The sequence below is a fragment of the Rhizobium sp. CNPSo 3670 genome, assembly GCF_057784555.1.
In genome coordinates, this window is sequence record NZ_JBXSOL010000019.1 from 57,138 (window position 1) to 114,261 (window position 57,124).

The 57,124-nt window shown below is 61.6% G+C and carries 52 protein-coding genes (1 of these 52 running past the window's edge); 20 read left to right on the forward strand and 32 right to left on the reverse strand.

Annotation, left to right across the window (positions count from 1 at the left end):
• Both AC13QO_RS20005 and AC13QO_RS20010 read left to right on the forward strand, forming a co-directional pair.
• Positions 1–89: the 3' end of an endonuclease/exonuclease/phosphatase family protein gene (locus AC13QO_RS20005; RefSeq protein WP_085781663.1), read on the forward strand. The gene continues 640 nt to the left of window position 1, outside the view; the window shows 89 of its 729 coding nt (coding positions 641–729); its start codon lies off the left edge, out of view; its stop codon occupies positions 87–89.
• A gap of 174 nt (positions 90–263) precedes the next feature.
• Positions 264–404 (forward strand): hypothetical protein, encoded by a 141-nt coding sequence (locus AC13QO_RS20010; RefSeq protein ID WP_245362257.1) that lies wholly within the window; start codon positions 264–266, stop codon positions 402–404.
• A gap of 43 nt (positions 405–447) precedes the next feature.
• Here AC13QO_RS20010 and AC13QO_RS20015 read toward each other — a convergent pair whose 3' ends face one another.
• The 5 genes from AC13QO_RS20015 to AC13QO_RS20035 all read right to left on the reverse strand — a co-directional run bounded on the left by AC13QO_RS20015 (position 448) and on the right by AC13QO_RS20035 (position 5,068).
• Positions 448–699 carry a hypothetical protein gene (locus AC13QO_RS20015; RefSeq protein ID WP_085781664.1) on the reverse strand — a complete coding sequence of 84 codons (252 nt, stop codon included), beginning with the start codon at positions 697–699 and terminating at the stop codon, positions 448–450.
• 116 nt (positions 700–815) lie between these two features.
• Positions 816–1,328: a hypothetical protein gene (locus AC13QO_RS20020; RefSeq protein WP_085781665.1), complete on the reverse strand. Its 513-nt coding sequence runs from the start codon at positions 1,326–1,328 to the stop codon at positions 816–818.
• A gap of 93 nt (positions 1,329–1,421) precedes the next feature.
• Positions 1,422–2,558, reverse strand: a complete 1,137-nt coding sequence (locus tag AC13QO_RS20025; RefSeq protein WP_085781666.1) for an NAD(P)/FAD-dependent oxidoreductase — start codon at positions 2,556–2,558, stop codon at positions 1,422–1,424.
• 65 nt (positions 2,559–2,623) lie between these two features.
• Positions 2,624–4,162 (reverse strand): amino acid ABC transporter permease/ATP-binding protein, encoded by a 1,539-nt coding sequence (locus tag AC13QO_RS20030; protein WP_085782057.1) that lies wholly within the window; start codon positions 4,160–4,162, stop codon positions 2,624–2,626.
• A gap of 78 nt (positions 4,163–4,240) precedes the next feature.
• Complete coding sequence (locus AC13QO_RS20035; RefSeq protein ID WP_085781667.1) at positions 4,241–5,068, reverse strand: ABC transporter substrate-binding protein; 828 nt, start codon at positions 5,066–5,068, stop codon at positions 4,241–4,243.
• A 180-nt stretch (positions 5,069–5,248) separates the two neighbouring features.
• Between AC13QO_RS20035 and AC13QO_RS20040 the strand changes: the two genes are divergently transcribed.
• The gene (locus tag AC13QO_RS20040; RefSeq protein ID WP_085781668.1) at positions 5,249–6,319 is read left to right on the forward strand and encodes a LacI family DNA-binding transcriptional regulator; all 1,071 of its coding nucleotides are present in this window, start codon (positions 5,249–5,251) and stop codon (positions 6,317–6,319) included.
• Between the two features lie 30 nt (positions 6,320–6,349).
• On the opposite strand, the gene AC13QO_RS20045 is transcribed toward AC13QO_RS20040, so the two are convergent.
• The 5 genes from AC13QO_RS20045 to AC13QO_RS20065 all read right to left on the reverse strand — a co-directional run bounded on the left by AC13QO_RS20045 (position 6,350) and on the right by AC13QO_RS20065 (position 8,175).
• Entirely contained in the window at positions 6,350–6,613 is a 264-nt protein-coding gene (locus AC13QO_RS20045) for a hypothetical protein (protein ID WP_085782058.1), read from the reverse strand.
• 100 nt (positions 6,614–6,713) lie between these two features.
• Positions 6,714–6,944 (reverse strand): hypothetical protein, encoded by a 231-nt coding sequence (locus tag AC13QO_RS20050; RefSeq protein ID WP_085782059.1) that lies wholly within the window; start codon positions 6,942–6,944, stop codon positions 6,714–6,716.
• Positions 6,945–7,147: 203 nt separating this feature from the next.
• Positions 7,148–7,396: a hypothetical protein gene (locus AC13QO_RS20055; protein ID WP_085781669.1), complete on the reverse strand. Its 249-nt coding sequence runs from the start codon at positions 7,394–7,396 to the stop codon at positions 7,148–7,150.
• 65 nt (positions 7,397–7,461) lie between these two features.
• Positions 7,462–7,869: a hypothetical protein gene (locus AC13QO_RS20060; RefSeq protein WP_085781670.1), complete on the reverse strand. Its 408-nt coding sequence runs from the start codon at positions 7,867–7,869 to the stop codon at positions 7,462–7,464.
• 15 nt (positions 7,870–7,884) lie between these two features.
• Positions 7,885–8,175: a hypothetical protein gene (locus AC13QO_RS20065; protein WP_085781671.1), complete on the reverse strand. Its 291-nt coding sequence runs from the start codon at positions 8,173–8,175 to the stop codon at positions 7,885–7,887.
• 443 nt (positions 8,176–8,618) lie between these two features.
• On the opposite strand from AC13QO_RS20065, the gene AC13QO_RS20070 reads away from it, so the two are divergent.
• The 3 genes from AC13QO_RS20070 to AC13QO_RS20080 all read left to right on the forward strand — a co-directional run bounded on the left by AC13QO_RS20070 (position 8,619) and on the right by AC13QO_RS20080 (position 9,575).
• Entirely contained in the window at positions 8,619–8,807 is a 189-nt protein-coding gene (locus AC13QO_RS20070) for a hypothetical protein (protein WP_198175597.1), read from the forward strand.
• Between the two features lie 133 nt (positions 8,808–8,940).
• Positions 8,941–9,303, forward strand: coding sequence for a hypothetical protein (locus AC13QO_RS20075; RefSeq protein ID WP_085781672.1), 363 nt, complete (start codon positions 8,941–8,943; stop codon positions 9,301–9,303).
• Between the two features lie 47 nt (positions 9,304–9,350).
• Positions 9,351–9,575 carry a hypothetical protein gene (locus tag AC13QO_RS20080; protein WP_085781673.1) on the forward strand — a complete coding sequence of 75 codons (225 nt, stop codon included), beginning with the start codon at positions 9,351–9,353 and terminating at the stop codon, positions 9,573–9,575.
• A gap of 299 nt (positions 9,576–9,874) precedes the next feature.
• Here the strand turns inward: AC13QO_RS20080 and AC13QO_RS20085 are convergent, their stop codons facing one another.
• From AC13QO_RS20085 to AC13QO_RS20125, 9 genes are all read right to left on the reverse strand, one after another.
• Positions 9,875–10,036: a hypothetical protein gene (locus tag AC13QO_RS20085; protein WP_164517833.1), complete on the reverse strand. Its 162-nt coding sequence runs from the start codon at positions 10,034–10,036 to the stop codon at positions 9,875–9,877.
• An 83-nt stretch (positions 10,037–10,119) separates the two neighbouring features.
• Positions 10,120–10,308 (reverse strand): hypothetical protein, encoded by a 189-nt coding sequence (locus tag AC13QO_RS20090; RefSeq protein ID WP_085781675.1) that lies wholly within the window; start codon positions 10,306–10,308, stop codon positions 10,120–10,122.
• Between the two features lie 9 nt (positions 10,309–10,317).
• Positions 10,318–10,500: a hypothetical protein gene (locus tag AC13QO_RS20095; protein WP_085781676.1), complete on the reverse strand. Its 183-nt coding sequence runs from the start codon at positions 10,498–10,500 to the stop codon at positions 10,318–10,320.
• Positions 10,501–10,510: 10 nt separating this feature from the next.
• The gene (locus AC13QO_RS20100; protein WP_488541609.1) at positions 10,511–10,726 is read right to left on the reverse strand and encodes a hypothetical protein; all 216 of its coding nucleotides are present in this window, start codon (positions 10,724–10,726) and stop codon (positions 10,511–10,513) included.
• A gap of 103 nt (positions 10,727–10,829) precedes the next feature.
• Complete coding sequence (locus tag AC13QO_RS20105) at positions 10,830–11,030, reverse strand: hypothetical protein (RefSeq protein ID WP_085781678.1); 201 nt, start codon at positions 11,028–11,030, stop codon at positions 10,830–10,832.
• A gap of 11 nt (positions 11,031–11,041) precedes the next feature.
• Positions 11,042–12,961 carry a 4-alpha-glucanotransferase gene (gene malQ, locus AC13QO_RS20110; RefSeq protein ID WP_085781679.1) on the reverse strand — a complete coding sequence of 640 codons (1,920 nt, stop codon included), beginning with the start codon at positions 12,959–12,961 and terminating at the stop codon, positions 11,042–11,044.
• A gap of 13 nt (positions 12,962–12,974) precedes the next feature.
• Positions 12,975–14,753 carry a malto-oligosyltrehalose trehalohydrolase gene (gene treZ / locus AC13QO_RS20115; RefSeq protein ID WP_085781680.1) on the reverse strand — a complete coding sequence of 593 codons (1,779 nt, stop codon included), beginning with the start codon at positions 14,751–14,753 and terminating at the stop codon, positions 12,975–12,977.
• A gap of 295 nt (positions 14,754–15,048) precedes the next feature.
• Positions 15,049–16,722: a response regulator gene (locus AC13QO_RS20120; protein WP_085781681.1), complete on the reverse strand. Its 1,674-nt coding sequence runs from the start codon at positions 16,720–16,722 to the stop codon at positions 15,049–15,051.
• 10 nt (positions 16,723–16,732) lie between these two features.
• Entirely contained in the window at positions 16,733–23,032 is a 6,300-nt protein-coding gene (locus AC13QO_RS20125; RefSeq protein WP_085781682.1) for a HAMP domain-containing protein, read from the reverse strand.
• 168 nt (positions 23,033–23,200) lie between these two features.
• Between AC13QO_RS20125 and AC13QO_RS20130 the strand changes: the two genes are divergently transcribed.
• The 6 genes from AC13QO_RS20130 to AC13QO_RS20155 all read left to right on the forward strand — a co-directional run bounded on the left by AC13QO_RS20130 (position 23,201) and on the right by AC13QO_RS20155 (position 27,809).
• A complete protein-coding gene (locus tag AC13QO_RS20130; protein ID WP_085781683.1) occupies positions 23,201–23,653 on the forward strand; it encodes a hypothetical protein in 453 nt (150 codons plus the stop codon).
• Between the two features lie 27 nt (positions 23,654–23,680).
• On the forward strand, positions 23,681–23,962 hold the full coding sequence (locus tag AC13QO_RS20135) for a hypothetical protein (protein ID WP_085781684.1): 282 nt from the start codon (positions 23,681–23,683) through the stop codon (positions 23,960–23,962).
• A 2-nt stretch (positions 23,963–23,964) separates the two neighbouring features.
• Positions 23,965–24,846 (forward strand): alpha/beta fold hydrolase, encoded by an 882-nt coding sequence (locus tag AC13QO_RS20140; protein WP_085781685.1) that lies wholly within the window; start codon positions 23,965–23,967, stop codon positions 24,844–24,846.
• Between the two features lie 142 nt (positions 24,847–24,988).
• Entirely contained in the window at positions 24,989–26,014 is a 1,026-nt protein-coding gene (locus tag AC13QO_RS20145; RefSeq protein ID WP_488541610.1) for an ABC transporter substrate-binding protein, read from the forward strand.
• Positions 26,011–27,051 carry a FecCD family ABC transporter permease gene (locus tag AC13QO_RS20150; protein WP_488541611.1) on the forward strand — a complete coding sequence of 347 codons (1,041 nt, stop codon included), beginning with the start codon at positions 26,011–26,013 and terminating at the stop codon, positions 27,049–27,051. Before AC13QO_RS20145 ends, AC13QO_RS20150 begins: the two co-directional genes overlap by 4 nt.
• On the forward strand, positions 27,048–27,809 hold the full coding sequence (locus AC13QO_RS20155; protein WP_085781688.1) for an ABC transporter ATP-binding protein: 762 nt from the start codon (positions 27,048–27,050) through the stop codon (positions 27,807–27,809). Before AC13QO_RS20150 ends, AC13QO_RS20155 begins: the two co-directional genes overlap by 4 nt.
• Before the next feature lie 12 nt (positions 27,810–27,821).
• Here the strand turns inward: AC13QO_RS20155 and AC13QO_RS20160 are convergent, their stop codons facing one another.
• Positions 27,822–28,289, reverse strand: coding sequence for an Lrp/AsnC family transcriptional regulator (locus tag AC13QO_RS20160; protein WP_085782060.1), 468 nt, complete (start codon positions 28,287–28,289; stop codon positions 27,822–27,824).
• A 150-nt stretch (positions 28,290–28,439) separates the two neighbouring features.
• On the opposite strand from AC13QO_RS20160, the gene AC13QO_RS20165 reads away from it, so the two are divergent.
• Together AC13QO_RS20165 and AC13QO_RS20170 are read left to right on the forward strand one after the other, a co-directional pair.
• A complete protein-coding gene (locus AC13QO_RS20165) occupies positions 28,440–29,615 on the forward strand; it encodes an amino acid aminotransferase (protein WP_085781689.1) in 1,176 nt (391 codons plus the stop codon).
• Positions 29,616–29,644: 29 nt separating this feature from the next.
• Positions 29,645–31,270, forward strand: coding sequence for a thiamine pyrophosphate-dependent enzyme (locus AC13QO_RS20170; RefSeq protein ID WP_488541612.1), 1,626 nt, complete (start codon positions 29,645–29,647; stop codon positions 31,268–31,270).
• Positions 31,271–31,291: 21 nt separating this feature from the next.
• Here AC13QO_RS20170 and glgB read toward each other — a convergent pair whose 3' ends face one another.
• The 3 genes from glgB to AC13QO_RS20185 are packed head-to-tail and all read right to left on the reverse strand — an operon-like array spanning position 31,292 to position 39,990.
• Positions 31,292–33,490 carry a 1,4-alpha-glucan branching protein GlgB gene (gene glgB, locus AC13QO_RS20175; protein WP_085781691.1) on the reverse strand — a complete coding sequence of 733 codons (2,199 nt, stop codon included), beginning with the start codon at positions 33,488–33,490 and terminating at the stop codon, positions 31,292–31,294.
• Positions 33,487–36,768 (reverse strand): maltose alpha-D-glucosyltransferase, encoded by a 3,282-nt coding sequence (gene treS, locus AC13QO_RS20180; protein WP_085781692.1) that lies wholly within the window; start codon positions 36,766–36,768, stop codon positions 33,487–33,489. The genes glgB and treS overlap by 4 nt, the downstream gene beginning before the upstream one ends.
• Positions 36,769–39,990, reverse strand: coding sequence for an alpha-1,4-glucan--maltose-1-phosphate maltosyltransferase (locus AC13QO_RS20185; protein WP_488541613.1), 3,222 nt, complete (start codon positions 39,988–39,990; stop codon positions 36,769–36,771).
• A 244-nt stretch (positions 39,991–40,234) separates the two neighbouring features.
• On the opposite strand from AC13QO_RS20185, the gene AC13QO_RS20190 reads away from it, so the two are divergent.
• The 3 genes from AC13QO_RS20190 to AC13QO_RS20200 all read left to right on the forward strand — a co-directional run bounded on the left by AC13QO_RS20190 (position 40,235) and on the right by AC13QO_RS20200 (position 42,327).
• Complete coding sequence (locus tag AC13QO_RS20190) at positions 40,235–40,597, forward strand: hypothetical protein (RefSeq protein ID WP_488541614.1); 363 nt, start codon at positions 40,235–40,237, stop codon at positions 40,595–40,597.
• A gap of 69 nt (positions 40,598–40,666) precedes the next feature.
• Positions 40,667–41,557, forward strand: a complete 891-nt coding sequence (locus tag AC13QO_RS20195; protein WP_085781695.1) for an MBL fold metallo-hydrolase — start codon at positions 40,667–40,669, stop codon at positions 41,555–41,557.
• Positions 41,554–42,327, forward strand: coding sequence for a phosphotransferase (locus AC13QO_RS20200; protein WP_085781696.1), 774 nt, complete (start codon positions 41,554–41,556; stop codon positions 42,325–42,327). Before AC13QO_RS20195 ends, AC13QO_RS20200 begins: the two co-directional genes overlap by 4 nt.
• Here AC13QO_RS20200 and AC13QO_RS20205 read toward each other — a convergent pair whose 3' ends face one another.
• From AC13QO_RS20205 to AC13QO_RS20240, 8 genes are all read right to left on the reverse strand, one after another.
• Positions 42,328–43,371 carry a magnesium and cobalt transport protein CorA gene (locus AC13QO_RS20205; protein WP_085781697.1) on the reverse strand — a complete coding sequence of 348 codons (1,044 nt, stop codon included), beginning with the start codon at positions 43,369–43,371 and terminating at the stop codon, positions 42,328–42,330.
• Positions 43,372–43,547: 176 nt separating this feature from the next.
• The gene (locus AC13QO_RS20210; RefSeq protein ID WP_085781698.1) at positions 43,548–44,057 is read right to left on the reverse strand and encodes a GNAT family N-acetyltransferase; all 510 of its coding nucleotides are present in this window, start codon (positions 44,055–44,057) and stop codon (positions 43,548–43,550) included.
• A 3-nt stretch (positions 44,058–44,060) separates the two neighbouring features.
• Complete coding sequence (locus AC13QO_RS20215; RefSeq protein WP_085781699.1) at positions 44,061–44,345, reverse strand: type II toxin-antitoxin system TacA family antitoxin; 285 nt, start codon at positions 44,343–44,345, stop codon at positions 44,061–44,063.
• A 226-nt stretch (positions 44,346–44,571) separates the two neighbouring features.
• On the reverse strand, positions 44,572–46,023 hold the full coding sequence (locus tag AC13QO_RS20220) for an NCS1 family nucleobase:cation symporter-1 (RefSeq protein ID WP_085781700.1): 1,452 nt from the start codon (positions 46,021–46,023) through the stop codon (positions 44,572–44,574).
• A gap of 126 nt (positions 46,024–46,149) precedes the next feature.
• On the reverse strand, positions 46,150–47,301 hold the full coding sequence (locus AC13QO_RS20225) for an alpha/beta hydrolase (RefSeq protein ID WP_488541615.1): 1,152 nt from the start codon (positions 47,299–47,301) through the stop codon (positions 46,150–46,152).
• 185 nt (positions 47,302–47,486) lie between these two features.
• Positions 47,487–50,558, reverse strand: coding sequence for an efflux RND transporter permease subunit (locus tag AC13QO_RS20230; RefSeq protein WP_085781701.1), 3,072 nt, complete (start codon positions 50,556–50,558; stop codon positions 47,487–47,489).
• Positions 50,555–51,640 carry an efflux RND transporter periplasmic adaptor subunit gene (locus tag AC13QO_RS20235; RefSeq protein WP_488541616.1) on the reverse strand — a complete coding sequence of 362 codons (1,086 nt, stop codon included), beginning with the start codon at positions 51,638–51,640 and terminating at the stop codon, positions 50,555–50,557. The genes AC13QO_RS20230 and AC13QO_RS20235 overlap by 4 nt, the downstream gene beginning before the upstream one ends.
• Positions 51,637–52,710, reverse strand: a complete 1,074-nt coding sequence (locus tag AC13QO_RS20240; RefSeq protein ID WP_488541617.1) for an efflux RND transporter periplasmic adaptor subunit — start codon at positions 52,708–52,710, stop codon at positions 51,637–51,639. Before AC13QO_RS20240 ends, AC13QO_RS20235 begins: the two co-directional genes overlap by 4 nt.
• Before the next feature lie 109 nt (positions 52,711–52,819).
• Here AC13QO_RS20240 and AC13QO_RS20245 point away from each other — a divergent pair, with 109 nt between their 5' ends.
• Entirely contained in the window at positions 52,820–53,452 is a 633-nt protein-coding gene (locus AC13QO_RS20245) for a TetR/AcrR family transcriptional regulator (protein WP_085781704.1), read from the forward strand.
• 112 nt (positions 53,453–53,564) lie between these two features.
• Positions 53,565–54,602: a LacI family DNA-binding transcriptional regulator gene (locus tag AC13QO_RS20250; RefSeq protein ID WP_085781705.1), complete on the forward strand. Its 1,038-nt coding sequence runs from the start codon at positions 53,565–53,567 to the stop codon at positions 54,600–54,602.
• Between the two features lie 41 nt (positions 54,603–54,643).
• Here the strand turns inward: AC13QO_RS20250 and AC13QO_RS20255 are convergent, their stop codons facing one another.
• Entirely contained in the window at positions 54,644–55,648 is a 1,005-nt protein-coding gene (locus AC13QO_RS20255) for a helix-turn-helix domain-containing protein (protein ID WP_488541623.1), read from the reverse strand.
• Positions 55,649–55,840: 192 nt separating this feature from the next.
• On the opposite strand from AC13QO_RS20255, the gene AC13QO_RS20260 reads away from it, so the two are divergent.
• The gene (locus tag AC13QO_RS20260) at positions 55,841–56,992 is read left to right on the forward strand and encodes an ROK family transcriptional regulator (protein WP_085781707.1); all 1,152 of its coding nucleotides are present in this window, start codon (positions 55,841–55,843) and stop codon (positions 56,990–56,992) included.
• Positions 56,993–57,124 lie beyond the last annotated feature (132 nt).

Here is a 57,124-nt window from a genome sequence, read left to right on the forward strand (position 1 = left end):
TCGTGAAAAAGGCGGTCGTTCTGGAAAACCGCCTGACGCGGATCGCCTCGGACCATCTTCCACTGCTGGCAGAAATCGGTTTTGCCTGATCGCTCCGCCGCGCCTGAGCGGCATGCCCTGATATGCGGTGGAAAACGACGTTGAACCCTTATCGGGGCTACATGTGAAACGGATATTTCACGCAATGGCGCACGTGTCGTTCGCGAAACGAGCGAAGTGCTCGACAGCATCTCCGCTAAAGTGGTCACCGCATCCGAGCAGAGATGACGCAGCAGAATGCCGCCATGGTCGCAGAAACCGGTGCGGCGCCGAAGGAACTTGCCGATGAGACCAGAACGCTTCTGCGGCTGATCGACCAGTTCCAGCTGGATGAAGCCAGCGCAGGCTGCGTTGCCGCCGCTTAGAGCGATGCTCCGTCTTGTTGCGATGCTCAAACGTGTGCGGGCGTCAGTGGCGGCTGTAGAGCGGCGGCGCCACGTCTTCCTCGGCGAGTTCCGGGTAGAGATGTCTGCGCGTGCGGGCGAGTGCTTCCGCCTCCCGGCGGTTCCGCTCCAGCAACGTGGCAGTAACGTCCTTGTACGGTTCGCCCTCCGATACGGCGACGCGGACAGTTCCGCCCTGCGAGAGGAAGTCGCAGAACGATCGTACCGAGCGAAGACGCGTCGTAATCTCGACATAGCGAGCGTCGTGTCCAGCCATGTTTGCCTCCGTTAAAATGGTAGATGTCACGAACACTTCGGCGAGATGATGGCGTCCCTTCCATGGTGAAGAAACCGACGCGCGATCTCACCCAAACCCATCCGTGCCTGCTGCCATCACCGCCGGGCGAGCTTTCGATTCATCGCAGCGACGGCCAAGGGTAACGCCGTTGTCACCACGCTTCCCCAAGGCAGCCGTCTCAGCCCCCTTGTGATGACGAAGGCACCCGCCATCGCGCCGGCGAGCTTCAGCCACGGTTGATCGCCGAGCTGGGCATGGGCGCTGGAATCAGCCCAACGGACGTTTTCGGTGACAACCGCCGCGGCCTGGCGTCTGATTCCATGAAGGCGAGCGCGAAGGATTTCGAGTTCCCACTTCAATTCCTGCAGTCGGCTTTCCAGGATCTGCTCCCCGGAAGTCGGCACCGATTCTGCCACGTGATTTTCGGGCGGTGCTGACGCATCTCCGCCCAATGTGGCAAAGTAGGCGCGGTATTCGGCCTCGCTCGCGAACCCCTCACGCCGAACGAGATCCGGATTGATGGTTGGTTCTTCTCCATTCGGCATTGAAGCGGCGGCATCGCCGCGATCATTTTCGGCGCCGAAGGCGGCGGCCTCATCCTTGATCATGATGCGTCTCCCATTGGTTCCTTTCGGCAGAACGTTCGATGGTTCAAATTGATCCGTCCGCCGTCAGGCTGGCGGCCATCCGCATCGCGGCTGTCACCGGGACGCCGCGCTGAAGCGCTCAGGGCGGAAGTCGGAAAGCAGCGGATGGCGGCGGCCCATGGCGATCTCGTCCGCCAGCAGTTCGCCGGCGATCAGGCCAAGGGTGGCGCCGCTATGGCTGAAGGCGACGAAATAACCCGGAATCGATGACAGCTCGCCGAAAACCGGCTCGCCATCACCCGGAATCGGTTTCGGACCGACCCCATAATCTTCGATCTCAAGGACCGGATTGCCTTCGAGGACTCTCGACGCCTCTCGCAGCAGTCCCTGCAGCGTCGATTGCCTGACATTGTAGCTGCCGTCGGGGTTGGCGCTCACCTCTTCCTCCGACCAGGCGGAATCGAGTGCGAAGCCGCCATTGGGCATCGGTCGAATGGCGATGCGCGGGGTGTTGAGCACGGCCTTCAGCGGGTGGCTGATCGGCTTTGTCCTGACAAGAAGGGCGATGGGTGTCGAATCCTCGATCTGCTGGCCAGCCTCAGCAACAATTGCGGGAACCTTGCTGCCTGCAGCAAGTAGCACGGCGTCGGCGTCGTAACGCGCGCCGTCCGCCGTGATTACGCCGTGGGCGCGCCCGTTGCTGACATCGACCGCCGCGCGTCCGGCATCCGTGATGATCTCGCCGCCAAGCGCACGGAATTCTTCCGCAAGCCTGCCGATCAGAGATGGAAGATCGACCCACCCCTCCCCCGGGTTGAAGATTGCGCCTTGCGGCGTCACAGCGCTCGGGTCGACGCCGGGCGTCACCGCAGCGATCTTCTCCGGGGTGAGCCATTGAGCGTGATAGCCGAGGTCACGTTCATGGTCGAAGATTTCGGCGATCTCATTGCTGGCGTCGTCCGCATCCCAGGTCAGCCCGCCGTCAAAGCGCAGCCATGAGGCATCGGGGTATCGAGCAGCCAGCGTGCGATAGCGGTCAATGCCTGCCAGACGCAGCCGGTGATAGGCATCGGAGCGTTTTCGCGCCGAGTTCAGCCAAGCGAGAGATCGGCCGGAGGCACCGTTGGCAAGCGCGCCGTCATTGACAAGCAGTGTATCAACCCCGAGTCGAGCCAAATGGAGCGCAGTCGAGACGCCGAAAATCCCGCCGCCGACGACAACGACCTTCGAAGGTTTGGTGTAAGCATTCATGTCGGGTACCCTATTCCTGCTCTTGTTTGATCGAACCGAATTGCGCGCGTTGAAGGCCTGGCGCCTCAGAGAACTTCCGCAAGGAAGCGCTTCAGCCGCTCGCTTTGCGGATTGTCGAAAATCTGCTGCGGCGAGCCGGCTTCGATGATACGGCCCTCGTCCATGAAGACCACTTGGTCGGCCACGCGGCGGGCAAATCCCATCTCATGCGTCACGACGGCCATGGTCATGCCCTGACGGCCGAGCGTCGCCATCAGGTCGAGCACGCCCTTCACCAATTCGGGATCTAGCGCGCTCGTCACCTCGTCGAACAGGATGACCTCCGGATCCATGGCCAGCGCCCGAGCGATCGCGACGCGCTGCTGCTGCCCGCCGGAAAGGCCCGCCGGCCGGTGATCTCCGCGCGCGGCCAGACCGACATCGGCCAGGCGCGCCTCGGCGACGCGTCGCGCCTGCTGCCTCGGCATCTTTTTGATCTTCGTCAGCGCAAGCATGACGTTTTCGAGAGCGGTGTGATCGGGAAACAGGTTGAAGTGCTGGAACACCATGCCGACCCGGCGACGAAGCTTTTCCGGCCTTATTGTCAGGATGCTTTCGCCGTCGAGCCGTATGTCGCCACCCTTCGGCTCGACAAGCCTGTTCATGCAACGCAGCAGCGTTGATTTTCCTGAGCCGGAAGGGCCGATGATGCAAGTGACGGTTCCGGCGGGGATATCGAGATCGACACCCTTGAGTACCTCGAACTCGCCGTAGGACATGCTCAAATCCCGGATTTGCAGGGTACCGCCCCTGAAATGCCGGTGATCGCAGCTCGCGACGTCGACGATGGAGTGGGGACCGGCTGCCGCCGCAAGCTCGCTCACCTCGACCAATCCGCTCGCAGGACTGGGACCGCGCCCCTGCTTACCCAATCGCAGCCTCGCATCGATATAATTGACGAAATGGGTCAGCGGCACGGTGATCACGAGGTAGAAAACGCCTGCCAGCAGCAGCGGCGACAGATTGCCGGTCACCACCGCCTGGTCTTGCCCAACGCGGAATATCTCCCGCTCGGAGGCGAGCAATCCGAGGAAATAAACGAGGCTCGAATCCTTGACGTTGCCGATGAACTGGTTGACCAGCGCCGGCAGTACGCGCCTGATGCCCTGCGGTATGACGATCAGGCGCATGCCTTGCCCGTAGCTCATGCTGAGCGCCCGGCAGGCCTCCATCTGCCCACGCTCGACGCTTTGGATGCCCGAGCGAAAGATTTCGCCGATATAAGCGCCGGCGATCAGGCTGAGCGCAAGAATTCCCAGCGGGAACGGAGAGGGACCGAAGATATCGCGTCCGATCCGGGCAAAGCCCTGGCCGATGATCAGGATCGTGACGATCGCCGGCAGCCCGCGAAAGATATCTGTATAGATGCGCGCCGGGAGCCGCAGCCACCGAGATTGAGAGATACCCATCACGGCAAGAACCATGCCGATGATGACGCCGAGCACGGTCGAAGCCGCGGCCAGGATCAAAGTATTCTTCAGGCCGACATTGATCATGCTCGGCAGCACGTCCGCCATCGCCTCCCAGTCGAGGAAGCTGCGGCGCAGATTCTCAAGCCAATTCATAAAAATCCCCATCGAAGCCCTTGCCGGGCGTGCCGCCATCGAGGTCAGCCGCCCGTTTTTGACGGACGGCTCGCGGCCTCACTTCTTGGGGAGATATTGATCCGGCATCGGCGAGCCCGGGAACCACTTCTCATAGAGGGTCTTCCAGGTGCCGTCCTGCATTGCCTCGTGAAGGGCGCCGTTCAGTGCCGTGCGGAACGTATCGTTGCCCTTCCTGATCACAAAGCCCGCCGGCGCATCGAAGGACGGGATGTTGACGGCGACTTTCAGCGCAGGATAGCGCTCACCATATTGTTTGGCCGCCTCGTAGTCGAGGAAATGCGCATCGATCGTGCCGTTGTTGAGTGCGGCGACGGCGGAATTGTTGTCGGGAAATTTCACGAGATCGGTCTCGCCAAAATTCTTGGCGGCGTAGACTTCCTGCAAGGTTCCCTGCACGACGCCGAGCCGCTTGCCCTTCAGCCCGGCCGCGTCCTTGATGGCGGCGTCCGACGTCAGCACCGAGAGATAACCGGCGAGATAGCCGTCGGAGAAGTCGACGGTCTTCTTGCGGGCTTCGGTGGTTCCGATCGCGGCGACGGCAACGTCGAACCGCTCGTTGGCAACCGATGGCAGCAGGGCGGAAAATTCCTGGCCGGTGAAAGTCACCTTGTCCTTCGCAAAGCCGAGCCGGGACACGACGTTGAGAAACAGTTCGATGTCGAAACCGGTAAACTGGCCATCCGCGGTCGCGAATGTATAGGGCTTGGCATCGCCCATCGTGCCGACGCTAATGACGCCGGGCTCGATCAGATTGTAGGGATTGTCGGCCGCTGCTGCGAAGCCGACTCCCATCGCCAGAAAGCAGGCCGCGAGACCGGCTTGCAGAGGCGCAATGACTGCCGGAAGTGATTCAAAAAACTTCATGTTCGTTCTCCGCTCCGAAGGAATGCTCTTGTCGGCATTAGCTGTTTATCCGCACTTGCCGCCGTTCTGCAGCAAGACTGTCCGCAAAGATACCGGTCTCCAATAAAAAGAGACCGGTCTCACAACAGATTTGATAACTGTCAATTGACCGCCCGTCAACAACTCTTGTAGTGCTGCGGCATGGAAGATTCCGCTGCTCCGAAACGTTCAGTCACGGTCGCCGACGTCGCGAAAGCGGCACGAGTGTCGAAAGCGACGGCCGCCCGCGTGCTCGGCGGCTACGGCGTCGTCAGCGGCAAGATCAAGGATCAGGTCATGGCGGCGGCGACGGCTCTCGAATACCGGCCGAACGAACTTGCGCGCAGCATGAGCACCGGCCGGTCCGGCATCATCGGGATCGTCGTCGGCGATATCGAAAACGCCTTCTTCAGTCTGGCGGTGCGCGGCATCAGCGATGCGGCTCGGCTCGCCGGCTTCGATGTGATCATCTCCAATTCGGGCGAGAAGCTCGAATCGGAGAAATCAGCCGTCGACCTCCTGATCGGCAAGCGTGTCGACGGCCTGATCGTGACGCCCGCCCGCTGTGACAGCTTCGACCATCTCCGACACGTCGGCCGCGCCGGTATGCCGCTGGTCCTCTTCGACCGGAGCATCGCGGAGCTCGATGTCGACGCCGTGACCGGCGATGATCGCGAGGCCGCCATCGCCGCGGCCCGGTTTATGGTCGACGCAGGACATCGACGTCTCGCTTACGTCTCGGCCATGGACGCTGAGGACGGCGGAGTGACCGATATCAGCCGGATATCGAATTCTGCCGTGCGTGAACGCGTGGAAGGCTTCATGAGCGTGCTGACGGAAGCGGGCTTGCCCGACCCCGTTCACTATGTGAGGCTTGGCGCGACCGATCAACCGCAGACGGACGCCGTGATCAAACGCCTGCTGGCGGACCCATTGCCGCCAACCGCGGTCCTCGCATCGGACAGCCTGGTGGGGCTGCGCGTCTTCAAGTCGCTGCAATCACTCGGTCTCTCAATTCCCGGCGATATCTCGATGATTTCCTTCCTGGATGCCGATTGGACTAGCGTGACCGTGCCGCCGATTACCGTCGTCGACCAGCGCGTCTACGAGATGGGCAAACTCGCCGGCGAGCGGCTCGTCTCCCGCATCGAACAGATCCCCCTTGCCGTTGAACGGCTGCGGGTCAGCACGAGCCTCGTCATCCGCAGCTCGGTCGCAAGGATTGGCGGGTGAGCTTGTTCCAAAGCAGGAATGAAGCGGCGTCTAATCGAAAAGCTCGCCGTGGCCGATCTGCTCCCGCTTCCCCGGCACGTCGCTAATCACGGGATCGTCGGCAGGATCTGGATCTTTTTTATTTGCTTCGGTCAAAAATCGCGCCGCCTCGAGGAATGCGACCGAGATTTCCTCGGTTCCCCATCCGGCTTCGTTGGCGGCTGCAATCAGCCTCTCCAAAGCGTCGCGCGCAGCAGCACTTGCTTCTTCGAAGCGCTGAGCGGGAGCCTCGGTTTTCGGCGGTGGAAAGGTCATCGGCGTTCCCTCCATAGTCTGACTATCAGAATGAACGCATCTCTTCCGAAATGGATGCACGACGAAGACGATTTAGCGGCGGGTGCGCCGGCTTTCTCGATCAGATAACACTCCGCAAAAGGAACGGGGAGCGCTCCAGCGGACGCTGAGCGAGGATCCTGAGCATCGCCGGCCCCCGTATGCCGGCAGTGGTGCGCGTGCGGCCGTCATGATAGACGACCGTCATGACCTGGTTGAGAATATCATAGCGTATCTCTGCGATCGTCCGGGTGTGAACCGGAAATACGCATTCGTCGGGCTCAGATGTCTGCCCGGAGGTTTTCAAAGTCATCGCGATGCCCCAACGATAACAGCGCTCTGTCCCTCGCCCCCTGTTCAGTGCATCCGGCCGGAAATCATAAGCGCTAGCGGCCCAATCAAGCATATATTGCGCCCATGGTCGCGTGACATCAGCGTGACATGCAGTTTCGTCTGAGAAAATGCTTAGAAATCAGCAGCTTATGAAAGCGGCAAGTGCCTGTAAAAGTCCCGCAATCAGTGCAATGTCGTCTGTAATGCGTGGACCCGAGCCACCTCAGGCCAGCGTTCGCTCCTGCGCGCGAGCGACCGGACGGCCTCGTCCACCGCAAGAACCGCGTCCCTCAGCCGTTCGATCTCATAATCAAGTTCATATCGCTCGACCTCATCAAGATCATGCCTGTCCAGCAGCCCACTCGCCGCTTCGATCAAACGGTCCGTGCGCCGGACAATATCCAGAGCGCGTCGTATAAGGACGTCAAGCATGCAATTCCCTCCTTGCCCGAAAGAGAGTCAGGCAGAATCGGAATGCTGGCAATCCTCAAATCTTGTCAGATCCGCTCGCGCACCCTGTCGTAGAAATCCTTGAGTTCGCGCAAGGCCGACGGCCCACGATGGCGCGGTGGGGAGAGCTGACGCGAGGCAAGCGCCAACAAACCTCCGACAGCAGCCATGAGGACAAAGGTTGAGAGCGGATAATGTTTCACCAGAGCCCCGGTCTGGCGAACCGCCTTTCCGGCGCCGCCCTTCGCCGAACGCCCCGCACTGATGACCTGCTGCTGAAGCCTATCAACCTGTTTCCGTAGAGCGCTCAGTTCTGTGCGCAAATCGTCCTCGGCTTGGCGGGGGACCCCGACAGAGGCGGTGTTGATATCGACGATCGCTTTCGGAATCGGCTCGCCGATCTTGGCACCTTCGGTGTCGAGCGTCGTCCCCACCGTGTTCTTGCGGCGCGGCATGATCAGTTCTCCTCTCTAGTCGTCATCGAGCGAAAAAACCGGTCGGTAATGGCGCTGGGAAATCACCAAGCTTCGGTCGGGCTGGATAATATAAATCTCCTCGACTTGCCGCCCCCATTGATCCGTGAAGGTGTGCGGAAAGGATGAACCGACCGGGGATTTCGTCAGCTTTGTGCGCGGTTGCCCCTGATAGGTGATGCTGCCCGGAATGGGCTCAAGTCCCGCCGATGGGTAGCTGCCTGCACTGGTCTTGCAACCCGTCAGCGCGATGGCCATAACCAGCCCAAGCCCCATGCTCCGCCTCATCGAATCCTCCGGCTGCTTCGGCATTCGCCTGTCGCACAAATAACAAGGCGCGGCGGACATTGTTCCGGAACCCGGTGGCAGCAGGCAGGAGTTCCTCTTCGAACAGGAACACCGGGGCGGCGGTTATTTCGAAGCGAAGCGCGGCGCTGCGTCGATGCGCTTCGCCGACGCGGAAGCGCCGAACTGGCGCGCCAACGTTTCATCCAGGCCGCCCATTGCGGCCGGTGTCCTGGCGTAAAGGCAAGAGAGGCCCCGAAGCGCTCGAATAGCGGCTCCGTGCGCTAACGCACCAAGGAAACAGGCCGCTTGGTATCAAACGGGGGGGCTACTATCTTGATTAGGTGAAGAGCGATGACGTTAACCGGCAATCGTGGCGGACTTTCATGGCGATTTTCTACCGACCGATACTCCCGCAGGATTTCAGATGCCTGTCGAAGGCTGTCATGAGCTGGTATCGCCATTTCGGCGTCTCGGTAAGCGAACACGACAGCCAGATCCTGTGCAGCGCCGCCATCCAGCTCTTCAATGAAGGCAAGACCGATGTCGACGACCTCGCCGCAGGATTGATCGAGATGTTTCCCGCCCCGGATCTGCTCAAGATCAACGCTCCGACCTCGCAGTCGATCCACTAACATCTGCTAACCTTTGCTTCGGCGAGCCGAAGTTGCCGCAAACAAGAGGCGAAGCTCCTCCTTCGCGCGGTGCCACCCACTCTCGGAACAGGGTGCGCTTTGCCGCGTTCTCACGGTCTGAAGGAGGTGCGTTATGGCCAAGACAAAGATTCCGAAGAAGATTGCAGGTTACAAGGTGCCGAAAGCCATCCGAAAGAATTCGATACTGAAAACCTTACTGGCGAGCCCCAGCGGTCGTGACACGCTGGGAAAGGCGCTGATTGCGGGAGCCGGCGCTGCTGCGGCCGTGCTGGTGGAGGACCGCGATGACATTGCCGGCGCCGCAAAATCGAGTACGCGCAAGAGCGCAAAGACTCTTGGGGTGGTCGGGCAGGCCTTCCATAGTGCGGCCGATGCGGCCATCGATGTTGTGCGTGAGGCCGCCAGTTCGGCGCTTCCGAAGAATATCCGGAAGCAGGCGGAAGAAAACCCTCGGAAGGGCGTCGCCGTGCATTAGATGCGACGCCGCCCCGAAAGCATTCGAAGAGAAAGCTGGAATCTCTCTTGCGCAAACGCGCCGATAAAGGCGTCTTGTCTCAGGCCAAAGCGGCCGCGACGGCCAAGGCGCTCGGAAAGCTTGTGCGCAAGCACCCTCTCATCGCGGCCGAGATTGCCCTGGCGGGAACGGCTAGAGGCATCGCGGTCGCGGCCGAGGAAGTAAAGCATCGCATCCTACCTGATCATGATGTCGAGGAAATCGGAGACAAGGAGTCCGGGGAAATCGACTGAAAGACCAGGATCTGAAGGAGCCTGGCGAGGCCATTCTGAAGGAAACGCGGGCCAATATCACACCGAAGCAGCTGATCAAGGCTGTGATGAAATCGCATCCGCAGGCCACCAAGAAAGAAATCGTTTCGTGCGGCCTTCTACGCTTTTATTGCGCATGCCGGCAACGACCCCGAAATGGCCGGCATCCTTCAGAACTTCGCGATCACCCAGCGCGCCGAGGAAATCGAGTGACACTGCGGCGGCCGAAGATATCGGCATCCCAAGCGTGAATGAATCCTGGCCCGCCGTCAACCGGACAGCTAAAGCTCGTCGCTGCGACGCTTTACCGCGTGTTTTACAGCCAGCAAATGTCGGCGCCGTTCGATCATGTAGTCAGCATAACCGACGCAGATGTAAAGCAATGTCGGACCGGCGTAGATGACGATGAGAGCCAGTGCAACAAGGATGAATGCGGTCGTCATGGTCTGTTTTCCGTCATGTTGATCATGTAAAGCGGTGGACCTCGTGCCTTGGGCTCATCAGGTCCCACCGCCAGGTCTGTCCCTCACTTCTCTCTTGCGTCGTGGGTGTGGTGGCGATCATGCTCGCCGCCGCCGCCGGAAACTTTGCTTCGCGTACGTCTATCCGGCTCGGCTGCCGGTTTCGGTATCTCAAGCGGCGACTTGGCGTTTTCGTGGGATGCGCCTGGGCCGCCCTGGCGGATCGTCGACGGGCTCTTCTTCGAAGTAGACATCGATGCCTCCTACCTGTCCTGCTGGTAACCCTGATGGGTTGTGTTGACTTTGGTGTTTCCTTGTTGACCCTTCTTTTCCGGGTTTTCGCTGCCGCCTGTCATCGCGGAATCCTCTGCCTCGGTCCGCGCCGGCTTGCCGGCTCCCTTGTTGCTGACGTTGTCGGCGGGAATGGGGGGTAATCTGCTGCTCATCACCTTGTCCTCATTTAGGATTCCGAGTGGAGCTGTGATCCGAATATTGCTCGGTCTGAACAGTCTTGCCGTCGAGACCGCGCTCTTTGGAGTGCCGGGTCTTGTCGCGGTTCGAAAGAACCGTGTTTGCGGGAAGCTTTTCCTCGTCGAGATTGGTCATCGCGCCGCTTCCGTCGCCCTTCCCCTTCGCGCCCGCGCCAATGTGCTTCCGGTCGGCATGTGCCATGGTTTTCTCCTTCCATTTATGGACTCAAACACACCAGGCCCATGGAGGTTCCGGGATGCGAAACTCAAATCGCCTGACGCTCGAGCGGACAAGCCGCGACGCCCTAAAGCTTGTCCAGGTGCCGCTGCAGTTCGTCCTTGGGGATGAAATTGTCGGTGCTGCCCGGCTCATGATCGGGATGCGATACCTTCACGTCGAGATCGTCAGGAAGCGACAATGCCTGCTTGGCGTTCATGATGCCCAGCGGCACCCGTCCTTCCTCGGTTTCTACGGCAACTTCGACAAGTGGTCTTCTGGCTTTCATTTCGGCGTTCCTTATCCCTGTCTAGTCGAAATCCGCCTGCTTCCCGATCGTTCCCTTGCCGCGTGAATCCGTGGCCTTTCTTCCCGCACCGCCGCCGTAATGCTATGCAGCAGAGGGTTCGACGCCAGCTCCTCCAACGAGAGCGACAACTTCGGCTTCCAGTTGGGGTAACTGTCGCTCGTGCCAGGGATATTGGTGGGCCTTTTCTCGTCGGTCAGGTCGGCAAGCCGAACCGCGACGAGAAGCGACGGAGTACGGGCGATGAAGCGGTAGGCGCTGACCGTCAATTCCCTCAAAGTCTCCCGGCCGGCCCTCGCACTAAGACCTGCCGGCACGTCGATGCCGGCAGCGAGGAGCGCGGCCTTCAGATTTCGTCGCTCGCGCCGGCGGTGCTGGAGATGTTTTGCCGTGAGATCGGGCGGCACGATGCCGTGGTCGCGGCGATCCTGGATGTCGGCGCTGCGCCACCAGCCGGCAAGCGTCTGGTGGTCGTGCGTCGAAATGCAAGTCAGGCCAAAAACGGGATAGGCATCCGGCGGCTTGAAGCCTTTCTCGTCCTGTTCATAGGAGAGAATGCGATAGGAGAGGATCTGCGCCGCCGCCAGCTCGTCAGGCAAATCCGGCGGGATCATTCCCAGCGCTTCGCCGATGACGAGGCATCGATACTTGTCGGACGTCTCGGCCAGGATCTGCAGAAGCCGATGCTGGGGGTAGCGGACATAGGCGCCGTCTTCCGGCGTGCTGTCGAGTGGCACCAGAAAGAGGCGGCGGAGCGCCGGCGCGTGATCGATACGGATCGCACCAGCATATTGCATCGCGGCGCTCACCATGCGCCGGTAAGGAGAACTGTCTCCTGCAGCGATGGCGGACGGCAGATATCCGGCGAGATGCCAGTCCTGCCCCTCTACCGCGAACGGATCGGGAGGGCTGCCGATGGTCGCTTTCGAGATATAGACATCCGGCTCGCTCCATGTCGCCGATCCGTCGACCGCCTCGCCGACGGCGAGATCGAGATAAAGCCCGATCCGCAGACCAGCTTTTCGCGCCCGGTCCGCTGCCTGCAGCAACTGCCGGTGGGCGAGCCACTGCAGCCACATATGAAAGCGGACCTCGTCCGCATACTCACGTTCGAACTCGGCGACGGCGGCGCTGTCGAAGCGCCGGAAATCTGCCGGCCATCCCTGCCAGCCAGCGCCTGCACCGCGTTCCGCCATGGAAAGCGAAAGACATTCAAAGAGCGCATGGCGCCGCAAGCTGTTGCCGCCTCGGGTGACGAAGGCATCGAAATCAACGGGATTGTAGGCTTCATGGGCGGCACCCGCCTGCAGCCAGGCGCGCCAGAGATCGCGCAGAGCTCCAAGCTTGGCTCTCGCAACTCCGACATAATCGACGAGGCCCCCCCCGCGAAGTCCCTCCAATTGCCGTTCGAGTTCGGCACTACTGACAAAACCTGGCAATCTATCGACCGCGATATAGAGCGGGTTGAGATGCTGACGGCTTGAAGGTTCATAGGGGCTGCAGCGATCGGGATCGGCAAGAAATGGTGCGTGAAGCGGATTGAGACCGATGAAATCAGCGCCAAGCTTCCCCGCCAAGTCGGCCATGTCAGACAGATCCTCGAAATCGCCGATGCCCCAGTTTCGCGCCGAACGCAGTTCGTAAAGCTGCAGGCTGATACCCCAGACCCGCGTCTTGAACAGGAAATCCGGCAGAAATGATTTGGGAATCGCCCTATCCGCCGGCCTCGACTGCTGCTCCAGTCGCGGTGGATAAGTTTGGCGATGGGTGGTTCCCGATAGCTCGACTTCCAGAGCCGAGAGTATCTTGCGTTTGGTGTCGGCGGAAATCGCCACCTCGCGATCGTCGGGACTCGGCCTGGTCGGGCTGATCCCGTATCGCCGGGCGAGCTTTTCGAGTTCGGCGGATTTCATCGTCCGATCGCCTTCATGCCATGCCCTCACCTGAGATGCTCCAGATCACCGTCCAGGGCGCCAATTGTCCTCCATCGCGGCCGCCGAGGCGGAAGATCGTTTCTCCTTCTTCGCGCCGCCGCAGAAGCGGCGCCGCCTCGCCGCCGAGATTGGCATCCAAATGAAGGCGACGGTCGCCGGCTAAAAACCAATCCACCGCGAGCGCTGTCCCCTCGGAGTGGTAGGTGGCTTTTCCGCCGCCGGCGCCTTTCAGCAGGGGAACGATCCGTCGATGTCGGAGGTCGAGAAGCGTCTTGTAGAATTCAAGCATTTCCGATGAGGCGCGTTTTGACCAGTCGAGCTTGGCCGCCGCAAAGGTCGACGGCGCCGTCGGGTCGAGAAGCTCGTCAGCGTCGAAACCCGGCAGGCGCGAAAGCTCCTCGCGCCTGCCCTTCCTGACCTTTTCGTTCAGATCCTCGTCGAAGTCGCAGAAGAACGGAAAAGGTTCTCGCGCACCCCATTCCTCGCCCATGAACAGCATCGGTATCTCAGGTGCCAGCAGGTAGATCGATGTGACGGCCTTGACAGCATTCGTCGGGCTCGAAGCCATGATCCGCTCCCCCAGCGCCCGGTTGCCGATCTGATCATGGTTCTGGATAAAGGAGACGAAGGCGGTGGGCGGCAGATGGCCGCTCGGCTTACCCCGGCTCCCGCCGCGGTAGGGCATATGCTCCCCCTGGAACACGAAACCTTCCGCCAGCGTCCGGCCTAGCTTGCCGGCGTCACCGGTATAATCGGCATAGTAGCCGAAGGTTTCACCCGTGGCGGTAATATGCAGCACATGGTGCATATCGTCGTTCCATTGGGCCGTGAACAGCCTCGCCTCGCCGTCTGCGTCACGTTCCAAAAGGTCGCTGTCGTTCTCCTCGTTTTCCACGATCAGATGAACATGCCGGTCACCGGCCGCAGCCTTGACGCGGCGGGCCAGCGCGTGAAGAAGATGCTCAGAACTGTCGTCCTTGATGGCGTGGACGGCGTCGAAGCGAAAACCGTCGAGCCTGAACTCGGTGATCCAATAGATGGCGTTCTCGATGACGAATTCGCGGATCATCTCAGAGCCGTCCCCGTCATAATTGATGCCGTGGCCCCAGGGGGTCCTGTGATGATCGGTAAAGAGCGGCGCATAAGAGGGGATATAGTTCCCATCGGGTCCGAAGTGGTTGTAGACCGCGTCGAGGAAGACCGAGATGCCGCGCTCATGCGCCGCATCCACCAGCGCCATCAGATCTTCCGGCCGGCCGTAAGTGCTGTCGGGTGCATAGGGAAGCACGCCGTCATAGCCCCAGTTGTAGCGGCCGGGGAAGTCGCTGAGCGGCATGATCTGCAGCGCCGTGACGCCAAGCTCCCGCAGATTGTCGAGACGCTCGATCGCGGCCTTGAAAGTGCCCTGTGGTGTGAAGCAGCCGATATGCAGTTCGTAGATGACCATCTCCTCCCAAGGCCGGCCGGCCCATTCGCGTGTGCTCCAGCGATAGGCGGCAAGGTCGACCACTTCGCTCGGACCATGCACATCCTGCGGCTGGAAGCGCGAAGCAGGATCGGGAATTTGAAGACCGTCCGGCAGGATGAAGCGATACTGCGTACCAGGGCCGGCATCCGCGACCGCGCACTTATGCCAGCCATCTTCAGCCGCTTGCATCGGGCGCGGATCAGAGCCTTCGATTTTCAACGAAACGCTTTCATGCAGTGGAGCCCAAAGGCGAAACAGAACGCCATCTTCGGTGAATGCGGGGCCGAACATCGTTTTGGTCAAGGGGAAGCCTTCGGTGAGTGAGGATGGGTTTGAGTAACTTTTAGCAGAGCGAAAAGTTTCACCGGAGTAGAGTACGCGCGACGAGATCTCATCAGCGGGCGGCGCAAATCCGAATTGGTCGCGGCGTGTTCATGCTGGTTCACGCGGACGAAGAGCAGTTTTCCATGTTAACCGCGCGCCTCATGGGCGGCATCCGCGGGCACGGCAGCCGATTCCTCCGCCACTCAGGCTGGTGACATAGGGGTTGAAGAAACGTCGATTATGCAGCACCCCCCAACGGCTGCCGCTTCGATCATCACGCCGCCGCGACCGTGGCCCTCAGAGCCTCGTCCATGGCCGCCTGGAGTTGCTCCTGCGTGAACGGTTTCGCCATCCTGAGCATCCGGCCGAGCCCCTGATCCTCGGCAAGCTCGACATAGCCGGAAGCGAGGATAACGGGCAGGTTGGGGAAGGCTGAACGAAGATGGCGTGCGAGCTCGGCGCCCGTCATGCCCGGCATGGCATGATCGGTGATGACGAGATCACACTCCTGTCCGCCAGCGAGGAATTCCAAAGCTTGGGTAGCGGAAGCCGCTTCCCGCGGCAGGTGCCCGAGATCCTCCAGCATTGCCACGGTTCCGGTCCTGACAAGCGCATCGTCGTCGACGACGAGGATGGCAAGCGATCGCGAGACTGCTTTCAAGGGTTCGGCGGCCGCAGGCACGTCCGCCGGCTCTGCCTTTGGAATGCTCTGCGCGACGGGCAGCCAGAGGGAGACGGTCGTGCCCTTCCCTCTTGTGCTCGAAATCTGGATGGAACCACCCGACTGCGCTGCCAGGCCGTGCACCATCGACAGGCCGAGACCGGTGCCTTTGCCGATCCCCTTCGTGGTGAAGAAAGGTTCGGCGGCGCGCAGAACCGTTGCCTCGTCCATTCCTTCGCCGTCGTCCGAGACCGATATCTTGATGTAATTGCCGCCTGCAAGGCCGGCCGGCCGGGTCTCCTCCGCCTCCGCGGCGACCGTCACCGCACCACCACTTTCGAGCGCATCCCGTGCATTGACGAAGAGGTTGAGCAGCGCCAGTTCCAGCTGGTTGCTGTCCACCAGCAGCGGCTCCAGATCAACAGGGATGCGCTTTCGGATCTCGACCCGCGGTCCAACCGCTTTGGCGAGCAGATCCTCGACATTTTCGAACAGCCGGAGGAAGTCGACCGCCTGCGGCTTCAGCTCCTGTCGGCGCGCGAAGGCGAGCAGGCGCTGGGTGAGCGCGGTACCGCGTTCGGCCGCCTGGATGGCGTTCGTCACCAGGCGTTCGCTGCGCTCGTCCGCCGGAAGCCGCTTCTTTAGCAGGCTGAGACTGCCGAGCACCGCCATCAGAAGATTGTTGAAGTCGTGCGCCACGCCGCCTGTCAGATGGCCGATCGTATCGAGCTTCTGCGCTTCGAAGAGCTGGGCCAGCGCCTCCTCGCGCTCGCGCGTCCTTTGGTCGATGCGATGCTCGAGCTCCTCGTTCAGCTGACGCAACTGCGCCGCCGAGGCTTCGAGTTCGGCGGTGCGCTGGTGCACCCTGGCCTCCAGCTCGGCGTTCAGACGTTCGAGTTCCCGCGTCTTCCTGTAGAGATCCGCAAAGACCCTGACCTTGGCGCGCAGCACCTCGGGCACGATCGGGACGGAGACGTAATCGACGGCGCCCACCGCATAGCCGCGCAACCGGTCTGGTTCCGCCAGCATCACGGCGGAGACGAATATGATCGGTGTGTTTTGATAGCGCGGATGCTGCCGGATCATGCTGACCAGTTCGAATCCGTCCTGCTCGGGCATGCAGACGTCGACGAGGATCACGGCAATTTCCGTGCGCAGCAGGTGCTCGAAGGCTTCGCGCGCCGATTGCGCCTTGATCAGATTTTCCTCGAGCTCTTCGAGAATGACCTCGTAGCTCAGGAGTTTGGCGGGCTGGTCGTCGACGAGGAGGATGTTGACGGGGTTCATGGCCGGATCCTCAGCGGTGCAGCCACATACGCAGAGCCGACAGGAGCTGCTCGGTGTTGACGGGCTTTGCCAGGTAGTCCGACGCGCCCGCTTCCAGGCATTTCTCCCGGTCACCCTTCATCGCCTTAGCTGTCAGCGCCAGGATCGGCAGCCGTCGGAAGCGGGGCTCCGAGCGGATCACCTGCATCGTCTCGTAACCGTCCATCCCGGGCATCATGATATCCATCAGCACGATCGCCACCGAGGGCTCGGTGTTGATGACCTCGATCGCCTCGCTGCCTGTGGTGGCAGTCAGCACCTTCATGCCCCGGCGCTCCAGCACGCTGCTCAGCGCGAAGATGTTGCGGGCGTCGTCGTCGACGAGCAGCACGGTCTCGCCGACCAGATCCTCGTCCGAGCTGTGCAGCTCCTGCAGCGTCGCCTGTTTTGCGGCCGGCAGGTCGGCGACGACCCGGTGCAGGAAGAGCGCCGTCTCGTCGAGCAGCCGCTCGGGCGACTCCACCCCCTTCACCACGACGCTGCGGGCCATACTGTGCAGTGTGGCGTCTTCCTCGGGCGAAAGCTCCCGCCCTGTGAACACGACGACCGGGACTTCAGCGATCTCGGCGTCGTCGCGGATCTGCTCGAGCACTTCGAAGCCGGACATGTCAGGCAGCGTGAGGTCGAGCACGACGCAGTCGGCCGAGCCCTGCCGGAGAACCGTGAGCGCCTCCGACCCGGAGCCGACGCTTGTTATGTCGATGTCGTCGTGCCCAAGAAGGGCGGTGACGCTCATGCGCTCGGCTTCGTTGTCTTCCACCAGCAGCAGCTGTTTGCGGCGCGGCTCGGCATAAGCCTTCAGCCGCGACAGCGCCTTGCCGAGACCTTCCGGCGTTGTCGGCTTGCTCATGAAGGCGAAGGCGCCGCGAGTCAGCCCGTGCTGGCGGTCCTCGTCGAGGCTGATGATCTGCACCGGAATGTGTCGCGTCTGCGAATTCTGTTTGAGCTGGCTCAGCACCGTCCAGCCGAGCATGTCTGGCAGGAAGATGTCGAGCGAAATCGCCGACGGCCTGTATTCCTGTGCAAGAACAAGCGCATCGCTGCCGCGCATCGCGACCAACACCTTGAAGCCGTTGTCGCGGGCGAGATCGACGAGGACGCGGGCATAATGCGCATCGTCTTCGACGACGAGCAGCACGGAGTCGCCGGGCTCGATCCGGTGGCGGTCGTCCGCGACATGTTCGGCGGGTTTATCAGCCCGGCGGGCAGCCGCCTCGGCGAATTCGACGACATTCGCCGCTGCCGGAGCCGACTTCGGCGCCACCGCGCCGGCGCCGACATAGGTGAGCGGCAGGTAAAGCACGAAGGTGCTGCCGACACCCGGCGTGCTGCGCAGCTGGATCTCGCCGCCGAGCAGGTTTGCCAGTTCGCGGCTGATGGCGAGCCCCAGGCCGGTGCCGCCATATTTGCGGCTGGTCGAGGCGTCCGCCTGCTGGAACGCCTCGAAGATGATGCGCTGCTTCTCAGGCGGAATGCCGATACCGGTATCGATCACTTCAAAGGCGATGACCGATGGCGCATGCCGGAGCGAGGGATGCTCCGGCGACCAGCCGCTCGCCGCCGAGGCGACGCGAAGTGTGATGCCGCCCTGCGCCGTGAATTTGAAGGCGTTCGACAGCAGGTTCTTGAGGATCTGCTGCAGCCGCTTCGAATCCGTAATGATGCTCTTCGTCACATCGGCGCCGACCTCGATAGCGAAGGACAGGTTGCGGTTTTCCGCCTCGTGCCGGAATGGCCGCGCCATCACTTCGAGCAGATTGCTGACAAAGATCTCCTCGGCGTCGACCGAGACCGTACCGGACTCGATCTTCGACAGATCAAGAATATCGCTAATGAGGTTAAGCAGATCGGTGCCGGCGCCGTGGATGGTCTTTGCGAATTCGACCTGCTTTGCCGAGAGGTTGCCGTCGGGGTTTTCGCCAAGCTGCTGGCCGAGGATAAGGATCGAATTCAACGGCGTGCGCAATTCATGCGACATGTTGGCGAGGAATTCGGATTTGTACTTCGAGGTGAGAGCAAGCTCCGTCGCCTTTTCCTCGAGCGCGCGGCGGGCCTGCTCGATTTCCTGGTTCTTCGCCTCGACTTCGACGTTGCGTTCCTCGAGCTGCTGCGCCTTCTGGCCGAGCTGCTCGTTGGTCTGTTGCAACTCGCGCTGCTGCGTCTGCAGTTCGGCCGCGAGCTGCTGCGACTGCTTGAGCAGGCCTTCGGTCTGCATGGTCGCTTCGATCGAGTTGAGAACGATGCCGATCGAGGTCGTCAACTGGTCGAGGAAGGAAAGCTGCAGCTCGGTGAATTCGCCTGCAGAGGCAAGCTCGATCACCGCCTTCACCTGCCCCTCGAAATGCACCGGCAGGACGATCGCGCTTCGCGGCAGCGTCGTGAACACGCCCGAGCTGATCGGCACGACATTGTCGGGAAGGTCGGTGACGAGGATACGGCGGGCGTCGCTGGCGCATTGGCCGACCAGGCCCTGGCCGAAGTCGAGCCGCAGCGGATGCGCCGCTTCGACGCCCTGCGCATAAACGGAGAGCAGCGACAGGAACGGCTGCTCTTCGTCGGCGTCCACCTGGTAGATGACGCCCTGATGCGCGCCGACCAGCGGCGCCAGCTCCGAAAGCAGCATCTTGCCGACCAGCGTCAGGTCGCGCTGGCCCTGCAGCATGTTGGTGAAGCGCGCGAGGTTCGTCTTCAGCCAGTCCTGCTCGGTGTTGCGCTCCGTCGTCAGGCGCAAGTTGTCGATCATCGTGTTGATGTTGTCCTTGAGCTCGGCCACTTCGCCGCGCGCATCGACCTTGATTGATCGCGTCAGGTCACCCTTAGTGACGGCCGTGGCGACTTCGGCAATGGCGCGCACCTGCGTCGTCAGATTGGCGGCAAGCAGGTTGACGTTGCCGGTCAGATCCTTCCACGTTCCCGCGGTACCGGGAACGTTCGCCTGGCCGCCAAGGCGGCCTTCGACGCCGACTTCGCGCGCCACCGTGGTCACCTGATCGGCGAAGGTCGCAAGCGTGTTCGTCATGTTGTTGATGGTTTCGGCAAGGGCTGCCACCTCGCCCTTCGAGGCGACGGTGAGGTTCTGCTTCAGGTCGCCGTTTGCGACCGCCGTCACCACCTTGACGATGCCGCGCACCTGTTCGGTGAGGTTGGCGGCCATGACGTTGACGGTGTCGGTCAGATCTTTCCAGGTACCGGCCACGCCGGGCACCTGCGCCTGGCCGCCGAGCTTGCCTTCGGTGCCGACTTCGCGGGCGACGCGTGTGACTTCGCCGGCGAAGGCGTTCAGCTGGTCCACCATCGTATTGATCGTGTTCTTCAGTTCGAGGATTTCCCCCTTCACGTCGACGGTGATCTTGCGCGAGAGGTCGCCGCGCGCCACGGCGGTCGTCACTTCGGCGATGTTGCGAACCTGCGTCGTCAGATTGGCGGCGAGCAGGTTGACGTTGTCGGTCAGGTCCTTCCAGGTGCCGGCGACGCCGGGAACGACGGCCTGGCCGCCGAGCCTTCCATCGGTGCCGACTTCGCGGGCGACACGCGTCACTTCGCCGGCGAAGGAGCGAAGCTGGTCGACCATAGTATTCAGCGTGTCCTTCAAGAGCAGGATCTCGCCGCGCACATCGACGGTGATCTTGCGCGACAGGTCGCCATTGGCGATCGCAGTCGCCACCTCGGCGATGTTGCGCACCTGCGCCGTCAGGTTGCCCGCCATGGAGTTGACACTGTCGGTCAGATCCTTCCAGGTGCCGGCAACGCCTGGTACCTGCGCCTGGCCGCCGAGTTTGCCTTCGGTGCCGACTTCGCGGGCAACACGCGTGACTTCGCCGGCGAAAGCGTTCAGCTGGTCCACCATGGTGTTGATGGTGTTCTTCAGCTCAAGGATTTCCCCCTTCACGTCGACAGTGATCTTGCGTGAGAGGTCGCCACGCGCCACGGCGGTCGTGACTTCGGCGATGTTGCGCACCTGACCGGTGAGGTTCGAGGCCATGGAGTTGACGTTTTCGGTCAGATCCTTCCAGGTCCCGGCCACACCAGGCACCTGCGCCTGGCCGCCGAGCTTGCCTTCGGTGCCGACCTCTCGGGCCACACGCGTCACCTCGGAGGCGAAGCGGTTCAGCTGATCCACCATGGTGTTCAGCGTTTCCTTGAGCTCGAGGATTTCGCCCGAGACCGACACCGTGATCTTCTTCGACAGGTCGCCATTGGCGATCGCCGTGGAGACTTCGGCGATGTTGCGCACCTGCGCCGTCAGGTTGCCGGCCATGGAATTGACGCTGTCGGTCAGGTCCTTCCAGGTGCCGGCCACGCCGAGCACGTTGGCCTGGCCGCCGAGCCGGCCTTCGGTGCCGACTTCACGTGCGACGCGCGTGACCTCGCCGGCAAAGCCGTTCAACTGGTCGACCATCGTATTGATGGTTTCCTTCAGTTCGAGGATTTCGCCCGACACCGGAACGGTGATCTTCTTCGAAAGGTCGCCCTGGGCGACGGCGGTCGCGACTTCTGCGATATTGCGCACTTGGCCGGTCAGGTTGGAGGCCATGGAATTGACGCTGTCGGTCAGGTCCTTCCAGGTGCCGGCCACGCCGCGCACGTTGGCCTGGCCGCCGAGCCGGCCTTCCGTGCCGACTTCGCGCGCCACGCGCGTCACTTCCGAAGCGAAGGCGTTCAGCTGGTCGACCATCGTGTTGATGGTTTCCTTCAGTTCGAGAATTTCGCCCTTGACGTCGACGGTGATCTTCTTCGACAGGTCGCCATTGGCGATGGCTGTGGAGACTTCCGCGATATTACGCACCTGCGCCGTCAGGTTGCCGCCCATCGAGTTGACGTTTTCGGTCAGGTCCTTCCAGGTGCCGGCGACGCCACGTACGTTCGCCTGACCGCCGAGCCGGCCTTCCGTTCCCACTTCGCGGGCGACACGAGTCACCTCCGAGGCAAAGGCGTTCAGCTGATCGACCATCGTATTAATGGTTTCCTTCAGCTCGAGGATTTCGCCCGAAACCGTCACCGTGATCTTCTTCGACAGGTCGCCATTGGCGATCGCGGTGGAAACTTCGGCGATGTTGCGCACCTGCGCCGTCAGATTCGAGGCCATCGAATTGACGTTGTCGGTCAGGTCCTTCCAGGTGCCGGCCACGCCAGGCACCTGCGCCTGACCGCCGAGGCGGCCTTCGGTGCCGACTTCACGCGCCACGCGCGTGACTTCGCCGGCAAAGCCGTTCAACTGATCCACCATCGTATTGATGGTTTCCTTGAGTTCGAGGATTTCGCCCGAGACGTCGACGGTGATCTTGCGCGAGAGGTCGCCGCGCGCAACCGCCGTCGTCACCTGCGCGATGTTGCGCACCTGGGCTGTGAGGTTGCCGCACATCGCGTTGACCGAGTCGGTCAGGTCCTTCCAAGTGCCGGCGACGCCCGGCACCAGCGCTTGGCCGCCAAGCTTGCCTTCGGTGCCGACCTCACGGGCGACGCGCGTCACTTCGGAAGCGAAGGAGCGCAGCTGATCGACCATGGTGTTGATCGCTTCCTTAAGCTGCAGGATCTCGCCGCGCACGTCGACGGTAATCTTCTTGGAGAGGTCGCCGTTAGCGACCGCGATCGTCACCTCCGCGATGTTGCGCACCTGCGCCGTCAGGTTCGACGCCATCGAGTTGACGCTTTCAGTCAAGTCCTTCCAGACGCCCGTCACCTCGGGCACCTGCGCCTGCCCACCGAGCTTGCCGTCAGTGCCGACTTCGCGGGCAACGCGCGTCACCTCCGAGGTGAAGACGCTGAGCTGCTTGATCATCGTGTTGACGATATCGGCCGAGCGCAGGAATTCGCCCTTCAGCGCCCGCCCGTCGACATCGAGCGGCACGGTCTGCAAGAGATCGCCTTTGGCGACCGCGGTGATCGTGCGGGTGACCGCCGTGGTCGGCCACAGGAGATCGTCGATCAGACCATTGATCGAGCCTTCCATTTCCGACCATGAACCATCCGACAGGCCGAAGCGCACCCTGGTACTTGTCCGCCCGTCGCGGCCGACGACCTGGCCGACATGTTCGAGTTGCCGGGCCATGCGCTGATTGGCGGCGATGATGTCGTTCAGCGCATCGGCGACCTTGCCGGTCACGCCGGTCAGGTCAGAGCGCATCCGCACGGAAAAGTCGCCGCGCCTGACCGCGACCAGCACTTCTAAAAGGGCGCTGGCATCGTCATACGCCATGCTTTTGTGGTCGTGCCCGTTGATGCTCTCAGCCGCAGCGCCGTCGCGCGAAAATTCACCGGTTTGCGTGCTCACGAAATCCCCCCTGTTCGACAGAGGGTAATTAGTGCTCGACTGGAAAAAGGCTATGGGTGTGCCGCAGGGTTGCGGAGGTAGGCCTAACCCAGTGTCGACGGCCAAACTTTGCCGGCGTGGGAACAGTTTCCCGCTGGCCATCGTTTCCGTCCTGACAAGGAGAACGACATGTCGAACGTCTCAAGGACAGGGAAAGACGAGATCAACAATGCGACCAGCCCGACGACCTTCGGCAGGTCGGTCGAGAGCCAAGCGCAGATGCAGGATGCCGCGGCGGAGGCATCGTCCGAAACCGGCGGCGAGGTGCTGAACATCTACCGGCTTGAGCCGATCGCCAAACCCGATGATCCCAGATGGGGCAACGCTCCCAATCACGGCGCCATCGTCGTCGCCGCCCGGACGCCGGGCGATGCCAGAATCGTTGCCGCGGCACGCGAGCTCGATTTCATGGAAGTCGATGCGGCGCCTGCCGAAGATGTCACCACGGCCAATGCCAGCGCCTTTCGTGACGACAAGCTTTACACCGTGATCGAGATCGATCGGGGCAGACGTGATATAAAGCGGGGTATCCTCGACGGCACGGTCTCGGTCGACACAATCCGGCCGGTCGAACAGGACTAGAAATCCTTTCTTCACCCGGGAGTTCTCATGAATACCGCCAATCTGCAGCTCAAGGGCCTGATCATGGCAATGGCCTCGATATGCGACGCGATCGTCGAAAAGGAATTGCTTACGCGCGCGGAAATCGATGCCGCGCTCTCGAAAGCCAAAAAGGCGATCGAGGAGGACGACGACCATGAGCTCTCCGGCGCCAACCTGGCGGCAATCCTATTTCCAATCCGTGTGCTGCAGCTTGCCGGCGAGGCCGGCAGCAAAGGCGAAGGGGCGACATTTTCGGATTATGCCAAGCTCGTGGGCAAGCTCAGCTGACCATGTTCCAAGGCTTTTCTCTCGATTCCGTCGACGTCGGACCAGGTTTGCTTCGCGTCCGACACGGCGGATCAGGACCAGCCGTTCTTCTCCTCCACGGCCATCCCAGGACGCATATGACCTGGGGGAAAGTGGCTGAGCTGCTGGCGCCCGACTACACGGTCGTCTGCCCCGACCTTCCCGGCTTCGGCCGCTCCTACCAGCCGGCCGATGCTCCCGACAACAGCAACTCTTCGAAGCGCGCCAAGGCTGAAGCGCTGGTCGCGCTGATGCGGCGACTGGGGCACGAAAACTTCGCGGTGGTCGGCCACGACCGCGGAAGCCTGACTGCCTTCCGCATGGCGATGGACCATCCCGATCGCGTGCAGAAACTTGTCATCGCAGACGGCATCCCCGTGATCGAGCATCTCGAACGCGCCGACTGGAAATTTGCCCGGGACTGGTACCACTGGTTCTTCTTCGCTCAGCCGGAAAAGCCGGAGCGGGCGATCATGGCCGATCCCTTGGCATGGTACGACAAACTCTCGCCTGAACTGATGGGAAGGCCGGCCTATGACGACCTTATCGACATTATCCACGATCCAGCCGTGATCCACGGGATGATCGAGGATTACCGCGCCGGCCTCAGTATCGACCACCGCCACGACCGCGAGGACCGCGACGCCGGCCGGAAAGTGACCTGCCCCATGCTGTGCCTCTGGTCGTTGCGCGACGATATGGAACAGATCTATGGCGATCCCGTCGCTATCTGGCGAAACTGGGCCGAGGACGTGCGCGGCTTCGGCATCGACAGCGGCCATCACGTGGCCGAGGAGAACCCACAAGCTCTCTCGCAGGCGATCCGGAAGTTTCTCGAAAACAATAGTGATAGTATCTGGACTTAGGACATGGTCTGGTAGGCGAGCTAACCGGGCGCAGTGTCCAGCATCGTCGATTTTTGCGATAAGTTGATCCTTTTGGTATTGTTTTCCTGCGCCTCCTGTGGCTATACCCCCGCCCACAAACTCACGCACCGGGATTTCTACAGTGATCAGCTTTAAATCACTTCTGGCCGCCTGCGGCCTCTCCGCTCTGATCGGCCTTGCCGCGGCTCCGTCATTCGCCGGCTCGACCACCTACCCGCTGACGCTCGAAAACTGCGGCGCTGAGGTGACCTTCAAGAAGGCGCCCGAGCGGGCGATCGGGCTTGGCCAGAACAGCGCGGAAATCCTTCTGTTGCTCGGCCTTCAGGACAAGATGGTCGGCACCGCCTTCTGGCCGAGCAGGGTTCTGCCGCAGCTCGCCGAGGCAAATGCCAAGGTCAAGCTTCTCACCGTCGAAATGCCGACCTTCGAGTCGATGCTCGCGGAAAATCCCGATTTCGTGGCGGTGGCCTTGCCAAGCCTGGTCGGCCCCAACAGCAAGATCGCCAAGCGCGAGGATTTCGACAAGGTCGGCGTCCCAAGCTACCTCTCGCCGAGCACCTGCCTCAGCACCAAGGACGTCAAGGACCAGTACGGCAGCCGCGGCGAGTTGTGGAACATGGATCTTCTCTACAAGGAGATCGACGAACTCTCTCAGATTTTCGATGTCGCCGATCGGGGCCAGGCGCTGATCGCCGATTTCAAGGCGCGTGAAGCCAAGCTTCGCGGGAGCGTTGCCAAGGACGGCCAGAACCTGTCCTACGTCTTCTGGTTTTCCAGCCCCAGCCCGTCGGCCGACGCCTATGTTGGTGGTAAAAACAGCGCCTCCGCCTTCATCGCCGATCTGCTCGGCGGACATAATGCGATCACCGCCGACGCAGAATGGCCGACTGTCGGCTGGGAAGGCATCATCGCCTCCAACCCCGACGTCATCGTCGTCGCCAGCCTCGACCGCAACCGCTGGGAACTCGACAAACCCGAAGCCAAGATCAACTTCCTGAACACAGATCCGGCCGTCAGCCAGATTCCTGCCGTCAAGAATAAGGCGCTCGTCGTGATGGACGGCCAGGCGATGAACCCAACCATCCGCACGATCTACGGGGCCGAACAGGTGGCCGCGCAGCTGAAGGCCCTCGGTCTCCTGAAGTGACCCACGCAGGCCGTCTCTTCCGGCAGCTGGGAGCAGTCATCGCACTGCTCCTGGCTTCCCTTTGCCTCATCGCTGTCGCCATCGGCGTCAGCGTCGGCATCGGCGACCTGCCGATCCCGCTTGCGACCACCTTCTCGGCCGTTACCAACCGGCTCGGCTGGACCGCTGTCGAGCTGAACCGCATCCATGAGACTGTCATCTGGGATTATCGCCTGAGCCGCGCGCTCGTCGCCGCCTTCTGCGGCGCGGGACTGGCGCTGTCTGGCGCCATCATGCAGTCGCTGCTGCGCAATCCGCTCGCCGAACCCTATGTGCTCGGCATTTCGGCCGGCGCCTCCACCGGTGCCGTTGCGATCGTCATTTTAGGCGTCGGCGCGGGCGCCGTATCGCTTTCGGCAGGCGCCTTCGCCGGCGCCTTCGCGGCCTTCTTCTTCGTGGCGCTGCTGTCGAACGGCACGCGCGGCGGCGCGGACCGCACCATCCTTGCCGGTGTCGCCGCCTCGCAGCTCTTCAATGCTTCGACCTCCTATATCGTCACCACGTCGGCCAATGCGCAGCAGGCCCGCGACGTGATGTTCTGGCTGCTCGGCAGCTTCAGCGGCGTGCGCTGGCCGGAATTTGCGCTGGTCTCGATCGTCGTCGGCTTCGGCCTCGCCGCCTGCCTGCTCTACGCCCGCGTGCTCGACGCCTTCGCTTTCGGCGACGAGGCGGCATCCTCGCTCGGCGTCAATGTCAGCCGCGCCAGAATGGCGCTCTTCGCACTGACGGCCATGATGACGGCCACGATCGTCAGCATGGTGGGTTCGATCGGCTTCGTCGGCCTCGTCGTGCCGCATGTCGCCCGTTTCGTCGTCGGGCCGCTTCATATCCGTCTTCTGCCGGCCTGCGCCATATCAGGCGCCATCTTCATGGTGCTCGCCGACATCGCCGCGCGCGCCCTCATTCCCAACCAGATCCTGCCGATCGGCGTCGTGACGGCGCTGGTGGGCGTGCCCTTCTTCTCGATCATCCTCTACCGGTTCCAGCGGGCGTCATGAGCATCAAGGCCGACAACCTTACCTGGAAAATTGGCAGGAAGACCATTCTGGACGGCGTCTCCATGGAGGCGCAGCCCGGCCGGATGCTCGGCTTGCTCGGGCCGAACGGCTCGGGCAAGACCTCGCTGCTGCGGCTTCTCGCCGGCCTGAAGCGGCCGCATTCCGGCCGCGTCACACTCGACCGGAGCGATATCGGCACGATCAGCCGCCGCTCGATCGCCCGGCGTATCGCCTTCGTCGAGCAGCACGCAACGACGAACGCCAATCTCAAGGTCGTCGACGTCGTCAAGCTCGGCCGTTTCCCGCACCGGTCGATGTTCTCCGGCTGGACGAAGGCCGACGAAGAGGCGGTCGAGGCAGCGCTCGCCCGCGCCGGCATGGCCGAAAAGCGCAACGATCGCTGGCAGAGCCTATCGGGCGGCGAAAAGCAGCGCACCCACATCGCCAGGGCGCTTGCCCAGTCGCCGCAGGAACTCATCCTCGACGAACCGACAAACCATCTCGACATCCAGCACCAGATCGGCCTGATGCGGCTCGTTTCCGGCCTGCCGATCACCAGCATCGTCGCCCTGCACGATCTCAACCATGCCGCCATGTTCTGCGACGAGCTTGCTATCATGCAGCAGGGCCGGATCGTCGCGTCAGGCGCGCCAGAGGATGTGCTGAGCGAGGCGCTGCTGCGCGAGGTCTTTTCGGTCGAAGCCCGCATCGAAGCCTCCCCCCATCATTCGCGCCCGCATATCCACTATCTCAGGTGAGAACGGCCGCTCTCACGCCACGATCTGCAGCGGCAAAGCGGTCGTCTTTTTAATCGTCTTGAGGACGATGCTCGATTTGACCGACGCCAGATTGTCGGTGACCCGGATCATTCTTTCGAGAAACTGGCTGAGATGGTCGAGGTCACGCGTCATGACCTTCATCAGAAAGTCGGCGTCGCCCGTCTGCGAGTAACATTCCAGGATCTCCGGCGCAGTCTCGATGAAACGATGGAGCCGCTCGTTTCCGCCTTCCGTATGGGCTCGAAGGCTGACGAGCGTATGTGCGACGACGGTGAAACCCAGTTTCACCGGATTGAGGATAGCGACGACGCTCTGGATATATTGCTCTTTGCGCAGTCTTTCCAAACGGCGCGCGCATTGAGTGGCGGACAGGTTGACCTTCTGGGACAACTCGCCCTGCGTCATCTCGCTGTTTTGCTGGAGGGCGGCGAGCAATTTGATATCAAACGGATCAAGCATGACCATCACTCCAGACGGTGATTTTCTGCACATTATAGGCCGCCTCCGCCGATTGTCTGCACGATCGCGGACTCCAGGGGTGAAAATCGCAGAAATTCGCCGTGACAGTTCAGTTAATCTCCAGCCACAATGCAAAAGCGAGGTGGAACTGTGTTTGACCAACTGAACAGCCGGCCGGCCGATAGCCTGCTCGCCCTCATCAAGGCCTTCCAGGCCGACGATCGTCCCGGAAAGATCGACCTCGGCGTCGGCGTCTATCGCGATGGCATGGGACGCACGCCCGTCATGCGGGCCGTCAAGGCGGCGGAGCAGTTTCTCCTGGAGACCCAGGGCAGCAAGAAATACCTCGGCCCCGAAGGCGATCTGCAATTCGTGCGCCTGCTTGAGCCGATCATCTTCGGCAACGCGCCGAAATTCGCCCAACGGCTCGCCGGTATTCAAACGCCCGGCGGCAGCGGCGCGCTCCGTCTCGGCGCGGAGCTCATTCAAACGGCAAACCCATCAGCAAAGGTTTTTTTGGGAACGCCGAGCTGGCCCAACCATGCACCGATTTTCGCTTCGGCACGCTTGGGCGTGAAGGAATACGCCTTCGTGGACCTGACTTCACAGCAGGTGACATTCGACAGCGTCGTCTCCGCCTTGTCTTCCGCCGGGGAAGGCGACGTCGTGCTGCTTCACGGTTGCTGCCATAACCCAACTGGCATCGATTTCACCATCGAGCAGTGGCGAAAGATTACCGACCTCCTCGTCGCGCACAGGCTGGTGCCCTTCATCGATCTTGCCTATCAGGGGCTCGGCGACGGCCTCGAACAGGATGCCGCCCCGACACGCATGATCCTCGATGCGGTCGACGAGGCGCTGATCGCCTATTCCTGCGACAAGAACTTCGGCCTCTATCGCGAACGCGTCGGCGCACTTTATGTCGTGGCTCGCAATGCCGATGACGTCAGAAAGGCGGAAAGCAACATGGCGGCGCTTGCCCGCGTCAACTGGTCCATGCCGCCGGATCATGGGGCTGCCGTCGTCAGGGCCATTCTCGAAAGCGCAGAAATGACGGCAATGTGGCGCGCCGAACTCGAAGAAATGTGCGAGCGCATCAACGGCAATCGCGCGGCGCTGGCTGCTGCCTCGACCGAACTGGCCTTCATCAGCCGGCAGCGCGGCCTGTTTTCCAATCTCTCCATGCGTAAGGAAACGGCGATCGCGCTCAGGGCAAACCATGGCATCTACATGGCGGATTCCGGCCGCATGAATCTTGCCGGCATGCAGCCCGCCGATGCCGGCGCCATCGTCGCCGCGCTCAGGGCCGAAGGCTGCCTGAAGTAAATAAATCAACACTCCGTTGGAGCCTCCGAATGAGCAGGAAAGAAACGACGGGCCAGGCGATCACCCGATCGCTTGTCGCCCATGGGATCGACACGGTCTTCGGCATCCCCGGCGCCCACATGTATGATTTCAACGATGCGCTCTATGACGCCGGCGACAAGATCCGATTCATCCATACAAGGCACGAACAGGGTGCGGCCTATATGGCCTACGGCTATGCCAAATCCACCGGCCGGATCGGCGCCTATACCGTCGTGCCCGGCCCGGGCGTCCTCAATTCGGGCGCGGCCCTCTGCACCGCTTACGGCGCCAACGCGCCGGTGCTCTGCATCACCGGCAATATCATGTCGCACCTGATTGGCCGAGGCAGAGGACAGTTGCACGAACTGCCGGATCAACTCGCGACAATGCGCGGGATTGCCAAGACGGCGGAACGCATCAATCACCAGTCCGAAGCCGGTGTCATCATGGCGGGGGTTGTCGCCAAGATGCGCTCCGGCCGCCAGGGCCCGGGAGCGGTTGAAGCCCCTTGGGACGTGTTCGGACAATCCGGCCCTGAAGTAGACATTCCCATTGGCGCGAGAGCGCCTCATCCGGCAATCAATCCCGATCAGATCGCCGCCGCGGCGGCGCTGATATCAAGCGCCAGTAATCCGATGATCATGGTTGGCGGTGGCGCGGCGGATGCCGGCGCGGATATCGCCGCGCTTGCGGAACTGCGGCAGGCACCGGTGACATCGCATCGCTCCGGCAAGGGCATCGTCCCCGACGACCATCCGAATTATCTGAATTTCGTCGCCGCCTATGAATATTGGAAGAAGGTCGACGTGCTGATCGGGGTCGGCAGCCGGCTCGAATTGCAGTTCATGCGCTGGAAGTGGCTTCCCAAGGGGCTCAAGATCATCCGCATCGATATCGATCCGACCGAAATGGTCCGCCTCAAGCCGGATGTCGGTATCGTCGCGGACGCCAGGGATGGAACGAAAGCGCTGATCGATGCGCTGGCCGGTTCCGGCCGCGAGGATCGCACACGTGAATTTGCCGAACTCAATGAAGAGGCAAGGTCTCGTTTTTCGGCGGTGCAGCCGCAGCTTGGCTATCTCGAAGCCATTCGCGAGGCCCTGCCGAGAGACGGCTTCTTCGTCGAGGAAGTCAGCCAGATGGGCTTTACCGCCCGCTTTGCCTTCCCGGCCTACGGTCCTCGTCAATATGTGACATGCGGCTATCAGGATAATCTCGGTTTCGGCTTCAACACCGCCTTGGGCGTGAAAGTCGCCCATCCCGACAAGGCCGTGATCTCCGTTTCGGGTGATGGCGGCTTCATGTTCGGCGTTCAGGAGCTTGCCACCGCCGTACAGCACAGGATCGCCGTCGTCGCCATCGTGTTCAACAATTCCGCCTATGGCAATGTGCTGCGCGACCAGAAGCAGACCTATAAGGGCCGCACTCTCGGCTCGCATCTGACCAATCCCGATTTCGTCGCTCTCGGCGAAAGCTTCGGCATCCGATCCTTCAAGGCGACGAGCCCCGACGAATTGCGGGACGTGCTGGAGAAAGCCCTTGCACTCGACGAGCCCGTCCTCATCGAAGTTCCAGTTGAAAAGGGATCGGAGGCAAGCCCCTGGCCCTTCATCCATCCGGCTCCGCACGAATGACCGGATGGAGGCGAAGCCCTATCAAGGCGACTTGAGAAAGATCGTCGCCAGCGGCGGCAGCGTCAGCGAGAGCGAATGCGGCCTCCCGTGGGCAGATACTGGTTCGCTCGACACTGCGCCGTTGACGAGGCCCGAGCCGCCATATTCGCCCGCATCCGTCGTGATCCTCTCGATCCAAACGCCATCCTGCGGCACGCCGATCCTATAGCCATAGCGCGGCACTGGCGTGAAATTCGAGACGACGAGCACCGACGAGGAGCGGTCAGGGGCATACCGCAGCATGCCGAGGACGGAATTGACTGCGTCATCCGCCGTCGCCCATTCGAAGCCTTGGTGATGGAAATCGCCGAACTGCAATGCCGGCTCGTCTTTGTAGAAGCCGTTCAGATCCTTGACCAGCCGCTGGATTCCTGCATGCGCGGGCCGATCCAGCACATCCCAGCTCACCGAAGCGTCATGGTTCCACTCGCCGGGTTGAGCGATCTCGCTTCCCATGAATAACAGCTTCTTGCCGGGATGGCCCCACATGAAGGCGAGGTAACTGCGCAGGTTGGCGAACTTCTGCCACTCGTCGCCGGGCATCTTGCCGAGCAGCGAGCCCTTTCCGTAGACCACCTCGTCGTGCGAAATCGGAAGAATGAAGCGTTCGGAATAGGCATAGATCATGCCGAAGGTCATCGTGCCGTGGTGGTAGCTCCGATAGACGGGATCTTTCTCGATATAGCTCAGGCTGTCGTGCATCCAGCCCATGTTCCACTTCATGTCGAAGCCGAGCCCGCCCTCTTCCGGCGGCTTCGTCACGCCGGGCCAGGCCGTCGATTCCTCGGCGATCGTCATTGCGTGCGGGCAGCGCTCATGGACGATGCTGTTCAGGTGTTTGAAGAACTCCACCGCTTCCAGATTTTCGCGGCCGCCATAGCGGTTCGGAATCCATTCCCCTTCGTTGCGGCTGTAGTCGCGGTAGAGCATCGAGGCAACGGCATCGACGCGCAATCCGTCGATATGGTAGCGTTCGAGCCATTCGAGCGCGCTGGCGATCAGGAAGCCTTTCACCTCATTGCGGCCGAGATTGTAGATCAGCGTGTTCCAGTCGCGATGAAAGCCCTCGCGCGGGTCCTCGTGCTCGTAGAGCGCGGTGCCGTCGAAGCGGGCGAGCCCCCAGACGTCGGTGGGAAAATGGGCCGGCACCCAATCGAGGATGACGCCGATGCCGGCGCCATGGCAGCGGTCGATAAAATAGGCGAGATCCTCGGGCGTGCCATAACGGCCGGTCGGGGCGAAGAGGCCGAGCGGCTGATATCCCCAGGAGCCGCCGAAGGGGTGCTCCATGATCGGCAGCAGCTCGATGTGGGTGAATCCCATCTCGCGAACATAGGGAACGAGCCGCTGGCTGAGCTCGACCCAGTCGAGCGACCGTCCGCCATTCTCCCGCAGCCAGGAACCGGCATGCACCTCGTAGACGGAAATCGCCCCTCCCAGTCTTTCCTGTCGCGACCGGCCCTTCATCCAATCATCGTCCGTCCATCGAAACCGCGTCGACGATGCGACGATCGAAGCGGTGGACGGAGCGGCCTCGCTGGCTCTCGCCACCGGATCGGCCTTCTGCGGCAAGCAGTGTCCGTGCGCATCGATGATCTCGAACTTGTATCTTTCGCCGGGCGCGAGCCGGGGCACGAACAGCTCCCAGACGCCCGCCGACTGCCGCAGCCGCATCGGGTTTCGCCGCCCATCCCAGGCGTTGAAATCGCCGACAACCGAAACGCGGCGGGCATTCGGCGCCCAGACGGCGAAGCGGACGCCCGCGACGTCGTCAACCGACATTTCAACCGCGCCGAGCGTCCGGCTCAGGCTGTAATGGGTGCCCTCGGAGATCAGGTGGAGATCGAGCTCTCCGAGCAAAAGCCCGAAGCTATAGGGGTCTTCGGTGATCTGCTCGCCATCCGGCCATGTGATCCGCAACCGGTAAGGCATCCTCGATCCCATCGCCGCCGCATACAGGCCGGCGGGGTGAGCGATGCTGAAGGGCGTCACCACCTTGCCGCTCGCCGCTTCGATGAGATCGACGCCCTCGGCACCCGGCAAATAGACGCGCACGATCGTCATGCCGCCGCTTTCGTGCGGGCCGAGGATCGAGAAGGGATCGCCATGGCGTCCCTCGATCAGGGCCCCGAGGGCATCATGCCCGATGCCGGCGAGAAGTTCCGAGCGTTCAACATTCATGCCGTTACCCCCGCTAAGCGCGATACGATTTCGGTAAGGCCGGCAAGCGGGATCGGCAGCCATTTCGGCCTGTTGCGGGCTTCATAAGCGATTTCGTAGGCGGCTTTTTCAAGAAGAAAGGCATCGAGAACCCTCCGTCGCTGATCAGGCGGCATAGCGAGCGCCGCGGATGTCGAAACCGCCTGCCAATAAGCGCCGAGAAAGGCCTCCTTGGCCCTTCGGCCGAACCGCGCGATGGCGTCGCGGCGAACCTCGCTCTCATGTTCGGTAATGGCGTCGTTTTCGAGCTGGGCGGTGGCGACGAGATAGCTGAGCGATCTTAAAAGTCCGGCGGCATCGCGCAAGGGAACGGTCTTCGCGCGGCGCTCGGCCAGATTTTTCGCTGGCTCGCCTTCGAAGTCGATAATGACCGCGTCACCCTCGCTGACCAGAATCTGGCCGAGGTGGAAATCGCCATGCGTGCGCGTCATCAGCGAGCCGCGGGCGCTCTCCGCCAGTCTCGCGCCAAGCTCGATAAGTTCCGATCGCCGATCGAGAAGCGGGCCGGCCAGTTGATCGATCATGGGATCGGCGTTTTCCTCGCGCTCGGCAAGCCTCGACATGGCATAGGCCACTTCGCCCGACACTGCCTTCTTGATGGCCTCGACCTCATCGTCGCCGGCGACGACAGGACTGAACGCCTCGTCTGCGTTTTCTCCAGCAAGCACTGCGTGCAGCTCGCCCAACCTCACGCCGACCATTGCGACGAAGTTGATGAGCGGCTGGAAGACCTCGTCGTCCGGCTCAAGCGCCGGATCGTTCAAGACGAACTCGTCCGCCGCGCGACGCAGATTGTTCAGCATCCAGTTCCAGGCATCGCCCTGGTTGCGAATCGCGCCCTGGACGATGATCAAGGTCGAGCGGCGGCCGCTGGAATCGGTGTGCGCGATCTCGCCGAGCAGTGGCGCGGTGTGGTCGTAACCCGCGCAGGTCAGAAACCGCGTCATCTCCACCTCCGGATGGACACCCGGGAAGATGTGCCGGATCAGCTTGATCATGGCGACGTCGCCGACGATCAGTGAGCTGTTGGATTGCTCGGCCGAGAGCCAATGGACCGGCATCTCGTCGGTGATATTGAGGCGGTCGAGCCGTTCGGTTCCGAAAAATTCGAGGGTGCCGGTGCGCCCGGTAATGCGCGAACGGTCGGCAAGTCCGCGCAGGATGCCGCGCGCCATCGGCTCGACCGCAAACCCATCCGTCAGGAAGCCGACCCGCCTGCCCTGGCGAACCCGCCCGAGCGCAAGCTGCTGCGTCAGAGCAGAGGGTTGCGCGTCGTCCCAGGCGATCGCCAACGGCAGCTGATAGGACTCGCTATGATCCGGCAGCTCCACCTCCAATTCGCCGAGGACGACGCCGTCAGCATAGGGGATCGGCGTCGCCGAGATCAGCCGGGCCGCCTGAAGCGGCTGGTCCTTGGCGCCGAACCAGCGCCGCTTGGCGAGATAAGCGGGGAGAATTTCGTTGCTGAGGACGCGTCCCAACCGCGGCTCATCGACCAGGTCGAGCAGACCGCGGCGGATCACCATCGTCACGAGATCGGGAAGCTGTTCGGGTGGAGCAGTGCGCCATGCCGGCGGATCGGCATCGGCCTCCAGCTGAAACCAGAAGAAGCCATAGGGCGGCAGTGTCAGGAGATAGGTCAGTTGCCCGATCGGTGGAAACGGCGACATGCCCGTTAGTTCGATCGGCACGCGGCCCTCGAAGGCCGAGAGGTCGAGCTCGACCGCCTGGGGCAGTCGCGAGAGGTTTGCGACGCACATCAGCGTCTCGCCGTTATATTCCCTAAGATAGGCCAGGATCTTGCGGTTCTCAGGCGACAGGAAACGCAGCGATCCGCGTCCGAAGGCCGGATGCCGGCCACGCAACGCCAGCATCTTTCGCGTCCAGTTGAGCAGCGAATGCGCGTCGGTGCTCTGGGCTTCGACATTGACGGCCTCGAAACCGTAGAGCGGATCGGCGATCGGCGGCAGGACGAGTCGCGCCGGATCCGTCCGGGAGAAGCCGCCATTGCGGTCCGGTGACCATTGCATCGGCGTCCGCACCCCGTCGCGGTCGCCGAGATAGATGTTGTCGCCCATGCCGATCTCATCGCCATAATAGATCACGGGCGTTCCCGGCATTGACAGAAGCAGCGCGTTCATCAGCTCTATGCGCCGGCGGTCGCGCTCCATCAGAGGCGCCAGGCGCCGCCTGATGCCGAGATTGATGCGGGCGCGCTTGTCGGATGCATAGGTCTCCCACAGATAGTCCCGCTCCGCGTCGGTGACCATCTCAAGCGTCAGCTCGTCATGATTGCGCAGGAAGATCGCCCACTGGCAATTCTCCGGGATTTCAGGCGTCTGACGCAGGATGTCGGTGATCGGGAAGCGGTCTTCCTTGGCGATCGCCATATACATGCGCGGCATCAGCGGGAAGTGGAACGCCATGTGGCATTCGTCGCCATCGCCGAAATATTCCCGCGTGTCCTCGGGCCACTGATTGGCCTCCGCAAGCAGCATCACGCCGGGATGAGTGGCGTCGAGAGCGGCACGGATGCGCTTGAGGATCGCATGGGTCTCGGGAAGATTTTCGTTGATCGTCCCCTCGCGCTCGACGAGGTAGGGAATTGCGTCGAGGCGGAAACCGTCGATGCCGGTCTCCAGCCAGAAGCGCATCACCTTCAGCAGCTCCTCCATAACCAGCGGGCTGTCGAAATTGAGATCGGGCTGGTGAGAATAGAAGCGGTGCCAATAATAGGCGCCGGCGACCGAATCCCACGTCCAGTTCGATTTCTCCGTATCGAGGAAGATGATGCGCGTTTCCGGGAATTTCTGGTCGCTATCTGACCAGACATAGAAATCCCGCTCCGGCGATCCCGCAGGTGCATGGCGTGCGCGCTGGAACCAGGGATGCTGGTCGGAGGTATGGTTGATGACGAGCTCGATTATGACGCGGATATTTCGCTGATGGGCGGCGTCAACAAAGGCGCGGAAATCCTCCATGGTCCCGTAATCCGGGCTGACATTGCCATAGTCGGCGATGTCGTATCCGTCGTCGCGGCGCGGTGAGGGAAAGAAAGGCAAAAGCCAGATGGCGTTGACGCCGAGCGCTGCGATGTGATCGAGCTTCTGGTGCAGTCCGGCAAAATCGCCGACACCATCGCCATTGGCGTCGTAGAACGACTTGATGTGCAGCTGATAGATGATCGCATCCTTGTACCAGAGCAGCGGGTCGACGCTACCGGAATTCATCGTGTCCATTCATGCCTCCGCTGCGCGAACGCGCCAGATCGCAAAGGGCAGGATCTGAGGATTGAAACTCACTCTCTGCCATTTGCCGTTCCACCTGAACCGGTGCCCCGTGACCAAATCCTCGGCGTCGAGCGCGCCGCCGTCCCCAAGTCCCCATTTCCACAGAGGCAGCTCGACATTGCTCTCCTGAAAATTGTGGGGATCGAGGCTGATCGCGATCAGCAGGACATTGTCGCGGGCGCGGCTCGCCTTCTCGAAGAACAGGATATTGTCATTCCACGCGTTCAGCAGCGTCAGCCCGAGATGCGAATGCAGCGCGGTGTTTTCGTTCCGGATGCGGTTCAACATCCGGATTTCGGCGATGATGTTGCCTGGCCTGTCGTAATCCCAGGCGCGAATCTCGTATTTCTCACTGTCGGCATATTCCTTGCGCTTGGCATCGGGACGCCCCTCGCAGAGTTCGAAGCCGTTATAGACACCCCACAGTCCGGAAAGCGTCGCGGCCAATGCCGCGCGGATCAGGAAGGCCGGGCGCGGCGCGTTCTGGAGGAAATCCGGATTGATGTCATGGGTGTTGACGAAGAAATGCGGGCGGAAGAATTCCCTCGGCGCCGTCTCGGTCAGCTCCCGCATATATTGCTCGAGCTCCCACTTAGTATTGCGCCAGGTGAAATAGGTATAGGACTGGGAGAAGCCGATCTTCGCCAACCGGTACATGACCTTCGGCTTGGTGAAGGCTTCCGACAGGAAGACGACCTCGGGATGGCGCGCCCTGATATCGCCGATCAGCCATTCCCAGAACGGGAAGGGCTTGGTGTGCGGATTGTCGACCCGAAACAGCTTGACGCCCTGGTCGACCCAAAGCTGGACGATATCCCTAAGTTCCACCCAGAGCGAGGGCAGCGCGTCCTTCGTGTAGAAGTCGACGTTGACGATATCCTCGTATTTCTTCGGCGGATTTTCCGCATATTTGATTGTGCCATCGGGGCGCCAATCGAACCAGCCGGGATGCTCCGTCAGCCATGGGTGATCGGGCGAGGCCTGGATCGCAAGGTCGAGTGCGATCTCCAGCCCATGCCGGCCCGCCTCCTCGACCAGCCGGCCGAAATCCTCGAAATCGCCAAGCTCTGGATGAATTGCATCATGGCCGCCCTCCTCGGAGCCGATGGCATAGGGACTTCCCGGATCGCCGGGTGCTGCCTTCAGGCTGTTGTTGCGCCCCTTCCGGTTGGTCGTTCCAATCGGATGAATCGGCGGGAAATAGAGCACGTCGAAGCCCATGCCGCGGATATCCGGCAGTCTCGGGATGACGTCGTCAAAGGTCCCGTGCCGGTTCGGATCCCCGCTTTGCGACCGCGGGAAGATCTGGTACCAGCTGGCGAAGGCCGCCGACTTGCGTTCGGCATCGACGGCGCTTGTCGTGGAGCGAAGCCGGAAAGGCCGCTTATCGGCCCGTTTCATCAACTCGGCTGTCTCGGGGTCGAGCAAGATCGCCGTGCGCTCGGCATCGGAAGCGTTTTCAAGACTGTCGATGAGCGCCTGCAGCTCAGCGCCGAGTGCCGCCCGCGCTTCGGCTTTCGCGCTGTGGACGAGCTCCAATCCTTCCTGCAGCTCCAGTTTCAGGTCCAGTCTGGCATCGTGCTTCTTGGTCAACTCGTAGCGGAAGATCGCGAACGGGTTCCTCCACGCTTCGACCGCGAATTCATAGCGCCCGACGCGTTCCAGCAGGAATTCGGCACGCCAGCGGTCGTTCTCGACCAGTTGCATCTCTGTCTCGTTCCACTCCGCCATGGCATCGAGCGGCCGCCAGAGCAGCACGGCGGCGAGGGGGTCGTGGCCGTCGGCGAATATATCGGCCTCGACTGTGACGGCTTCGCCGACCACACGCTTTACGGGAAATCGGCCGTCATCGACCCGAGGCATGATGTTTTCGATGGCAAGCCGCGGCGAAGCGATTGCCTGCTCAACGTCGATAGCTGGCCGGGATGCAATCGGCTCGGGCGCTTTGGCTTCGATGATCCGCATCTCCCCTGCCTGCAGGCGCAGGACCGCATCGGCGGCGACGGGAAGATAACCGGAGGCAACTTCGCGAAGGGCCGTCATCGGTGGGGAAGCGCTTCTCCTGAGGTCCCTGTTAATCAGGACGAACCGCACATTCGATGCGTTGCGAAGATCCTGCTCCTCGGATAGCACAAGCGCCGAAACCGGCCCATTGGCGTTGCGGATCAGGCGAAGCGATGGAGCGCGCGCGTGGCCGGACCTGCCGATCTCGGCATTGGCGAGGCGTATTTCGGAGGAGATGTCGAAGGCGAGATCATGGCGCAGCCTCCTCAGGCCCGAACCATCGCCATGCGTGGGATCGAGCGGCGTCGCCGCACCATATTCGAAACCGATCGGAACCATGAGACCACCGCCGAGCGAGGCGGCAAGCCGCAGCGCTCTGACGGCACGCCGCTCGAGGATTTCACGGCTCTCGGTCCCATGCGCGATCCGCCTGGCAAAGGGCGGCTCGGGAAAGGCAACCTGCCAGCCGAGCGCCTCCTGGACGCGGTGCTCCTCGATGAACCATCTCTCGTCGAGATCCCACCAGGCCATCGATGAAAAACATCCTGAAAAGCCTACATCGGCGATCGCTCTTCTTACCGCGAAATCGGTGCCGGGCGTCCAGGCGAGAAATTGAGCGTCAGCCTTCTCGCGCACGGCAGCGATCAGCGATTTGAAAAGCGACGGTGCGGCGCGATCAATCCCGAGCACTCGGTAGCCGGAGAGGCCGAGCCCGGACAGCCGCCATAGCCGTTCGGTCCACTCTCCCAACAAACGCAATTGCCGCTCGGACCCGATCGTGTTCATCGGCTCCGCCGGATCGAGCGGCGAGCGCCGAGGATCGACCGGACGAAAGACTTGTGCATCGCCGACTTTCCCGTCGAGCATCAGGTCCATCATCAGGCCGACGCCGCTCTTGTCAGCAGCCTCCACCAAGCGCGATAGCCCATCATCGACCGCGCTGCCGAGCTGCAGGTCAGGATCGAGGCGATCGAAATCCCGGGAGGTAAAGACGCTGCAGTCCCCGCCCCGCTCGAAGAGCGGCGCGGTCAGAACATAATCAAAGCCGGTATCCGCCGCATGGCCGAAAACCTCACGCCATGCATCGATACCTTGGAGAAGTAGCGGGTTGACATAATAGATCCGGGGTGGGGTGCTGAAAGCACCCTGCTTCGCAGAGAGTAACATCGGCCGCCGCCTCGAGTTGCTTTTCAGGCAAACTTCCTTTGGCGGAGGTTGTTCCACTCAAACCGTCAATTCACGGCTGCATGGGGCATGCGAACGGGAGACGACATCATCAGCCAGGTCGTCGCGCTCAACGAGAGAAGGAAGTCTTGGGATTTGCCGGTAGAGATATTGCCGCCATGCGCTAAAAGATCCTCTGACTGTTTCCAATCCGGAAATCATAGAGCGGTTGAGAGCCCACCCATCAATGCTTCGATCAATAGTCGTCATTACCGCCCTCCCGGCTTGCATACCCTTCCTCGCCTCCTGGAGCATCGAGACCGACCGCTCGGCACCTGATAAGCACGGCCTGTTCGAAATCCGCGAGGAGGCCGGGCGTTTCATCACGCAGGAGATCGCCAGGGGGCACCAGCGCTGGAACGTGCTGGAACCGAACGCGAAGGTGCTGGTTCCCCGATGCGCCGTCCCGCTCCAGGCGCAATGGACGCCGAAGAACCTCCGCCGCTCGAAGCCCAGCGTAATGGTGATCTGTGCGGTCACTGTGCCGAACGCCGTGATGGAACGGTGGGATGTGCCAGTGCCCGTGGAGGGGACATCTGGGAGCCCTTAGGGGGCGAGCATCCAAACGAGATTTGATGTAGTAGATGATATCACTGCGGTTGCAATATGGCGGGCAGACGTGAACCAAGCGGTAGAATTGTGCTCCTATCCCGGTCTTGACGAGCGCATCATTATCCTCCGGGCGGGAGACGAGGTCGATGCCGTGTTTGTGCGGACCGAGAGGTTCAATGTCCTGATCGATACGCTCGGCACGCCCGAGCTGTGCCGGATGGCGCTGGATCTGCTTGGCGACAGAGGCGAGGATCGCCCGCTGATCGTCGTCAATTCGCATATGGATTGGGATCACTTCTGGGGAAACTCTGCGGTTTCAGGGCGTGCTCCGATCATCGCGCATGCCGCGGCACTCGACCGTCTGCGTGATGCCTCCACGCAGCAGATCCTGAAGGACAAGGCAAGACTGGAGACGCGGTTTGCGAATGTCGAACTCATCGGCCCGGATATCACCTTCTCCGGCTCGATGGCCCTGAACGGCGGCGATCTGACGCTCGAACTCATTCATACGCCGGGACACACGCCTGACCATATCGCCGTCTGGATCCCGGAACTCCGGATCTGCCTGGCCGTCGACGCGGTGGAAACTCCCATTCCCGAAGTCTGGAGCAGGAGTGCCCATGATCTTCGCCAGATCCGCTCCTCACTCACGCGGATCCGTGACCTTGATGCGAGACTGGTCATTCCCGCGCACGGCAGATCATCTTCGCCTTCGGCGGTGGATGAGAACCTTGCTTATTTCGAAGCCCTGGCTGTTCGCATCGGCGGTCTGTGTGAAAGCCAGCTGGCTGACTCTGAACTCGGCATTACAAATGGTTTCCGTCTTGACGACTTCGTCGCCATTCCCGACGGGATGCCTTTGGGCGCGGCGGCGTTCTACCGGAACTGCCATGAGACGAACCTTGCCGCTACGGTTCAGGCCCATATCGAAAAACTGAAATCTGGAGGCCATGCGTGAAATTATTGGAGGGCGGGCGAACCGGACAGATCTGGCGCGACGGGGATACCGTCATCAGACCATCCGGCGCATGGACGCCGACCACGCACCGGTTCTTGCGCCATCTCGGAAGGAAAGGCTTTTCGGCAGCTCCGCAGCCCATTCAAATTACCGGCGACGATCAGGAGGTCGTCAGCTACGTCGCCGGGCGCGTCTGTGAAGACCTCAGTGATCCCATTGTCGGATCGGAGCGCATGCTGATGTCAGCAGCGAGACTTCTGCGCGATCTTCATACTGCATCTCAAGGCTTTCTGGAATCGGATGACGATGCTCAGATATGGATGTTGCCGCCGCAGGAGCCACGTGAGATCGTCTGTCACGGAGACTATGCGCCCTATAATGTCGCGGCCGTCAATCAGGAGGCTGTCGGGATCATCGATTTCGACACTGCCCATCCCGCCCCGCGCCTTTGGGATCTCGCCTATGCGGTCTATCGCTGGGCGCCCCTCTCCGATCCTGCCAACCCCTCGGTGGCATTCGGTCTGGACGACCAGCTGCGGCGGGCGAAAATCTTCTGCAACGCCTATGGCGCGACGATGGAAGAACGGCGCCAGCTTCCCGAGATGATCTGCAGCCGGCTTCAAGCCCTCGTCGATTTCATGTTGGCAAGGGCTGCGGCCGGCGACGAAATCTTCGCGGAAGACGTCGATGCAGGAGACGCCAGGCTCTATCTGAACGACATCGGCTATATCGGGATACACCGAAATCGGCTGTTGAAAGCGCTGTCCTGACTAAAGCCATTTTCGCCGGCGGAAGAAGCCGAAAAGGCTGAGGCACAGGACAGCGATGACGCCCAATACGACGAAATAGCCATACTGGAATTTCAATTCCGGCATATCGCTGAAATTCATGCCGTAGATGCCGGCGATCGCGGTGGGAACGGCGAGGATCGCCGCCCAGGCGGCGAGCTTGCGGGCAATCGCCGTCTGCTCCGTCTGGCCGATCATGACGCTGGCCTCGAAGGCGAAGGCGAGTACCTCGCGCAGCGCGTCGATATCTTCCTGAACCCGGCGCACGTGATCGGTGACATCGCGAAACAGCGACTGCAGTGTCGGATCCATGCCGGGAAGGTCGATATGCTCGTATCGCCGGCAGACGTCGACAAGCGGCACCACGGCGTTGCGCAGGCGAAGGAGCTTGCGCCGCAGCAGGTAAAGCCGCTCGATGTCAGATTTTCCCAACTGTTCGCGCAGCACGAGATCCTCGAGCATCTCGACCTCTTCCTGCACCACCTCGATGACAGGCATGTAGTTGTCGACGATGAAATCCAGGATGGAATAGAGAATGTAGTTCTCACCATGGGCAAGCGCTGCCGGCGTCGCCTCGCAACGCTGCCTTACCGCCAGATATGAGGACGACTCCCCATGGCGGACCGAAACGACGTAACCGCGGCCGACGAAGAGATGCGTTTCGCCGAAGACGATTTCGCCGTCCTTCATATGGGCGGTGCGGGCGACGATGAACATCGCCTCCCCATAAATTTCCAGCTTCGGGCGCTGGTGGGGCTGCGCCGCATCCTCGATCGCCAGCGGATGCAGATTGAACTCGGCCTGGATCTGGTGCAGCAGCACTTCATCCGGCTCGTGCAGGCCGATCCAGACGATGGCATTTTCCCGGTTCCGCCACTCGCCGGCTTCCTCTATTTTGATGTCGCGAATACGCTGCCCATGCTCGTAGACGGCGGCAGCTACGACGCCGCGTCGTTCATAAGGAGGCGACGCCGTCCCGCTGCCGACCCGCGCGGAAACACTGTCCAGATCCTTCAGCCGTTCCAAATCCTGCCGTCCTCCCCGTTCCGCGGCTCACGTATCCGCATCCAACGCCGGTCAAGCGTTGCGCCGATCATAATGCCATTTCGTAAAACATGCATCCGCTTCCGCACGGCGACTTGCTAAACCCTCGCTATCGAAAAACGCCCATCCAATAGCCAGAGGGCGGCGCGCCTGCATCTCTATCCACCGAGACCTGAAAGCCATGCACGAATATCCTCCAGTGAGCGAATACGAATCGATGAGTTGTCGCGCGAGGGCATAAAATCCCAGCTCTGCCAGAACCGCTCGGCTTCTTCATCGATCGCACGGACGACGATGGCCCGTCCGCCGATGATATCGGCTCCGGCAACGCAGCGAAGAAAGGCATCCTTCACGAGTGCCGATCCGATACCTTTGCCCCTATAGCGGCTATCCACGGCCAATTGCCCGATCAAGAGGCAGGGAATCGGATCGGGCGGACGTCCAGTTCTGATCTTGCGTGATACGACGTTGGGCTCGATGACCGTCGGTGCGAGGCCGTAATAGCCGATCACCCTATCGTCGTCGCAAACGACAAACGTCCGTGTAAATCCACGTTGCTGGTTCGATGCTGCAAAGTTCTGTAGCCAAGAATCCAGGGATGGCTTGCCACAGGAAAACCCCTGAAGTCGATGACGCCCGTCAAGAAGCTCGACATTTGACAGCGCCACCGGTCAATTTTCCCAAGGCGCCTTGCGCTGCAAGCGTTCCACTACTTTCGGCGATGGCGCGGATGGTGCCGCCTCGATTGCCGTCACAAAGGCATCGAAAGCATCGGGAGACAGGCGGATGACGCTTTCGTTCAGGATCGCCATCTGCGCCTCATGCACGGCAGCGCGTCGCATAAACTCTGTCCGGGAGAGACCCGTGAGCGCTGCACCACGGTCAATGACTGCCAGATCATCATCGCGAAAACGCATTGATACGGGTATTTCCTTGCGGGGAGCGGTGTTTGCCATGGTTTCCCTCATGAGGCATCGGGAAGGTATATAGGAGAATGTAACGCGGAACGCAATACATTAAAAGTGCTTCTGCCTAATTGACGGCGCAATACTCATACGCCGTACGGCCATCCATGCAGTGGCGGTACGCCGTTGAACCGGGCGAATGACCGGCTCCCTCCGGCAGCAGGTTTTCCAAACAGGGCATGAAGGCGCCCGGCGATGGCCAGGCGCCTTTGTTTCGTCATGAGGCGAAGGCCGGAGTGCGCCGCGCGCCCATTCTCAGCACGAAATAGATCGCCCCGCCGATGCCGACGCCGAAGAACCAGCCATAGGTGCCCCACCAGTCCGGCAGGATGGAGGTGAAGGTCGGCAGGATCGACGAGAACAGCGCACCGACCGCAAATGCGATGAAGGCATTGCCGTGCCAGCCGTTCTGGAACCGGAATTCGCCGTTCTCCTGATAGAGCGCCTCGACGTTCAACTGGCTCTTCCGGATGAGATAGTAGTCGACCATCATGATGCCGAAGATCGGCCCCATCGTCGAACCGATGAAGTTGACGAAATGCGCCGCACCCGTCTCCCAGGGAGCAAACGGATAGAGCACGAGGGCGATCAAAGCGGCGATATATCCGCCGCGCTTGAAGTTGATCTGGCGCGGGAAGACATTGGCGAAGTCGAAGGCCGGCGAGACGAAGTTCGCCACGACGTTGATGCCGAGCGTTGCCACCGCGAATGTCAGCGCCGCAAGCAGCGCCAGGAACCAGCTGTCGAATTTTGCCGAGATCATTTCCGGATGCAGCAGGACCTCACCGTATACGGTGAAGGCGGCCGTGGTCGTGACACCTGCGACGAGGCAGAATGCCAGGAGGTTGATCGGCAGGCCCCAGAGATTGCCCTTCCGCAGCGCCTTTTCGCTCGTCGCGTAACGCGAGAAATCGCAGAAGTTCAGGTAGAGCGCGGCGAAATAGGTGATCCAGGTCGCAGCCACCGCGGCAAGTGCCGCAATCGAGCCGGGCTCGCCCGGCACGCCTGCGTCCTTGGTCCTATCGATCAGCACGTCGCGCGGGATTTCTGAACCGAACGAGAAGGTGCCTGACTTGACGACCAGATAGACGGCCAGGATCAGCATCATGATCCAGACGGCAGGACCTGCCCAATCCTGGAACTTGCGAACCGTTTCCATGCCGCGTTGAATGATCAGCAGCTGCAGCGCCCAGACGATGATGTAGCAGATGAGTTCGAGGGTCGAATGCCCGAGCATGTGGCTGTTCTGATGGAAGGCGAGCAGGCTCTCGTTGCGGATCAGCAAGGCAACGATCGCGCCGGATGCCGCGGCGGTCTGCGCCCCGTACCAGAAGCAGGCGACCACCGCCCGGACCAGCGCCGGAACATTGGCGCCGAACGTGCCGAAGGAGGCACGCGCCAGAACCGGAAAGGGGACACCGGTACGCACGCCGGCATTGCCGACCAGGCTCATCAGGAAGAAAATGACGAGAGAGCCGATGCCGATGGCGATGACGAAGTTCACGAAGCTGCCGCAGAGCAGGAACAGGCTTGCCGCCAGATAATAGCCCCAGAGACTATGGACGTCCGACGTCCAGACGTTGAAGATGCTGAATGCACCCCACTTACGCTCCTCCGCGGGCGCCAGATCCTCGTTATACAACGAGGGAGACGGATTTTGAATGCTCATAATGCCCTCCCATATCCCCAGTGGCCGACTCGGCCACGATGGAAGTCTGCGCTTCATTTGGGCATCTGACAATTTAATAGTCACATTGTACACAATCCTGATCGACCAGATGAGCAGGCTATCGGTCTATTGCGGGCGAACGACACGCCCAGCCAGGCGAAACGGGCTTGCGACTGCAGCGCCTGCGGCATCGAAGACGAAGGCGCCGACATCGCCGGAGGTCGACCGCCTGCCGCTCTCGAAGGAAGCAAGCTGGGCGCCGAACTTCGCGAGCGATGCGTAGCGGTCGTGGCCCAACCCGTCGGAGGTCTTGATCGAGGTAATGTCGATGACCCGGAGCCTCGCCTGCAAGGCCGCCTCCTGGATGACGGGATCGTCGATATCGAGGCGGCCGACGCGCGCTCGTTCGCCGGCGATGAAGCTTGAGGCCACAAGAGCCCGGTCGTCCTTGGAAACCAGAAGGGAGATCGGGTTCGGCATTGGACCGATGTCCTTCAGCTGCGATCGGAAGACATCGACGTCGATGTCTGGAGCAGCGAGCACCACCGCCAGCTTGCCGATCACGGTGTTGCGATGCTGCAGCTTGAGCTCTCGCACCGTTTCCATCACCAGGAACCCGCCCATGCTGTGCCCGAACAGGATGATGCGCTTCACCTTGCCCGACGCCGAGAGAGATGTAACGAGAGAATCGAGTTCGCTGCGCGAGGAAAGCGCAGCGTCGCGGTCGGCGACATATCCGGCGACGGATGCCGCCGAAGGCCAGGAAAACAGGATCAGAGCGCCCGGCATCTTCGCGTCGGCGGCAATCTGCGCGGTGCGGTAAAGTGCCTCCTGATAACTGTAATTGTAGCCGTGGACGAAGATGCCGACGGTGCCGTCGGGCTGCACGGAGGCGAGCGCCTGCTGCACGAACGCATCCCTAGGCAGCTGCCTGCGCTTGACGACGGCAAATTGCCGCTCCGGATCCGGCTTCGACTTGGGATAGATGATAACGGTATCCTTCCTGACGGGAGGAACCGAGAACGCGTATTGCTCATAGGTCAGCTTCTCGGACCATGTGCTGTCGAACCCGCCCCGCACGCGATCCGGGGTCCTGTTGGTCGCGACGAGCACGCTCACCCTGTCCGGCGCCGTTTCCGAACGGGCCGGCACGCTCAGATGAACAGGCGTCAAGACCTCAGCCGATGGCCGCGTGGCGCAGCCGGCGAGCGTCGCCAGGCCGATGGTGACGATGATCGCGAGCATTGGCTTTGGCAGGCCTCGGAAATGTCGCTGCATTATCGATCCGTTTCCCTCAGATCCAGACGCTCTCCGGCGTGTGGTTCTGACCACGTCATCATTCGCCATGCCATTCCCGCTCCGGGGTGGGACGGCATCGCCTGCGCCATCCCACCTATTTCGTCGCGGCCCGTGTTGCAGCGGCCGCCGCGGCGGCCGTAGGCGATGGCCGTCGAAGCCCGGTTTCATGCCTCAGCCAAGGCTTCCGCCCGAACACTTTCATCCCTGGGGATCCTGAACCACGCGACATAGAGTGCCGGCAGGAACAGCAGTGTGAGCGCGGTGCCGATGACGATGCCGCCCATCATGGCGTAGGCCATCGGCCCCCAGAAGATCTCGCGCGAGATCGGGATCAGCGCCAGGGTTGCCGCCGCCGCCGTCAGCATGATCGGCCGCATGCGGTGTTCGGTCGCCTCGATGACAGCCTGCCATGGCGCCAATCCCTCGGCACGCAGTTGCTCAATCTGCACCACCAGGATGACGGAGTTGCGGATCAGGATGCCGATCAGCGCCAGAATCCCCAGGATGGCGACGAAGCCCATGGGGGCATTGCTCAGCAGGAGGGCTGCGACCACGCCGATCAGCGCCGTCGGCGCGACCGCAAAGACCAGGAAGAGGCGGCTGAAGCTCTGCAGCTGGATCATCAGGATCGTCGCCATCGTAAACAGCATCAGCGGAGCCACCGCCGCAATCGGCCCTTGCGCCTCGGCGCTGGATTCGACGGCGCCGCCGATTTCCACCCTGTATCCGACAGGAAGGTTCTTCTGGAATTCCTCCACCTTCGGCTTCAGCTGATCGACAATCGTAGCCGGCTGTGTCGAACCGATGACGGCCGCCTTGAGCGTGATGGTGGGCTGCCTGTCGCGACGCCAGATCGTTGGCTGCTCAAGTTCGAAGCGGAAATTCGCCACGGCCGAGAGCGGCACGACCTTGCCGTTGGAGGTCGAGAGCTGCAGATTCTCAAGCGTCTGGACGGAATCGCGCTCGGACGCCCTGGCCCGGCCGATGACATTGACCAGGTAAATGTCGTCGCGGATCTGCGTCGCGGTCGAACCTTCGACAATACCGTTGAGGGCGGTCGCGATGTCCTCGGAAGAGACGCCGAGCTGGCGCGCCTTGTCCTGCAGCACATCGACCTTCACCACCCGCGAAGGCTCGTTCCAGTCCAGCACCATGTTCGACAGCAGCGGATGGGTACCGACAACGCCTGCAAACTGCTGGGAAATATCACGTACCTTTTGGATATCCGGGCCGCTGATCCGGTACTGAACCGGTTTGCCCACCGGCGGGCCGATATCGAGAAGCTTCACGAAGGCGTCGGTGCCGGGGAAGGTCTTCGTCAGATAATCCTGCAGCTCCGCCCGCACCTTGTCGCGCACGTCGAGACCTTTGGTGACGATAATGGTCTGCCCGAAGGTGACATCGGGCGTCTGCACATCGAAGGACAGGATGAAGCGTGGGGCGCCCTGGCCGACATAAGTCGTCCAGTGATCGATATCCTTGTTGTCGGCCAGCATCTCCTTTTCGAACTTGCCCATCTGCCTGTTGGTCTCGGCGATCGAGCTGTTGTGTGGCAGGTTCCAGTCGATCACGAGCTCGGTTCTGTCCGAGTTCGGGAAGAACTGCTGCTGCACCAGCCCCATGCCGCCGACCGAAAGCGCAAAGACGCCGACCGTCAGCACGATGGTGATCCAGCGCCAGCGCATAGCGAGCGTCAGCAGCCACGAGAAGACGGCGGCGAAACGCCCCTTCTTCTCGTGATGCGACTTCATCGTCTTCGGCAGGATAGTGACCCCGAGAAGCGGCGTGAACAGCACGGCGACGATCCAGGAGACCACAAGCGAAACCGCGATGACGACGAAAAGCGTGAAGGTGAATTCGCCCGCCGCACTGCTGTTGAGACCGACCGGGATGAAGCCCGCGACGGTCACCAGCGTTCCCGTCAGCATCGGAAAGGCCGTCGATGTGTAGACGTGGGTCGCAGCCTTCCTCAGGTCGTCACCCGCCTCCAGGCGGGCCACCATCATCTCGACGGCGATCATGGCGTCGTCGACGAGCAGCCCGAGCGCTATAATGAGCGCGCCGAGCGAGATGCGCTGAAGCGAAATGCCGGAATATTCCATTACCACGAAGGTGATGGCGAGCACGAGAGGAATGGAGATCGCTACCACCATGCCGGCGCGCAGGCCGAGGCTGATGAAGCTGATGACGAGCACGATGACGATCGCTTCGAAGAGCGCGCGGGTAAAGCCCGAGACGGCTTCGTCGACGACATGGGGCTGGTCTGAAACGCGGTGGACATCCACCCCGATCGGAAGATCGGCGACCACCTGTTTCATCCGCGCGTCGAGCGCCTCGCCGAATTCGAGCAGGTTGGCGCCCTGCTTCATGCCGATGGCAAGACCGATCGCCGGCTCTCCATTGAAGCGGAACAGCGCCGAGGGCGGATCGACGTAACCACGCTTGATTGTGGCGACATCGGTCAGCGGGAAGAAGCGGTCGTTGATGCGAAGATTGATCGACCTGAGACTCTCCTCGGAGGTGAACTGTCCGCTCACCCTCAATGCGATGCGCTCCGGACCGGCGTCGACGAAGCCGGACTGCGTGACGGCATTCTGGGCCTGCAGCGTCTGGATGACCGACTGCTGGTCGATGCCGAGTGCCGCTATCTGGCGTGTGGAGAATTCGAGATAGATTGCCTCGTCCTGGGCGCCGATCACATCGACCTTGCCGACATTCGGGACCGTCAGAACTTCTGAGCGGGCATTTTCCACGAGATCGCGAAGCTGGCGCTGGGTGAGCCCATCGCTGGTGAAGGCATAGATGTTTCCGAACACGTCGCCGAAGCGGTCGTTGAAGAAGGGACCGACGACCCCGCTCGGGAAATCCCCCTTGATGTCGGCGATCATGTTGCGGATGCGCAGCCAGGTAGGCGCGACGTCCCTAGCCTTGGTCGTCGGCAGCAGCTCGACGAAGACGGTCGTCTGGCCGGCGACGGTCTGGCTCTTGGTGTAGTCGAGCGATTCCAGTTCCTGGAGTTTCTTCTCGATCCTGTCGGTCACCTGCCGCGTCACCTCCTCGGCGGAGGCGCCGGGCCACTGGGCGGTGATGACCATTGTCTTGATGGTGAAGTTCGGGTCTTCCTCGCGGCCGAGGTTCAGATAGGAGAAGGCGCCTGCGAGAATGAAGACGATCATGAAGTACCAGACGAGCGAACGGTGCTCGAGCGCCCAGTCGGAAAGATTGAAGGACTTCACTGGCTGATCTCCTGGTCGATCCTGATGGCTTGGCCATCCTCAAGTTTATGCACGCCTGCCACGACGACCCTCTCTCCGGGAGCGAGCCCTTCGGTGACGCGGACGGTGCCGCCGTCAACGACGTCGCCGTCGATCTTCACGCGGCGCAGCGCCACCTTCTTGGCAGGCACATCGACGATCCAGACGCTGGCGCCGTCGCTGCCGGCAAGGATCGCCGAGGAAGGCAGCACGATCTCGGGGTCGGCGGCGATGGTTGCGGAGGCTGTGATGACCGCGCCGAGCCTGAAGGCTTCAGGCGGATCGGCAAGTGCGATCTTGGTCCTGCTCGTGCGGGTGGCGGTTTCCGCCTCCGGCGCGATTTCGCGCACGACGCCCGTCGTGCGGATCGAAGGCTCGAGCTGCAGCGTCACGTCGAAGGGCGCGCCGATCTTCAGTTTCTGGGCAGCGGCCTGAGGCACGTCGACCACCGCATCACGCTTGTCCGGCCGGGCGATGGTGACGACGGTCTGGCCGGCCGACACGACCTGGCCGACCTCGGCCGATGTCGCCGTGACGACCCCATCAAACTCCGCCTGAAGCTGCGCATAGCCGAGCTGCTCCTTGGCCTTGTCGAGATTGGCCTGCGCCTTGGCGACGGCGGCCGCGGCCGTCCGTCTCGCTTGCTCGGCTTCTTCGAGCGAGGCTTCCGTGCCCGAGCGCGATTCCACCAGCGCGCGCTGGCGCTGTTCCGTCGTTACAGCGTTTCGAAGCTGGGCGTCGGTATTCTCGACATCGGACTGGGCGCTGCGCACGGCAAGCTCCAGCGCCAGCGGATCGATGGCAGCAACCACGTCACCCTTCTTGACGACATCGCCGACATTGACGTTGCGGGCGATCATCCGCCCGAGGATCCGGAAGCCGAGTTCGGTCTCGATCGTCGGCTCAATCGTGCCGGTCAGGCTGAGGCTTGTGGCGGGCGTCTGCCTGACCGTCATCGACAGCACGGGACGGGGCGCCTCCTGCGTGCTTTCCTCCGGCTTCGTGCAGGAGGAGATCAGGGCCGTACCCATCATCAGGGCCATTATCTTGGGACGAATACTCACTTGGATACTTCCTTCACATAAGACACGGTTTCACCGGGCCTGAGGAATTTGGTCCCGTCGGTCACCACGACATCTCCCGCCGACACACCCGATTTGACGACGAAGCTGCCGGTCTCGTAGCTGGCGACATCGATCGCTCTCATCGAAACCGCTGAGGATGCAGGATCGACGATCCAGACGGCTGGCTTGCCGTCCTTGGAGGACATTGCCGACCAGGGCAGCTGGATGACGTCCTGGGGGACATAACTGAATTTCCCGACGACGGGAGCGCCGAGCGGAATGGGAGCATCGCTCGTAATGGCGACTTTGACCCTGATGGTGCCGGTGGAAGAATCGATCGTCGGCGAAATCTCGCGCACCTTCGCCGTGATCTTCTGCAAGGGGTTCGACAGCAGGTTCACAGTGCCGTCGCCTTCGATCGGACGCAGGAACGCACTCTCGACAACTTCGAAGACGGCGTCCCGGTCGCCGTCATGGGCAAGGGTGAAGACAACCTGCGCGGCCTGCGCCACCTGCCCGACCTCGGCATTGCGGGCGGTGATCACGCCATCGGCATCAGCTTTCAGCTCCGTATAGGACAGGGTGTCCTGCGCGGTCTCGAAGAGCGCCTGCGCCGACTTCGTCGAGGCCTGCGCCGTCAAGAGCGCCTCTTGTGCCTGGTCGAGTGCGGCCCGCGTCGTCACCTGCGTTCGAAACAGGCTCTGCTGACGGTCGAAGGCGAGCTGTGCCTGGGTCTGCTGGGCTTCAGCCGACTGAAGATTGGCCGCCGCCACATCGAGATCGGCCTTCTGCTCTTCCGGATCGATGCGCGCCAGTACCTGCCCCGACTTTACTGACTGACCAACTTCCACCAGCCGTTCGATGATCTTGCCGCTGACCCGGAAGGACAGATCGGTCTGGACCCGGGCGCGCACCTCTCCCGTCAGCGCACCGCCATCACTCAGCGGCTCAGACCTCGCAACGACGACGCCGACCTGGCGCGCGGCAGGTTCGCTCGGCCCGCCAGGCTCACTGCAGGAGACGAGACCGATCGTGCATACGATCGCTGTGGCGATCAGAATGGTTCTCATAGTTGACCTCTTGCTCTCAACGGCAGCTGCTATATAATTGACTGACGGATTAGTCAATGAAACTTTTGCCACCGGAACGGCAGCACAAAACAAGGGAGCCGAGGCACGAATGGCAGCTCAGAAGAAACTCACGCGCGCGGAACAGAAGGCGCTGCGACCCATTCAGATCCTGGATGCCGCATTCGAGGAATTCGTCAGAAACGGGTTCACCGGCGCCCGCGTCGACGACATCGCGGACAGGGTCGGCGTCACAAAGGGCACGGTCTACGTCTACTTCGAGACGAAGGAAAAGCTGTTCGAAGCCATGATCAGTCACTTCTCCGTCCCCTTTCAGGAACTGCTTGAAATCACCGCTGGCCTCAGCGGCACTGCCACCGATAGGTTGACGTCCATTCTCGGTCTACTTTACGACCAAATCGCGGAGGATCGTACAACCCGCGAGTTGACGCGGCTGGTCATTTCGGAAGGACAGCGCTTCCCCGACCTGATCGATCGCCACCACGATCAATTCATAGCGCCAATTATCGCCAGGATCGACGCTCTCATCCTGGAAGGTGTTGCGTTGGGGGAATTTCGCGAAATTCCTGTCGAATTCTCAGACCTCGTGGTCGCGCCGATTCTGACGACGACAGTTCTGCGGCTGATATTCGATGATCGCCGCGTGCCGACGCCCAACAAGGACGCCTTCATGCGGGCTTATTTCGATCTGCTGTTCAACGGGCTGCTTGCCGAACGCCGCTGATTGCGAATGACGAAAATATCGACGCAAGCACATAGCTTTTCTAAAGTCTTTATGTGAAAACATCGAGTTAGCTTATGCTTCGAAGGTACGATCTGAATTCCTGGCGGAAAAAGTGGAACGTAAAGTCAATCTCAAGGATGTCGCGCGCGATGCCGACGTGTCGCTGAGCACGGCCTCGCACGCCCTGAACGGAACTGCGCCGCTCACGATCGAGGTGCGGGAAAGAGTGCTGGATTCGGCAAAACGTCTCGGCTATCTCGACCGCCGGAGAAAGAAGGCGACGATCGCCGCATTGCACGTTCTGCTTCTCGCCATTCCTGACGATGCCGCGCCGGAGAGCGATCTCAACCTGGTGAGCTGGACCATTCTCAACGGTCTTCGCAGGGAATGCGAGCGTCGAGGCGTCCGCATCGTACCCTATGTCAGCAGCGGCCGGCGCATCGACGGCGCCGAGGTCAGGAAGATCGCGATAGCAGAACGCGCTGACGGCATCGTGGTGCTGAACGATGATCAGCCCGAACTCATCCGCAGCCTCGCCTCGGCTAACATGCCCGTCGTCATCGTCAACGGTGAGGATCCGGCCATGCTGGTCGATACTGTGACGCCTGAAAACCGCTTCGGCGCACGGCTCGGCATCGAGCACCTCATGGCGCTCGGCCACCGCCGGATCCTGCATCTGACCTGGAAAGGCCGCACGACCATCCAGCGCCGGTATGACGGTTTTTCCGATGCCTATTTGGCCGCACAGCTTCCGGTGCCGGAGGACATGATCATCGAGGCCGAGGGATATGAGCCCCGGCATGGCGAAGCGGCCATCAACGCGCTGCTCCATCGCGATCCCACGCTGAAAGGCGCCACCGCCGTCTTCTGCGCGGCCGACAATCTGGCGCTCGGCTGCCTGAAGGCATTGGCCGATCGCGAGATACGCGTGCCCGACGCGATATCTGTGCTCGGTTTCGACGACATCGTTCCCGGCGAGTTCAGCCGCCCGCCGCTGTCCACCGTGAGCGTGCCGACCGACCGTCTCGGGGCGGCAGCGCTCGCGCTCATCGAACAGCGGCTGATCGCCAATGATCCGCAACGGCCGGCTCATCGCCTCGAACTCGGCTGCCATCTCGTCCTGCGGGGCAGCATCGCACCGCCGCGCTGAACGGCCGGAAGAGCCAGCCTTTCGAAGCTCCGAAGCTCACATCAGCGCAAACGCTCAGCCCGTAACCGCGTATCCCTCGGGCTTTCACCAAAAGTGCTGCGGTAGATGATGGAGAACCTGCCGGCGTGCGCAAAACCCCAGATCGCGCAGATTTCGCGGACGGATTGCTGGTTTGTCGGATCCCGAAGCTGCTCGCGGGCCGCCTGCAGCCGGATCGTGCGGAGGTAGCTGGCCGGTGAGGTTCCCCTGAACGCCTTGAAGCCCGTTTGCAGCGCCCGAAGCGAAACGCCGACGCCATCGGCAACCATCGTCATAGTGATAGGTTCCGCGATATTGGCATGCATGTAGTCGATAGCGCGTCGGACATGCCAAGGTGCGATCAACGATACTTTCTTTTTTTCCAGATGATCGGAAAACCGATGCCGGCCAAATCGGATCACGAGGTGAGCAAGAGTTTCGCTCATCGCGGCTGCGGCAAGAGGCGAAGATAGCAACGGACCGGCGCCGCGCATGCCCTGCACGATCGTCTGGAGCAGATTGCCGATCAGTTGGCCTGACTGCGTCGCGCGATCGAGAATCGGGTCGAGATCGAACGACTCCGAGAGGGGCTTTTCCACCAGCGAGGCGAGGACCCTTTTCACAACCTTCCAGTCCAGAAAAAGGGCGTCCGAGCGGTGCGGTCCTCCCTGGACCACACGATCGCCGACTTCGTGATTGTTGGCCATGAGAAAGTAACCGGCGCCGCTTTCGACCGTTCTCTTTCCTATCGACAGTCGAAAAGAGCCTGTGTGCGGCATGAAAAACGCGAGATGCTGCGGAGAGTCATCAAGCGTCCGAATCGTCCAGGAACTCTGATAGACCGAATGAAGCACCGTGAGCGCCTCGGTCCTTCTCAGATCCGCGCCCCAGGCGAATTTTCGGTCATCCTTCAACGGCTGTGCGCCGAAAACGCCGTAACCAGCCGTAAAGGCCTGAACCATTGATTCGAAGCTGGTGCCTCCATGCGTGGGCTCGAATCCATAACCACGATGCTCGGCAATTGCCATTTTCTCCCGTGTTAACGCATCCATGCCGCTCGGTTCTTTTCTTCTGCCGCCTGACATCATCGCGACTGGTCTGGCCAATCTTGATGGGTTAAGCAGGACCGGCAAAACCACGGATGATTTCGTTGCCCCGCAGAAGCAAAGCGTCCCCTCCACCTGCTTCACACTTACAGTGTAAATCAATATGTTTGGAAAATGAAGTACGCTCCGCTGGACCACGTTGCCCCACATTTCCTGCGAGACACAGAGCCCGCGAGAGTAGCCTCCCGTAACGAACGGGACCTTTTGCGGTTGATTTGGAAGTCGCCCGGCATCGAGCGCTCCAGCCTGACCGACCCACTCGATCTCACTCAGCAATCGCTGCACAGAATCGTCGGCCGGCTTCATGATCGGGGAATGGTCGTCTTTTCCCAATCGGAAAACCGGCGCGCCGGTCCACCAAGTCCGGAGCTGACACTGCGAAGGGAGTGGTGTCTGACGCTCGGCATCTCCATCAACGTCGGAACGATTGGCCTTTGCCTCATGGGTTTCGGCGAACCATTGGATAATATGGAAATTCCCCAGGCCGGCTCGTCGCTATCCCTGGAAATGGAGCGGATCGAAGCAGCCGTCGAACAGATCCTCGCCCGGCGCGGCGCCAAGCGGCGCGACATCCTCGGCGTCGGCCTCGCCGTCTCCGGCCATCGTATGCTGGATACGGCTTTCAATTGTCCCCTGCCGCTCGCCCACTGGTCGCTGATCGATCTGGCGCCAGTGCTTGGGGAGCGGCTTGGGCTGCCGGTCTGGGCGGACAATGTCGCCAGGACTGCGGCCTTGGCGGAAGCAATTTTCGGCGTCGGGCGTGACGTTGCCGATTTTGCCTATATCGCCCACCTTCATGGCTATGGCGGCGGCCTTGTCTCCGGCGGCATGCCGTTTCGCGGCAGTTTCGGAAATGCCGGCGAAATCTCCGTTCTTTTCGGGCGTCAGGACTACGATGATCGCCCCGCTCTCAACCAGCTGCTCGAGCATCTTCGCGGCAAGGGGCGCAGCGGCCTGACCCTGAGGGATCTGAAGGACGAAAATATGGTGGAGTGGGATGGTGTCGAGGAATGGATCGACCGCGTCACTCCGGCCCACAATCGTGCCATCAACGCGATCTGTGCGATCTTCGACCCGGCATTGATCGTGCTTGGCGGCGAGCTTCCACATTCGCTTGCGAGAATGTTGATCGAACGCACCGAATTCAACAATCTGCCTCGGCATGGCGCCTTGCGCGACATCCCGCAGCTCGCAGTGGCCCAGATCATCGATGCCCCCGGCGCGGTCGGCGCAGCATTGATCCCGCTATTCGAGACCGTTTTGTGATGGCCTCTGCCAGTCAATCCGGCACGGCTCCCATCTGAATAGGACCGAAGCGCACACCGCAGGACCAGTTGCGGTGCGCTTCAGCTGGCGCGACGAAATTGGAAAGGCAGTCTTAAATTCTTGGAGGTTTCC

What these genes read in the sequence shown, in the direction of transcription:
- AC13QO_RS20070 (WP_198175597.1), top strand. Translation starts at nt 8,619, where the DNA reads ATGAGCTGGTATCGCCATTTCGGCGTCTCGGTAAGCGAACACGACAGC.
- AC13QO_RS20170 (WP_488541612.1), top strand. Translation starts at nt 29,645, where the DNA reads ATGAGCAGGAAAGAAACGACGGGCCAGGCGATCACCCGATCGCTTGTC.
- AC13QO_RS20085 (WP_164517833.1), bottom strand. Translation starts at nt 10,036, where the DNA reads ATGACGACCGCATTCATCCTTGTTGCACTGGCTCTCATCGTCATCTAC.
- AC13QO_RS20045 (WP_085782058.1), bottom strand. Translation starts at nt 6,613, where the DNA reads ATGACCTTTCCACCGCCGAAAACCGAGGCTCCCGCTCAGCGCTTCGAA.
- AC13QO_RS20185 (WP_488541613.1), bottom strand. Translation starts at nt 39,990, where the DNA reads ATGTTACTCTCTGCGAAGCAGGGTGCTTTCAGCACCCCACCCCGGATC.
- AC13QO_RS20010 (WP_245362257.1), top strand. Translation starts at nt 264, where the DNA reads ATGACGCAGCAGAATGCCGCCATGGTCGCAGAAACCGGTGCGGCGCCG.
- AC13QO_RS20135 (WP_085781684.1), top strand. Translation starts at nt 23,681, where the DNA reads ATGAATACCGCCAATCTGCAGCTCAAGGGCCTGATCATGGCAATGGCC.
- AC13QO_RS20245 (WP_085781704.1), top strand. Translation starts at nt 52,820, where the DNA reads ATGGCAGCTCAGAAGAAACTCACGCGCGCGGAACAGAAGGCGCTGCGA.
- AC13QO_RS20255 (WP_488541623.1), bottom strand. Translation starts at nt 55,648, where the DNA reads ATGGCAATTGCCGAGCATCGTGGTTATGGATTCGAGCCCACGCATGGA.
- AC13QO_RS20215 (WP_085781699.1), bottom strand. Translation starts at nt 44,345, where the DNA reads ATGGCAAACACCGCTCCCCGCAAGGAAATACCCGTATCAATGCGTTTT.
- AC13QO_RS20260 (WP_085781707.1), top strand. Translation starts at nt 55,841, where the DNA reads ATGAAGTACGCTCCGCTGGACCACGTTGCCCCACATTTCCTGCGAGAC.
- AC13QO_RS20225 (WP_488541615.1), bottom strand. Translation starts at nt 47,301, where the DNA reads ATGCAGCGACATTTCCGAGGCCTGCCAAAGCCAATGCTCGCGATCATC.
- AC13QO_RS20020 (WP_085781665.1), bottom strand. Translation starts at nt 1,328, where the DNA reads ATGATCAAGGATGAGGCCGCCGCCTTCGGCGCCGAAAATGATCGCGGC.
- AC13QO_RS20030 (WP_085782057.1), bottom strand. Translation starts at nt 4,162, where the DNA reads ATGAATTGGCTTGAGAATCTGCGCCGCAGCTTCCTCGACTGGGAGGCG.
- AC13QO_RS20155 (WP_085781688.1), top strand. Translation starts at nt 27,048, where the DNA reads ATGAGCATCAAGGCCGACAACCTTACCTGGAAAATTGGCAGGAAGACC.
- AC13QO_RS20095 (WP_085781676.1), bottom strand. Translation starts at nt 10,500, where the DNA reads ATGAGCAGCAGATTACCCCCCATTCCCGCCGACAACGTCAGCAACAAG.
- AC13QO_RS20065 (WP_085781671.1), bottom strand. Translation starts at nt 8,175, where the DNA reads ATGAGGCGGAGCATGGGGCTTGGGCTGGTTATGGCCATCGCGCTGACG.
- AC13QO_RS20130 (WP_085781683.1), top strand. Translation starts at nt 23,201, where the DNA reads ATGTCGAACGTCTCAAGGACAGGGAAAGACGAGATCAACAATGCGACC.
- treS (WP_085781692.1), bottom strand. Translation starts at nt 36,768, where the DNA reads ATGGACACGATGAATTCCGGTAGCGTCGACCCGCTGCTCTGGTACAAG.
- AC13QO_RS20075 (WP_085781672.1), top strand. Translation starts at nt 8,941, where the DNA reads ATGGCCAAGACAAAGATTCCGAAGAAGATTGCAGGTTACAAGGTGCCG.
- AC13QO_RS20040 (WP_085781668.1), top strand. Translation starts at nt 5,249, where the DNA reads ATGGAAGATTCCGCTGCTCCGAAACGTTCAGTCACGGTCGCCGACGTC.
- AC13QO_RS20025 (WP_085781666.1), bottom strand. Translation starts at nt 2,558, where the DNA reads ATGAATGCTTACACCAAACCTTCGAAGGTCGTTGTCGTCGGCGGCGGG.
- AC13QO_RS20160 (WP_085782060.1), bottom strand. Translation starts at nt 28,289, where the DNA reads ATGCTTGATCCGTTTGATATCAAATTGCTCGCCGCCCTCCAGCAAAAC.
- AC13QO_RS20055 (WP_085781669.1), bottom strand. Translation starts at nt 7,396, where the DNA reads ATGCTTGACGTCCTTATACGACGCGCTCTGGATATTGTCCGGCGCACG.
- glgB (WP_085781691.1), bottom strand. Translation starts at nt 33,490, where the DNA reads ATGAATGTTGAACGCTCGGAACTTCTCGCCGGCATCGGGCATGATGCC.
- AC13QO_RS20220 (WP_085781700.1), bottom strand. Translation starts at nt 46,023, where the DNA reads ATGAGCATTCAAAATCCGTCTCCCTCGTTGTATAACGAGGATCTGGCG.
- AC13QO_RS20140 (WP_085781685.1), top strand. Translation starts at nt 23,965, where the DNA reads ATGTTCCAAGGCTTTTCTCTCGATTCCGTCGACGTCGGACCAGGTTTG.
- AC13QO_RS20240 (WP_488541617.1), bottom strand. Translation starts at nt 52,710, where the DNA reads ATGAGAACCATTCTGATCGCCACAGCGATCGTATGCACGATCGGTCTC.
- malQ (WP_085781679.1), bottom strand. Translation starts at nt 12,961, where the DNA reads ATGAAATCCGCCGAACTCGAAAAGCTCGCCCGGCGATACGGGATCAGC.
- AC13QO_RS20100 (WP_488541609.1), bottom strand. Translation starts at nt 10,726, where the DNA reads ATGGCACATGCCGACCGGAAGCACATTGGCGCGGGCGCGAAGGGGAAG.
- AC13QO_RS20050 (WP_085782059.1), bottom strand. Translation starts at nt 6,944, where the DNA reads ATGACTTTGAAAACCTCCGGGCAGACATCTGAGCCCGACGAATGCGTA.
- AC13QO_RS20090 (WP_085781675.1), bottom strand. Translation starts at nt 10,308, where the DNA reads ATGTCTACTTCGAAGAAGAGCCCGTCGACGATCCGCCAGGGCGGCCCA.
- AC13QO_RS20060 (WP_085781670.1), bottom strand. Translation starts at nt 7,869, where the DNA reads ATGCCGCGCCGCAAGAACACGGTGGGGACGACGCTCGACACCGAAGGT.
- AC13QO_RS20105 (WP_085781678.1), bottom strand. Translation starts at nt 11,030, where the DNA reads ATGAAAGCCAGAAGACCACTTGTCGAAGTTGCCGTAGAAACCGAGGAA.
- AC13QO_RS20190 (WP_488541614.1), top strand. Translation starts at nt 40,235, where the DNA reads ATGCTTCGATCAATAGTCGTCATTACCGCCCTCCCGGCTTGCATACCC.
- AC13QO_RS20015 (WP_085781664.1), bottom strand. Translation starts at nt 699, where the DNA reads ATGGCTGGACACGACGCTCGCTATGTCGAGATTACGACGCGTCTTCGC.
- AC13QO_RS20120 (WP_085781681.1), bottom strand. Translation starts at nt 16,722, where the DNA reads ATGAACCCCGTCAACATCCTCCTCGTCGACGACCAGCCCGCCAAACTC.
- AC13QO_RS20035 (WP_085781667.1), bottom strand. Translation starts at nt 5,068, where the DNA reads ATGAAGTTTTTTGAATCACTTCCGGCAGTCATTGCGCCTCTGCAAGCC.